This is a genomic window from Halorubrum sp. Atlit-26R, from assembly GCF_003666015.1.
GTDB lineage: Archaea > Halobacteriota > Halobacteria > Halobacteriales > Haloferacaceae > Halorubrum.
In genome coordinates, this window is record NZ_QPLT01000006.1 from 1 (window position 1) to 56,915 (window position 56,915).

At 69.5% G+C, this 56,915-nt stretch carries 49 protein-coding genes and 1 other RNA gene (1 of these 50 running past the window's edge); 35 read left to right on the forward strand and 15 right to left on the reverse strand.

The features are described 5' to 3' along the window. Positions 1–684: 684 nt before the first annotated feature. From DVK07_RS08035 to DVK07_RS08090, 12 genes are all read left to right on the forward strand, one after another. Complete coding sequence (locus DVK07_RS08035; protein ID WP_004596397.1) at positions 685–1,101, forward strand: NADH-quinone oxidoreductase subunit A; 417 nt, start codon at positions 685–687, stop codon at positions 1,099–1,101. After that, positions 1,101–1,799, forward strand: coding sequence for an NADH-quinone oxidoreductase subunit B (locus DVK07_RS08040; protein ID WP_121596571.1), 699 nt, complete (start codon positions 1,101–1,103; stop codon positions 1,797–1,799). The genes DVK07_RS08035 and DVK07_RS08040 overlap by 1 nt, the downstream gene beginning before the upstream one ends. Then, positions 1,796–3,460, forward strand: coding sequence for an NADH-quinone oxidoreductase subunit D (locus DVK07_RS08045; protein ID WP_121596572.1), 1,665 nt, complete (start codon positions 1,796–1,798; stop codon positions 3,458–3,460). Before DVK07_RS08040 ends, DVK07_RS08045 begins: the two co-directional genes overlap by 4 nt. Continuing rightward, the gene (locus DVK07_RS08050) at positions 3,460–4,533 is read left to right on the forward strand and encodes a complex I subunit 1 family protein (protein ID WP_121596573.1); all 1,074 of its coding nucleotides are present in this window, start codon (positions 3,460–3,462) and stop codon (positions 4,531–4,533) included. The genes DVK07_RS08045 and DVK07_RS08050 overlap by 1 nt, the downstream gene beginning before the upstream one ends. A gap of 1 nt (position 4,534) precedes the next feature. Beyond that, entirely contained in the window at positions 4,535–4,996 is a 462-nt protein-coding gene (locus DVK07_RS08055) for an NADH-quinone oxidoreductase subunit I (protein ID WP_006113010.1), read from the forward strand. Positions 4,997–5,045: 49 nt separating this feature from the next. Beyond that, positions 5,046–5,312 (forward strand): NADH-quinone oxidoreductase subunit J, encoded by a 267-nt coding sequence (locus DVK07_RS08060; RefSeq protein ID WP_008440357.1) that lies wholly within the window; start codon positions 5,046–5,048, stop codon positions 5,310–5,312. Beyond that, the gene (locus DVK07_RS08065) at positions 5,309–5,656 is read left to right on the forward strand and encodes an NADH-quinone oxidoreductase subunit J (protein WP_121596574.1); all 348 of its coding nucleotides are present in this window, start codon (positions 5,309–5,311) and stop codon (positions 5,654–5,656) included. The genes DVK07_RS08060 and DVK07_RS08065 overlap by 4 nt, the downstream gene beginning before the upstream one ends. Beyond that, the gene (gene nuoK / locus DVK07_RS08070; RefSeq protein ID WP_004596404.1) at positions 5,653–5,973 is read left to right on the forward strand and encodes an NADH-quinone oxidoreductase subunit NuoK; all 321 of its coding nucleotides are present in this window, start codon (positions 5,653–5,655) and stop codon (positions 5,971–5,973) included. Before DVK07_RS08065 ends, nuoK begins: the two co-directional genes overlap by 4 nt. Position 5,974: 1 nt before the next feature. Beyond that, positions 5,975–8,023 (forward strand): NADH-quinone oxidoreductase subunit L, encoded by a 2,049-nt coding sequence (gene nuoL / locus DVK07_RS08075; RefSeq protein ID WP_121596575.1) that lies wholly within the window; start codon positions 5,975–5,977, stop codon positions 8,021–8,023. A gap of 14 nt (positions 8,024–8,037) precedes the next feature. Then, the gene (locus DVK07_RS08080; RefSeq protein WP_121596736.1) at positions 8,038–9,552 is read left to right on the forward strand and encodes a NuoM family protein; all 1,515 of its coding nucleotides are present in this window, start codon (positions 8,038–8,040) and stop codon (positions 9,550–9,552) included. Beyond that, positions 9,545–11,047 (forward strand): NADH-quinone oxidoreductase subunit N, encoded by a 1,503-nt coding sequence (locus DVK07_RS08085; RefSeq protein WP_121596576.1) that lies wholly within the window; start codon positions 9,545–9,547, stop codon positions 11,045–11,047. The genes DVK07_RS08080 and DVK07_RS08085 overlap by 8 nt, the downstream gene beginning before the upstream one ends. A gap of 132 nt (positions 11,048–11,179) precedes the next feature. After that, on the forward strand, positions 11,180–11,488 hold the full coding sequence (locus DVK07_RS08090) for a hypothetical protein (RefSeq protein WP_121596577.1): 309 nt from the start codon (positions 11,180–11,182) through the stop codon (positions 11,486–11,488). Positions 11,489–11,500: 12 nt separating this feature from the next. Here the strand turns inward: DVK07_RS08090 and DVK07_RS08095 are convergent, their stop codons facing one another. The 3 genes from DVK07_RS08095 to DVK07_RS08105 are packed head-to-tail and all read right to left on the reverse strand — an operon-like array spanning position 11,501 to position 13,962. Next, positions 11,501–11,731 (reverse strand): H/ACA ribonucleoprotein complex subunit GAR1, encoded by a 231-nt coding sequence (locus DVK07_RS08095; protein ID WP_121596578.1) that lies wholly within the window; start codon positions 11,729–11,731, stop codon positions 11,501–11,503. Between the two features lie 2 nt (positions 11,732–11,733). Then, positions 11,734–12,012 (reverse strand): signal recognition particle subunit SRP19, encoded by a 279-nt coding sequence (gene srp19 / locus DVK07_RS08100; RefSeq protein WP_121596579.1) that lies wholly within the window; start codon positions 12,010–12,012, stop codon positions 11,734–11,736. 60 nt (positions 12,013–12,072) lie between these two features. After that, positions 12,073–13,962: an ATP-binding protein gene (locus tag DVK07_RS08105; RefSeq protein ID WP_121596580.1), complete on the reverse strand. Its 1,890-nt coding sequence runs from the start codon at positions 13,960–13,962 to the stop codon at positions 12,073–12,075. Between the two features lie 233 nt (positions 13,963–14,195). On the opposite strand from DVK07_RS08105, the gene alaS reads away from it, so the two are divergent. The 5 genes from alaS to citZ all read left to right on the forward strand — a co-directional run bounded on the left by alaS (position 14,196) and on the right by citZ (position 21,973). Next, entirely contained in the window at positions 14,196–16,976 is a 2,781-nt protein-coding gene (gene alaS, locus DVK07_RS08110) for an alanine--tRNA ligase (RefSeq protein WP_121596581.1), read from the forward strand. A 30-nt stretch (positions 16,977–17,006) separates the two neighbouring features. After that, positions 17,007–17,810, forward strand: coding sequence for an alpha/beta fold hydrolase (locus DVK07_RS08115; RefSeq protein WP_121596582.1), 804 nt, complete (start codon positions 17,007–17,009; stop codon positions 17,808–17,810). 115 nt (positions 17,811–17,925) lie between these two features. After that, on the forward strand, positions 17,926–18,642 hold the full coding sequence (locus DVK07_RS08120) for a type 1 glutamine amidotransferase (protein WP_121596583.1): 717 nt from the start codon (positions 17,926–17,928) through the stop codon (positions 18,640–18,642). A gap of 86 nt (positions 18,643–18,728) precedes the next feature. Next, positions 18,729–20,618: a PINc/VapC family ATPase gene (locus tag DVK07_RS08125; RefSeq protein ID WP_121596584.1), complete on the forward strand. Its 1,890-nt coding sequence runs from the start codon at positions 18,729–18,731 to the stop codon at positions 20,616–20,618. 209 nt (positions 20,619–20,827) lie between these two features. Beyond that, positions 20,828–21,973, forward strand: coding sequence for a citrate synthase (gene citZ, locus DVK07_RS08130; protein ID WP_121596585.1), 1,146 nt, complete (start codon positions 20,828–20,830; stop codon positions 21,971–21,973). Positions 21,974–22,039: 66 nt separating this feature from the next. On the opposite strand, the gene DVK07_RS08135 is transcribed toward citZ, so the two are convergent. The 4 genes from DVK07_RS08135 to DVK07_RS08150 all read right to left on the reverse strand — a co-directional run bounded on the left by DVK07_RS08135 (position 22,040) and on the right by DVK07_RS08150 (position 28,565). After that, a complete protein-coding gene (locus DVK07_RS08135) occupies positions 22,040–23,275 on the reverse strand; it encodes a digeranylgeranylglycerophospholipid reductase (protein ID WP_121596586.1) in 1,236 nt (411 codons plus the stop codon). Between the two features lie 152 nt (positions 23,276–23,427). Then, the gene (locus tag DVK07_RS08140; RefSeq protein WP_121596587.1) at positions 23,428–25,836 is read right to left on the reverse strand and encodes a PAS domain S-box protein; all 2,409 of its coding nucleotides are present in this window, start codon (positions 25,834–25,836) and stop codon (positions 23,428–23,430) included. 104 nt (positions 25,837–25,940) lie between these two features. Beyond that, entirely contained in the window at positions 25,941–26,804 is an 864-nt protein-coding gene (locus tag DVK07_RS08145) for a 2-oxoacid:ferredoxin oxidoreductase subunit beta (protein WP_004596419.1), read from the reverse strand. Positions 26,805–26,807: 3 nt separating this feature from the next. Next, the gene (locus tag DVK07_RS08150) at positions 26,808–28,565 is read right to left on the reverse strand and encodes a 2-oxoacid:acceptor oxidoreductase subunit alpha (protein WP_121596588.1); all 1,758 of its coding nucleotides are present in this window, start codon (positions 28,563–28,565) and stop codon (positions 26,808–26,810) included. A 381-nt stretch (positions 28,566–28,946) separates the two neighbouring features. On the opposite strand from DVK07_RS08150, the gene DVK07_RS08155 reads away from it, so the two are divergent. Further along, entirely contained in the window at positions 28,947–29,591 is a 645-nt protein-coding gene (locus tag DVK07_RS08155) for a ferredoxin--NADP reductase (RefSeq protein ID WP_121596589.1), read from the forward strand. Positions 29,592–29,686: 95 nt separating this feature from the next. Next, positions 29,687–30,712 (forward strand): aldo/keto reductase, encoded by a 1,026-nt coding sequence (locus DVK07_RS08160; RefSeq protein ID WP_121596590.1) that lies wholly within the window; start codon positions 29,687–29,689, stop codon positions 30,710–30,712. A 28-nt stretch (positions 30,713–30,740) separates the two neighbouring features. On the opposite strand, the gene DVK07_RS08165 is transcribed toward DVK07_RS08160, so the two are convergent. Then, positions 30,741–31,199 (reverse strand): hypothetical protein, encoded by a 459-nt coding sequence (locus DVK07_RS08165; protein WP_121596591.1) that lies wholly within the window; start codon positions 31,197–31,199, stop codon positions 30,741–30,743. Between the two features lie 156 nt (positions 31,200–31,355). Between DVK07_RS08165 and DVK07_RS08170 the strand changes: the two genes are divergently transcribed. Together DVK07_RS08170 and ffs are read left to right on the forward strand one after the other, a co-directional pair. After that, complete coding sequence (locus DVK07_RS08170) at positions 31,356–31,769, forward strand: hypothetical protein (protein ID WP_121596592.1); 414 nt, start codon at positions 31,356–31,358, stop codon at positions 31,767–31,769. Between the two features lie 68 nt (positions 31,770–31,837). After that, an RNA gene (ffs, locus tag DVK07_RS08175) (signal recognition particle sRNA) lies at positions 31,838–32,149 on the forward strand. 1,231 nt (positions 32,150–33,380) lie between these two features. Here the strand turns inward: ffs and DVK07_RS08180 are convergent. Then, positions 33,381–33,965, reverse strand: a complete 585-nt coding sequence (locus DVK07_RS08180) for a GNAT family N-acetyltransferase (protein WP_121596593.1) — start codon at positions 33,963–33,965, stop codon at positions 33,381–33,383. Positions 33,966–34,135: 170 nt separating this feature from the next. Between DVK07_RS08180 and ligA the strand changes: the two genes are divergently transcribed. The 7 genes from ligA (at position 34,136) to DVK07_RS08215 (ending at position 42,472) form a co-directional block, all read left to right on the forward strand. After that, on the forward strand, positions 34,136–36,043 hold the full coding sequence (gene ligA / locus DVK07_RS08185; RefSeq protein WP_121596594.1) for an ATP-dependent DNA ligase LigA: 1,908 nt from the start codon (positions 34,136–34,138) through the stop codon (positions 36,041–36,043). An 88-nt stretch (positions 36,044–36,131) separates the two neighbouring features. Continuing rightward, positions 36,132–36,947 (forward strand): hypothetical protein, encoded by an 816-nt coding sequence (locus tag DVK07_RS08190; protein WP_121596595.1) that lies wholly within the window; start codon positions 36,132–36,134, stop codon positions 36,945–36,947. Positions 36,948–36,982: 35 nt separating this feature from the next. Then, entirely contained in the window at positions 36,983–37,717 is a 735-nt protein-coding gene (locus DVK07_RS08195; protein ID WP_121596596.1) for an MBL fold metallo-hydrolase, read from the forward strand. Positions 37,718–37,833: 116 nt separating this feature from the next. Continuing rightward, positions 37,834–39,408 (forward strand): hypothetical protein, encoded by a 1,575-nt coding sequence (locus DVK07_RS08200; protein ID WP_121596597.1) that lies wholly within the window; start codon positions 37,834–37,836, stop codon positions 39,406–39,408. A 473-nt stretch (positions 39,409–39,881) separates the two neighbouring features. Then, positions 39,882–40,286, forward strand: coding sequence for a cytidine deaminase (gene cdd, locus DVK07_RS08205; protein WP_121596598.1), 405 nt, complete (start codon positions 39,882–39,884; stop codon positions 40,284–40,286). An 82-nt stretch (positions 40,287–40,368) separates the two neighbouring features. Further along, positions 40,369–41,187: a nucleoside phosphorylase gene (locus DVK07_RS08210; RefSeq protein ID WP_121596599.1), complete on the forward strand. Its 819-nt coding sequence runs from the start codon at positions 40,369–40,371 to the stop codon at positions 41,185–41,187. Positions 41,188–41,290: 103 nt separating this feature from the next. Then, positions 41,291–42,472, forward strand: coding sequence for an NAD(P)/FAD-dependent oxidoreductase (locus tag DVK07_RS08215; RefSeq protein ID WP_121596600.1), 1,182 nt, complete (start codon positions 41,291–41,293; stop codon positions 42,470–42,472). Positions 42,473–42,605: 133 nt separating this feature from the next. On the opposite strand, the gene DVK07_RS08220 is transcribed toward DVK07_RS08215, so the two are convergent. Together DVK07_RS08220 and DVK07_RS08225 are read right to left on the reverse strand one after the other, a co-directional pair. After that, entirely contained in the window at positions 42,606–43,139 is a 534-nt protein-coding gene (locus DVK07_RS08220) for an Rrf2 family transcriptional regulator (protein WP_017342575.1), read from the reverse strand. Between the two features lie 106 nt (positions 43,140–43,245). Then, positions 43,246–43,464, reverse strand: a complete 219-nt coding sequence (locus tag DVK07_RS08225; RefSeq protein ID WP_017342574.1) for a hypothetical protein — start codon at positions 43,462–43,464, stop codon at positions 43,246–43,248. A 697-nt stretch (positions 43,465–44,161) separates the two neighbouring features. Here DVK07_RS08225 and rocF point away from each other — a divergent pair. Beyond that, entirely contained in the window at positions 44,162–45,067 is a 906-nt protein-coding gene (gene rocF, locus DVK07_RS08230) for an arginase (RefSeq protein WP_121596601.1), read from the forward strand. A gap of 25 nt (positions 45,068–45,092) precedes the next feature. Here rocF and DVK07_RS08235 read toward each other — a convergent pair whose 3' ends face one another. Next, the gene (locus tag DVK07_RS08235) at positions 45,093–45,392 is read right to left on the reverse strand and encodes a hypothetical protein (protein ID WP_121596602.1); all 300 of its coding nucleotides are present in this window, start codon (positions 45,390–45,392) and stop codon (positions 45,093–45,095) included. 129 nt (positions 45,393–45,521) lie between these two features. On the opposite strand from DVK07_RS08235, the gene DVK07_RS08240 reads away from it, so the two are divergent. Both DVK07_RS08240 and DVK07_RS08245 read left to right on the forward strand, forming a co-directional pair. After that, positions 45,522–46,313 carry a PHP-associated domain-containing protein gene (locus DVK07_RS08240; RefSeq protein WP_121596603.1) on the forward strand — a complete coding sequence of 264 codons (792 nt, stop codon included), beginning with the start codon at positions 45,522–45,524 and terminating at the stop codon, positions 46,311–46,313. Positions 46,314–46,406: 93 nt separating this feature from the next. Further along, complete coding sequence (locus DVK07_RS08245; RefSeq protein WP_121596604.1) at positions 46,407–47,438, forward strand: glutathione S-transferase family protein; 1,032 nt, start codon at positions 46,407–46,409, stop codon at positions 47,436–47,438. Positions 47,439–47,782: 344 nt separating this feature from the next. On the opposite strand, the gene DVK07_RS08250 is transcribed toward DVK07_RS08245, so the two are convergent. From DVK07_RS08250 to DVK07_RS08260, 3 genes are read right to left on the reverse strand one after another with little or no spacing between them, the layout of a single operon-like run. Then, on the reverse strand, positions 47,783–48,886 hold the full coding sequence (locus DVK07_RS08250) for a sugar ABC transporter permease (RefSeq protein ID WP_199719440.1): 1,104 nt from the start codon (positions 48,884–48,886) through the stop codon (positions 47,783–47,785). Continuing rightward, the gene (locus DVK07_RS08255) at positions 48,883–49,878 is read right to left on the reverse strand and encodes a carbohydrate ABC transporter permease (protein WP_121596605.1); all 996 of its coding nucleotides are present in this window, start codon (positions 49,876–49,878) and stop codon (positions 48,883–48,885) included. The genes DVK07_RS08250 and DVK07_RS08255 overlap by 4 nt, the downstream gene beginning before the upstream one ends. A 15-nt stretch (positions 49,879–49,893) precedes the next feature. Then, on the reverse strand, positions 49,894–51,198 hold the full coding sequence (locus tag DVK07_RS08260) for an extracellular solute-binding protein (protein WP_233565390.1): 1,305 nt from the start codon (positions 51,196–51,198) through the stop codon (positions 49,894–49,896). 205 nt (positions 51,199–51,403) lie between these two features. Between DVK07_RS08260 and DVK07_RS08265 the strand changes: the two genes are divergently transcribed. From DVK07_RS08265 to DVK07_RS08280, 4 genes are all read left to right on the forward strand, one after another. Beyond that, entirely contained in the window at positions 51,404–52,537 is a 1,134-nt protein-coding gene (locus DVK07_RS08265; RefSeq protein WP_121596606.1) for an ABC transporter ATP-binding protein, read from the forward strand. A gap of 654 nt (positions 52,538–53,191) precedes the next feature. Beyond that, positions 53,192–55,534 carry a DNA mismatch repair endonuclease MutL gene (mutL, locus tag DVK07_RS08270; RefSeq protein ID WP_121596607.1) on the forward strand — a complete coding sequence of 781 codons (2,343 nt, stop codon included), beginning with the start codon at positions 53,192–53,194 and terminating at the stop codon, positions 55,532–55,534. Between the two features lie 88 nt (positions 55,535–55,622). Continuing rightward, complete coding sequence (locus DVK07_RS08275; RefSeq protein WP_121596608.1) at positions 55,623–56,783, forward strand: thiolase family protein; 1,161 nt, start codon at positions 55,623–55,625, stop codon at positions 56,781–56,783. Next, positions 56,780–56,915, forward strand: partial view of a Zn-ribbon domain-containing OB-fold protein gene (locus DVK07_RS08280; protein ID WP_121596609.1) — the 5' end (the start) only. Its footprint extends 311 nt past the window's final position; the window shows 136 of its 447 coding nt (coding positions 1–136); its start codon is at positions 56,780–56,782; its stop codon lies off the right edge, out of view. The genes DVK07_RS08275 and DVK07_RS08280 overlap by 4 nt, the downstream gene beginning before the upstream one ends.

Genomic DNA, 56,915 nt, shown 5'->3' on the forward strand with positions numbered 1-56,915 from the left:
CCCATCGCGGCGTTCGATCTCGCTCCACAAACGACAAGTCGATCCACGCGATACGTTCGCTGAGGCGCTCGGTTTCGGCCATAGACACTCTGAAGTCGAGCGCCTCATCCTCTAACTTAACGCGACGGGGGATTCGGCAGACGCTTATAAATTCTCAGTCGCTCAGCGTTACGCCGGTGACGGTAGATCGGTCAAGAACACCGCCAAAGCCCCAGTCGCGAGGCCGCCGTACGCTCGCTGTGCTCCTCGCTCAGTCACTCCGTTCCCTCGCTGCGGTGCTTGCGTCGCCTACGGCGGCCTCGCGACTGCCCCTTTGAGTCCCGCCCCGCACCGCACAGCAACCGCAGCCTCACGCCTCCCCAGCCTCGTCGGGCGCGTCCTGCGGGCTCCCTCCGGTCGCCCTCGCCGCGCCCGACTCCCTCGCGCGTGCGACATCGCGCCCTGCGGGCGCTCGTCGGCACGCGCCGACCGCACCGGCGCTCATTTATAAACGAACTCCGTTCCGCGCGCCCCAAAATCGGTGCGCTTCCGTCGACTCGCCCTCCGATCCGGATCGACGGCTGCCGGTCGCTTCGCCGGTGCTTCGACCGCGAACGGGCGATATCGGCCCGCACGCACGCGGACGCACAAGACTCAACGCTTATGAGGGGGCGGTCCAAACGCCAGCACGTTACGGAGACCTATATGAGCGATTGGATAGCGATTGGCGCCTTGGCGGTCGTCGGCCTGCTCATCCCGATAGCGATGATGACAGTGTCGGCGCTGCTCCGTCCGAGCGTGCCTGAGACCGGTAAAAGTACCACCTACGAGTCCGGCGAGACCCCGACGGGCGGGACGCGGATCCGGTTCAACATCCAGTACTACATGGTCGCGCTGTTGTTCGTCGTGTTCGACATCGAGACCGTGTTGCTGTTCCCGTGGGCGGTCATCTACCGTCCGGCCGTCCAGGCCGGCGTGCCGATGGCCGACCTGCTGTGGCCGATGTTGGCGTTCGTCGGAATCCTCGCGGTCGGACTCGTCTGGGCGTGGCGGTCGGGGGCGATCAGCTGGGCCCGCAGCCCCCGCGCGACCAGCAGAAAGACGACGGAGGACATCAACTAATGAGCAGCGATCAACCGTTTATCACCGACGATTCGCAAGTCGTAACCGAGACCAGAGACGCCAGGATGACCGGGCAGGGAGACCGGTTCAACTCCCGCCTGCGTGAGGCGTTCGGCTCCTCGCCGTTCATCCTCACCAAGTTCGACAAGTTCCTGAACTGGTGTCGGGGCTCCTCGATGTTCATGCTGCAGTTCGGTATCGCCTGCTGCAGCATCGAGATGATGCACACCTACGCGGTGAAACACGACCTCGACCGCTTCGGGTCGGGCGTCCCCCGCGCGTCGCCGCGGCAGGCCGACGTGATGATCGTCCCCGGGACGATCGTCTCGAAGTTCGCCCCGCGGATGAAGCGCGTCTACGACCAGATGCCCGAGCCGAAGTTCGTCGTCGGCATGGGCTCGTGTACCATCTCCGGCGGCCCGTTCCAGGAGGGGTACAACGTGATCAAGGGCGCCGAGGAGGTCATCCCGATCGACATCCACGTCCCCGGCTGCCCGCCCCGCCCCGAGGCGCTCGTGTACGGCGTCGTGAAGCTGCAGGAGCGCGTCGCCAACGGCGAGGCCGCGCCCGTCACGGTGAAGCCGTACGAGTTAGAGGAGTTCTCGGACCTCGAACGCGACGAACTCGTCGACAAGCTGACCGACCAGATAGACGACGACGAGCTCGTCATGCGGTACAACTTCGCTGATTCGCCATGAGCCTCGAACGACCAGACACCGTCGACGACGGCGCCGTCGAGCAGACGCCAGACGAGCTTGAGGCGCTGCTCGGCGACCTCGTCGTCGACCGCGACGACCACCTGAACGCGCCCGGCTTCGTCATCCGCCCGGACACCGTTCAGGAGACGCTTCGGACCCTGAAACAGGAGGCCGGCTACGACCACCTCTCGGTCGTCTCCGCACAGGAGTACGAGAACCGCTACGAGTCGATCTACCACCTGAAGAAGTACGACGACCCGACCCAGGAGGTCAGTATCGTCGTTCCCGCCGACAAGGACGACCCCGTCTCCGAGTCGGCCGAGCCCGTCTTCCGCACGGCCGACTGGCACGAGCGCGAGGCGTACGACCTGATCGGGATCGAGTACGACGACCACCCCGACCTGCGCCGGATCCTGCTGCCCGAGACCTGGCAGGGCCACCCCCTGTCGATGGACTACGACAAGGACCGGCCGCAGATCGCCACGCTGCCGGAGCACGCGAACCCGCTGGAGGACCACCACAAGGACGCCGAGTCCGACACGATGTTCCTCAACATCGGGCCGCACCACCCGGCGACCCACGGGGTCCTCCACCTGAAGACGGTCCTCGACGGCGAGCAGGTGGCCGACGTCGAGCCCGACATCGGCTACCTCCACCGCAGCGAGGAGCAGATGGCGCAGTCCGGGACGTACCGGCACCAGATCATGCCGTACCCGGACCGCTGGGACTACATCTCGGCGGGGCTGCTCAACGAGTGGGCGTACGCCCGCGCGGCCGAGGACCTCGCGGACATCGAGGTGCCCGAGTACGCGCAGGTCATCCGCACGATGGGCGCGGAGATGTGCCGGATCGCGGCGCACATGCTCGCGCTCGCCACGTTCGCGCTCGACATCAACGGCGACTTCACGGCGACGTTCATGTACGCCATCAACGACCGCGAGCGCGTCCAGAACCTCTTGGAGGACCTGACGGGCCAGCGGCTGATGTTCAACTACTTCCGGCTCGGCGGGGTCGTCTGGGACCTGCCGGAGCCGCGCGAGGAGTTCTTCTCGAAGACCCGGGACTTCCTCGACCAGCTCCCGGAGTCCGTCGAGGAGTACCACAACCTGATCACCTCGAACGAGGTGTTCCAGATGCGGACGATCGACACGGGCATCCTCCCGCCGGAGGTCGCGAAGAACTACGGCGCGACCGGGCCCGTCGCCCGCGGCTCGGGCGTCGACTACGACCTGCGCCGCGACGACCCGTACGGCTACTACGACGAGCTCGACTGGGACGTCGTCACCGAGGACGGCTGCGACAACTTCAGCCGCCTCCTCGTCCGGATGCGGGAAGTCGAGGAGTCCGCGAAGATAATCGAGCAGTGCGTCGACCTGCTCGAGGACTGGCCCGAAGACGAGCGGAACATCCAGGCGAACGTGCCGCGCACGCTGCGCCCGGACGACGACACGGAGATCTACCGCGCCGTCGAGGGCGCCAAGGGCGAGCTCGGCATCTACATCCGCGCCGACGGGACGGACAAGCCGGCCCGGTTCAAGATCCGGTCGCCGTGCTTCTCGAACCTCCAGACGCTGCCGGAGATGGCGAACGGGGAGTACATCCCCGACGTCATCGCCGCGCTCGGTAGCCTCGACGTCGTTCTCGGGGAGGTGGACCGCTGATGGGCACGGCGCCCGCGCAGCTGTTCCCCGAGTTCATCGTCGACACGCTCGGGCTCGACAGCGTCATCGGCGAGGTCGCGGCCTCGCTCGTCGCCGCGTTCGTCGTCGGCAACATCATCCTTGCGTTCACGGGCGTCGCGGGCCCGTGGGCGAAACGGAAGATCACGGCCGCGTTCACCGACCGGATCGCGGTCGACCGGATCGGCCCGTACGGGCTCCTAATCATCCCGGCGGCCGCGGTCCAGCTCCTCGCGAAGGAGCTCATCATCCCCGAGGGCGTCGACCGCCCCTCGTGGGACATCGCGCCGATCCTCCTGCCGGCGTCGGCGCTCCTGGGCTTCTCCGTCATCCCGATGGGGCAGCTCGGCCCGATCAACCTCCACCTCGCCGACCCGGAGGTCGGGTTCGCGCTGGTGTTCGCGTTCGCGTCGATCGCCTCGGTCTCGCTGGTGATGGCCGGCTACGCGTCGAACAACAAGTACTCGCTGCTCGGCGGGCTCCGCGCGGTCGCGCAGAACCTCGCGTACGAGATCCCGCTCATCGTCACGGCGATGTCGGTCGTGATCTTCTCGGGGACGCTCCAGATGAGCGGCGTCGTCGGCGCGCAGACGGAGACGCTGGTGACGATCGCAGGGGTCTCGATCCCGTCGTGGTACGCGTTCGTGAACCCGTTCGCGTTCGTGCTGTTCCTCACCGCGAACATGGCGGAGATCGGGCGGAACCCGTTCGACATCCCGGAGGCGCCGACGGAGATCGTCGCGGGGTACCAGACGGAGTACTCCTCGGCGTACTTCGTCCTCTTCTACCTCGGGGAGTTCGTCCACATCTTCCTCGGCGGCGCGATCCTCGCCGTGACGTTCCTCGGCGGGGCGTCCGGTCCGGGCCCGGAGAGCATCGGCTTCATCTGGTTCGTGGTGAAGATCTGGGGCTTCTTCCTGTTCACGCAGTGGGCCCGCGCGGCGCTGCCGCGCGTCCGCATCGACCAGCTGATCGAGATCGGCTGGAAGGGAATGCTGGTGCTGTCGTTCGCGAACCTGGTGCTCACGGCCGTAATCGTGGGGGTGATCGCCTGATATGATCGGACTCATGAAATCGATGGCGACGACGATGAAACACGCGCTGGACGGGACGACGTTCACGGTGGAATACCCGGAGGACGCGCCCGAGGTGAGCCCGCGGTTCCGCGGGGTCCACAAGTTCAGCCAGGAGCGGTGCATCTGGTGCCGCCAGTGCGAGAACGTCTGTCCGAACGACACGATCCAGATCGTTCAGGACGACCAGCGCAACGGCGAGCAGTACAACCTCCACATCGGGCAGTGTATCTACTGCCGGCTCTGCGAGGAGGTCTGCCCCGTCGACGCCATCCTGCTGACGCAGAACTTCGAGTTCACCGCCGACACGAAGGACGACTTCGTGTTCAACAAAGAACAGCTCAAGAACGTCCCGTGGTACAAGGGAATCGACCCGCTGGAGTCCCGCAACCCCGATCGCGGCGCGTGGATCGGGGAGGGCGACGGCGAGGTCGACTACCAGTAGCGGGCACGTCTCGAAATCTTCAAAGGGGTTCTCATAGGAGACAAACACAATGGTTTATGCTACCATCGCGTTCGGGCTGTTCGCCGCGGTCACGCTGGCGTTCGCCCTCGGGGTCGTCCTGGCGCGCGACGTGTTCCACGCCGCGCTGCTTCTGGGCGGAGCCCTCACGAGCGTCGCGGTGCACTACGTGATGCTGCGGGCGGAGTTCATCGCCGCCATGCAGATCCTCGTCTACGTGGGCGGGGTCCTCATCTTGGTCACGTTCGCCGTGATGCTCACGCGATCGGACACTGAAACGGAGGTGAGTAGCGCGTGAGCAACGACGAGAGCCGCGGCTCCCGGATCGCACCCGCGATCGCCGTGGGCGGGCTGTTCGCGGTGTTGGTCGCCGCGGTCAACGGGGCGACGTTCGGCTTCGGGGAGGTCGGCTTCCCGGCGGACGCTTCGGTCGTCCACAACATCGGGTACGCCCTCTTCAACCTCGCCGAGTACGAGCTCGGCGCGGTGCCGTCCGAGGGGTTCCTCGCGGCCTTCCTGATCGCCGCGGTCGCGCTCGACGTCGCGGTCGACGGCGCCGTCTACCTGGCGAAGCGCGAGGAGGACGACACGGTCGTCTCCGCGCTCGGGCAGGCGTTCACCGACGGGGGTGACCGCCGGTGACCGCCGTCGCCGCCTCGATCCCGCCGTCGTGGTACCTGCTGCTGGCGTCGGCCGTGTTCTGTATCGGACTGTTCGGCGTCTTGACGCGGCGGAGCGCGCTCTACTTCCTCATGAGCGTCGAGCTCATGATGAACGCGGCAAACATCAACTTCGTCGCGTTCGCGCTGTACTACGGCGACCTCACGGGGCAGGTGTTCGCGCTGTTCGTCATCGCGCTCGCAGCCGCGGAGGTCGCCATCGGCATCGGCATCATACTCGTGTTATACCGCAACTTCGGCACGACAGACGTGACTGTTCCCGCGGAGATGAGGTGGTAAGATGGTGAACGCATTCGCATACGTTCCGGCGATCGTGCTCCTCCCGTTCTTCTCGTTCCTGGTCGCGCTCGGCGCGGGCAGGTACCTCCCGAAGGGCGGCGCCTTCGGCGGCATCGCGGCCACGGCCGGCTCGTTCCTGCTGTCGGTCTGGGTCGCGGCGACCGTCGCGGGCGGGCGGGCGTACGACGAGACGCTGTACTACTGGGCGAGCGAGGGCGGCGCGGGGATCGGGCCGACCGACATCGAGCTCACGTTCGGCGTCCTGATCGACCCGCTGTCGGCGCTCATGCTCGTCATCGTGACGCTCGTGGCGCTGCTCGTCCACGTGTTCTCGCTCGGCTACATGAACGACGAGGGCGAGACGGGCCTGCCGCGCTACTACGCCGGGCTCGGCCTGTTCACGGCGTCGATGCTCGGCTTCGTCGTCGCCGACAACCTGCTGATGGCGTTCATGTTCTTCGAGCTGGTCGGGCTCTGCTCGTACCTGCTCATCGGCTTCCACTTCAGGGAGCCCGGTCCGCCGTCGGCCGCGAAGAAGGCGTTCCTCGTCACCCGCTTCGGTGACTACTTCTTCCTCGTCGGCGTCGTCGCGGTGTTCGCCACCTTCGGCACGGCGCAGTTCGCCGGTCCCGAGTCGTTCCCGGCGCTCGCCGACGCGGCGCTCAACGGCTCCGGGTCGGTGGCGTGGACGCCCGGCGGCCTCGACCTCGGCACGTGGCTGACGGTCGTCGGCCTGCTCGTCCTCGGCGGCGTCGTCGGGAAGTCGGCGCAGTTCCCGCTACACACCTGGCTCCCCGACGCGATGGAGGGCCCGACGCCCGTCTCCGCGCTCATCCACGCCGCGACGATGGTCGCGGCCGGCGTCTACCTCGTCGCGCGGATGTACGGCTTCTACGTGCTGACGCCGACGACGATGGCGGTCATCGCCTTCGTCGGCGGCTTCACGGCCCTGTTCGCGGCGACGATGGGGGTCGTGAAAGACGAGCTGAAGCAGGTGCTCGCGTACTCCACCATCTCGCAGTACGGCTACATGATGCTCGCGCTCGGCGCGGGCGGGTACGTGGCCGCCGTCTTCCACCTCACCACCCACGCGTTCTTCAAGGCGCTGCTGTTCCTCGGCGCCGGGTCGGTCATCATCGCGATGCACCACAACGAGGACATGTGGGACATGGGCGGGCTGAAATCGAAGATGCCGGTGACGTACTACACCTTCCTCGCCGGCTCGCTGGCGCTCGCGGGGATCTTCCCGTTCGCCGGCTTCTGGTCGAAAGACGAGATCCTCTACGAGGCGCTCGTCCACGGCCTCAACGACCCGCTGCTGCTCGGCGGCTACCTGATGGGACTGCTCGCGGTGCCGGTCACAGCGTTCTACACCTTCCGGATGGTGTTCCTGACCTTCCACGGCGAGCCCCGCAGCGACACCGCCCGCGACCCCGAGTCCGTCCGCTGGAACGTGAAGGGCCCGCTGACGGTCCTCGGCTCGCTCGCGGTCGTCACCGGCCTCATCAACATGGTTCCGGTCCAGAAGGTGCTCGGACTGGAGGGGATCGACCTGCTCCACCGCTGGCTCGACAACGAGTGGGGCGGAATTGAAGGACTCTCCTCGCACCACTACGCCGACATCGGCCCGTACAGCAGCGCGTACCTCGTCGGCGGTGAGGTCGGAACCGTCCTCGTCGGCGCGGCCGTCTCGCTCGGCCTCGCGCTGCTCGGACTCGGACTCGCCTGGCGGCTCTACAACGTGCCGTCGCCGACGGAACACACCGCCAAGCTCGGCGGGATCAAAGACGTGCTGTACAACAACTACTACCTCGACGAACTGCAGGTCTGGCTCGCGTATCGGACGGAAGACGTCGCTGGCGGCGCGAACACCTTCGACCAGGGGATCATCGACGGCGTCGTGAACGGCGTCTCGTCGGTGAGCCTGACCGGCGGCGGCCGGATCCGGAAGCTCCAGTCGGGGGTCGTCTCGCAGTACGCCGCGCTGCTCACCTTCGGACTCGTCGCGCTGCTGCTCGTGCTCGGCGCGACCGGGGGGTGGTTCCTGTGATACTCGAAGCGCTCATGGCGGCCGCGTTCGTCGGCGCGCTGACGGTGTTCCTCGCGCCCGACGAGTGGGCCGGCCGGCTGGCGTTCGCGATCAGCCTGATCCCGTTCGTCGGCAGCCTCTACCTGTGGTCCGGCTTCGAGGCCGGCGGCAACGCGCTGCTCGGCGGCGAGATCGCGTACGCGACGCAGATAGAGTGGCTCGAAGTGGGCGGTCGCAGCGTCTCGTGGTTCGTCGGGCTCGACGGGATCAGCCTCCCGCTGTTCGTGCTCACGACGTTCCTCGTGCCGCTGGCGATCCTCAGCGCGTGGACGCCCGTCGACGCGCGACAGAGCCAGTTCTACGGCCTCATGCTGTTCATGGAGGCGAACCTGCTCGGCGTGTTCGCCGCGCTCGACTTCTTCCTCTGGTTCGTCTTCTGGGAGGCCGTGCTGGTCCCGATGTACTTCCTCATCGGGATCTGGGGCGGCCCGCGCCGCAAGTACGCCGCGATCAAGTTCTTCGTCTACACGAACGCGGCGTCGCTGTTGATGTTCATCGGCTTCATGAGCCTCGTGTTCGCGCTCGGCGACTCGGTGTCGTCGTTCGCGCTGCCCGAGATCGCGCAGGCGATCGCCGCGGGTGACTTGGGGACGTGGTTCGGCATCCCGCCGGACCGGGTCGCGATGGTCGCGTTCCTCGCGATGTTCCTCGGATTCGCGGTGAAGGTCCCGATCGTGCCGTTCCACACGTGGCTCCCGGACGCCCACGTTCAGGCGCCGACGCCCGCGTCGGTGCTCCTGGCCGGCGTCCTCCTGAAGATGGGGACGTACGCGCTGCTCCGGTTCAACTTCACGATGCTCCCGGAGCAGGCATCGATGCTCGCGATACCGATCGCGGCGATCGCCGTCATCAGCGTCATCTACGGCGCGATGTTGGCGTTGGCACAGAAGGACCTCAAGCGGATCGTCGCCTACTCCTCCGTCTCGTCGATGGGCTACGTCATCCTCGGGCTGGTCGTCTTCACCGAGTACGGTATCGGCGGCGCGACGTTCCAGATGGTCGCGCACGGCCTCATCTCGGGGCTGATGTTCATGGCGGTCGGCGTCATCTACAACGCGACCCACACCCGGATGGTCGGCGACATGGCCGGCATGGCCGACCGGATGCCGGTCACCGTCGGCATCCTCGTCGCCGGCGCCTTCGGCTACATGGGACTGCCGCTGATGGCCGGCTTCGCGGGCGAGTTCTTCATCTTCGTCGGCTCGCTGTCCGCGCCGGCGCTCCCGTATGCGCCGGTGTTCACGGCGCTGGCGATGTTCGGCATCGTCATCGTCGCCGGCTACCTGCTGTCGGCGATGCAGAGCACGCTGTTCGGCCCGTTCGAACTCGAGACCGATTACGAGGTCGGCCCCGCGGCGTTCCACGACGTCGCCCCGCTCGCGGTGCTGCTGGTGGCGATCATCGTGCTGGGCGTCGCGCCCGACATCTTCTTCGAGATGATCCGTGACGCTGCCGTTCCCGTGGTCGAGGGGGTGACGATCGATGGTTAACGGACTGCCCGCCGTGACGGCGCTGCTGCCGGCGCTGATCCTGGCGTTCACCGGTCTCGCGCTGCTGTTGGTCGACACGGTCCGTCCGGACGCGCGGTCGAACACGTCGATGGCGGTCGTCGGCGCGTTCGGCTCGCTCGCCGCGCTCGCGGCCACCGTCTGGCTCACCGCGAGCGGCGGCGTGAGCCCGGACGGCGGCGCCGTGCTCCTGTTCGCCGACGCGATCAAGGTGGACACATTGGCGTTATTCTTCACCGCCATCTTCGCGTCGGTGACCGCGCTGGTCCTCGTCGCCGCGCACGACTACTTCCACGACCACGCCAACCCGGCGGCGTTCTACTCGCTGGTCACGTTCGCCGCGACCGGGATGGCGCTGCTCGCGGTCGCGAACTCGCTCGCGGTCGTGTTCGTCGCCTTAGAGATGGTGTCGCTGCCGTCGTACGTGCTCGTCGCGTACCTCAAGCAGGACCGCGGGAGCGTCGAGGCGGGGATGAAGTACTTCCTCGTCGGCGCGCTCTCGTCGGCGATCTTCCTGTTCGGCATCTCGCTCGTGTACGCCGCGACGGGGTCGCTCATCCTCGCCGACATCGCGTCGGCCTCGATCGAGGGGCTCGCCGGCGTCCTCGGCGTCGGCGTCGTGATGATGATCGGCGGCGTCGCGTTCAAGACGGCCTCCGTCCCGTTCCACTTCTGGGCGCCGGAGGCGTACGAGGGCGCGCCCGCGCCGGTGAGCGCGTTCCTCTCGTCGGCCTCGAAGGCCGCCGGGTTCGTCGTCGCGTTCCGCGTGTTCACCGAGGCGTTCCCGCTGGAGATGGCGGTGTCCGCGAACGTCGACTGGATGCTCGCCTTCGCTATCCTCGCGGCCGTCACGATGACGCTCGGTAACTTCGCGGCCGCGGTTCAGGAGGAGGTCAAGCGCATGCTCGCGTACTCCTCCATCGGGCACGCCGGGTACGCGCTCATCGGCGTCGCCGCGCTCACTGTCGACGGGCCCGCCAACGGCACCGTCATGGGCGCCGCGATGGCCCACCTGCTCGTCTACGGGTTCATGAACACCGGCGCCTTCCTCTTCGTCGCGATGGCGGAGCGGTGGGGGGTCGGTCGCACCTTCGAGGACTACGCCGGGCTCGCGCGCCGCGCGCCCGTCGCCTCGACGGCGATGGCCGTGTTCATGTTCTCGCTGGCTGGGCTCCCGCCGTTCGCCGGGTTCTTCTCGAAGTACTTCCTGTTCCAGGCGGCCATCGACAACGGCTTCCTGTGGCTCGCCGGCCTCGGCGCGATAAACAGCGTCGTCTCGCTGTACTACTACAGCCGGGTCGTGAAGGCGCTGTGGCTCGACGACCCCGAGTCGTCGAGCGCGCTCGACGCGATCGACGTGCGGCCGACGGCGCTGTACGCCGCGGTTATCTTCGCGGCGGTCGCGACGGTGCTGCTCTTGCCCGGCTTCGGCCCCGTCATCGAGACGGCCGAGGCAGCGGCCTCCGCGCTGTTCTGAGCGGCCGCGGGACTTCCTTCCTTTCGACGTACTCGACGCCCGCAGCGACCGCTCCGCGCCCGCCGGGTTCCGATCCCCGAGCCGCGCGCCGCCGCCCACAGATACTCGTTCGTCCGGCACCTCGGTGATCGCGTGTCTCGGACTCGCACCTATCGATGTCTGAACTGCCTCGACGCGACCGTCACGCGGTCGTTCGACACGTCGCACCTCTCGCGGACCTGTCCGAACTGCGGCTCGTTCGAGCGGTTCGCGAACGAGGCGGTGATCGAACGGTTCGAGTCGCTGGAGGCGTCGCCGCCGGCGGATATCGACTGGGACCGCTTAGAGCGCCGCGAGAAGCTGCTGGTCGCCGAGCGGCTCGCTCGCACTGACAAGGAGATCGGGGACTTCGACGTGGTCGGCGACGGCTCCGACGAGGCGGACCCCGGCGCCGAGGCGTAGCGCCGCCCGGCGCTACCGCGCGTACAGCTTGCCGCCGACGAGGTCGGCGAGTCCGACTCCGTCGCCGGGCGTGACCGCCACGTAGGGGTGGTCGACCGGCCCGAACACGTCGACGACGCGGCCGACCGTCGAGAGCGACTCGTCGACGACGCTGGCGCCGATTCGGGGGGGCTCGGCGTCGGGGTCGCCCCGGGCGATCGCGAGTCCGCCGGCCGTGCGGACGACGGTACCGACGCGCCGCACGGTTACTCCCGAAGCACGCCGAGGTACGCGGCGATCGCCTGAACGAGGTCGTTCTTCGCGGTGTCCTCGGTGCCCTTGACGGCCACGTAGCCGCGGGCCTCGAACTCCCGGGAGTACGTCGCGTCGCGCTCGACGACCGCGTCGTAACCGACCTGCTGGACGGCCTTCGCGATCTCGTCGACGGTCGGCGCTTCGACCGCCAAGTCCGTCGGGACGCGGCGGCCCTCCGAACGGGACAGCTCGGCGTCGAAGTAGGCGGGGTAGACGACGTTCTCGACCATACCGGATACCCTCGCGCGCGGCGTAAGGTCGTTTCGGACCGGCGCGCGTCCGACGGCCGCTCAGCCGGTGCGGAACTCGAAGCGGGCCCCGCCGTCCGCGCCGGCGAGCGCGTGGGCGGTCCAGCCGTGGGCCTCGGCGATGCGCTCGCTGATGGCGAGCCCGAGCCCCGTGCCCGACTCGTCGGTCGTGAACCCGCTCTCGAACACGCGGTCCAGGTCCTCCTCCGGGAGCCCGACGCCGTCGTCCTCGACGTAGAAGCCGTCCGCGGGACTCCCGTCGTCCGCGCCGAAAGTCCCCGCCCCGACCCGGACCGTGAGCGGGGCGTCGGGGGAGTCGCGGCCGCTCGTGGAACCGTGTTCCACGCTGTTCCGGAAGACGTTCTCCAACAGCTCGCGCAGCCGAGTCCGGTTCGCCGCCAGCGTCCCGTCGGCCTCGATCGTTAGGGTCGCGTCGCCCGTGTCGACGCTCTCCCAGGCCTCGCGGGCGACCGCGTCCAGCGAGACCGACTCGGTCTCCCCGACCGACCGCCCTTCCCTGGCCAGCGAGAGGAGGTCGGCGACGAGCTCGTCCATCCGGTCGATCGCGTCCGCGGCCTTTTCGAGGTGGTCGACGTCGCCCGTCTCCCGCGCGAGTTCGACGTACCCCTCCGCAACCGACAGCGGGTTCCGGAGGTCGTGGGAGACGATGGAGGCGAACTCGTCGAGCCGCTCGTTCTGCCGCCGGAGGGTCTCCTCGCGCTCGCGCCGGTCGGTGACGTCGGTGTAGATGGCGTATCCCGCCGCGTTGGCGGCGCCGAGGCGGATCGGGATGACGTGGAGGATGAAGTGCCGCGGCCCGTCGGCGGTGATCCGAGTCACCTCCCGCCGGACGTTCTCGCCCCGCCGGAGCTGCTCGTTGAGCTCCTCGGCCTCCGTGTCGGCGTCCGGGGGAACGATGTAGTCGTCGATGGACTCGCCGACCACCGTCTCCGGCTCGTACCCGAACGTCGCCTCGAACGCCTCGTTCACCTGTCGGACGACCGGGTCGCCGTCGACGTAGTCGTAGGCGACGGCGGGGTCCGGGACGTTCGTGAACAGCGCGAGCAGCCTGTCGCGTTCGGTCCGAAGCGTCTCCGTCACCGCGATCCGATCGAGAGTCTCCTCGAGGTGGGAGGCGAGCAGCTCCGCGAGCCGGCGGTCGGCGTCGTCGAACTCGGCGCCGCTTCCGGTGTCGTCGCTCGCAAGCTGGAAGACGACGTCGTCGCCCACAGGGACGGTGAGGACCGTGTCGAACCGGCTCTCCGGGTTCGGGTTCGGCGCGATGGATGCGTCGCCGGTCTGGACGGCCCTGCCGGCCACGCCGCTCCCGACGCGGACGCGGTTACAGTCCTCGACTGGCGTCCCGCTGGAGGCGACCACGGGTTCGACCCACTCCCCGTCCCGGACCGCGACAACGCTCTGGTACCCGGGGAACACCTGCTCGGCGACCGCGATGGCCGCCCGGTGGGCCTCGTCGACAGACCTGACGGCGGCGAGCTCCGCCATCCCGGCGTTGAGCTGTTCGATCCGCGAGGGGGTCCGGGCCGGTTTCGATCGGACGACCGACCGGCGGTCGCGGGCGAGCAGCCACGACACCGTCTCCGAGAGCGCCTCGGGCGTGCCCGCGACCGCGTCCACGAGCGGGTCGGTCGCGATCCGACCCGTCGGGTCGTCGGCGTACGCGACCACGGCGCCGACGCGGTCGACCGGCCGGACCCGTTCGAGCCCCGCCTCGTCGACGACGACCGTCACGTCGGCCCCGGCGAGCCGCGCCTCGTCTACTCGGTCCGGGGCGGCGGCGTGCGTCTCGACCGCACCGCAGTCGTCGGAGTCGCGGCGCTCGGCGCCGAGGTGGGTCCCGAGCTCGCCGGCGAGTTCGGGATCGTCGTCGAGCACGAGGACCGAGGCGTGCTCGCCCAACGCAGAAGTCACGATTGTACGTGAAAGGCCGCGCAGAGAGTATAAATCTTCTTACCGATCGCCGGAACGCGGCGCAGTCGTCCGTTTCCGACCGATCGCGGCGTTCCCGGCCGTCCGCGCATTCGGTCGCCGTCGCTCCGTCCGGAAACCCCCCGTCGAGCCCGTCTCGCGGCGGCGAGCGGCGCCGTCGGGCCCGACGAGCGACCCCGGAACCCTTTTGGAGCAACACGGGCCACGTTCGTGTAATGAGCGATCTCGAAGCGGAGTACCGTCTCGACTACTTCGAGGAAGAAGGGTTCGAGCGCAAGGAATGCACCTCCTGCGGCGCGCACTTCTGGACCCGCGACGGGGAGCGAGAACTGTGCGGGGAGCCGCCCTGCGAGGACTACAGCTTCATCGACGACCCGGGCTTCCCGGAGACTCACTCGCTGTCAGAGATGCGCGAGGCGTTCCTCTCCTTCTTCGAAGACCACGGCCACGAGCGGATCGACCCCTACCCGGTCGCCGCGAACCGCTGGCGCGACGACGTCCTCCTGACGCAGGCGTCCATCTACGACTTCCAGCCGCTCGTCACCTCGGGGCGGACGCCGCCGCCCGCGAACCCGCTGACGGTTTCCCAGCCCTGTATCCGGATGCAGGACATCGACAACGTCGGCAAGACGGGCCGCCACACGATGGCGTTCGAGATGATGGCCCACCACGCGTTCAACACGCGCGAGGAGGTCGAAGAGGACGAGTACGCCTACCACGGCGAGGTGTACTGGAAAGACGAGACGGTTCAGTACTGCGACGAGCTGTTCGAGTCCCTCGGCGCCGATCTGGAGGAGATCACCTACATCGAGGACCCGTGGGTCGGCGGCGGCAACGCCGGCCCCGCCATCGAGGTGATTTATAAGGGAGCCGAGCTGGCGACGCTCGTCTTCATGTGTATGGAGCAGGACCCGGACGGCGACTACGAGATGAAGGACGGCAACTCGTACTCGTTCATGGACACGTACATCGTCGACACCGGGTACGGGCTCGAACGGTGGACGTGGATGAGCCAGGGGACCGCGACGGTGTACGAGGCGATCTACCCGGACGCCATCGACTTTTTGAAGCACAACGCCGGGATCGACCACACCGAGGCGGAACGGGAGCTCGTCCACCGCGCCGCGAAGCTCTCCGGCCGGCTCGACATCGACGACGTCGACGACGTGGAGGCCGCCCGCGGGGAGATCGCCGACCGGCTCGACGTCGACGTCGGCCGGCTGCGCGATCTGGTCGAGCCGCTCGAATCGATCTACGCGATCGCCGACCACTCGCGGACGCTCGCGTACATGTTCGGCGACGAGATCGTCCCGTCGAACGTCGGGACTGGCTACCTCGCGCGGATGGTGTTGCGCCGGATGAAGCGGCTCGTCGACGAGGTGGGCGTCGACGCGCCCCTCGACGAGCTGGTCGACATGCAGGCCGACCGGCTCGGCTACGAGAACCGCGACACGATCCGCGAGATCGTCCGCAGCGAGGAGCGGAAGTACGAGCGGACCTTGGAGCGCGGCGCCCGGAAGGTCGAGCAGCTCGCCGACGAGTACGCCGGCACCGGCGAGCCGATCCCGACCGAGGAGCTGCTTGAGCTGTACGACTCCCACGGGATCCAGCCCGACATGGTCGCCGACATCGCCGACGAGCGCGGCGCGGCCGTCGACGTGCCCGACGATTTCTACGCGCTCGTCGCCGACCGCCACGAGGAGGGCGACGCCGCGGCGGCGGCCGACGAGCGCGACGAGCGGCTCGCCGACCTTCCCGAGACGGAGAAGCTGTTCTACGACGACCAGGGCCGCACGGAGTTCGAGGCGGTCGTCCTCGACGTGTTGGACGCCGAGGAGGGGTACGACGTCGTCTTGGACCAGACGATGTTCTACCCCGAGGGCGGCGGGCAGCCGGCCGACCGGGGCCAGCTCACGGTCGGCGAGACGACCGTCGACGTCACCGACGTCCAGGAGGTCGACGGGGTCGTCCTCCACCGCACGGACGCGGACCCCGGGAAGGGCGAGTTCGTCAGGGGGCAGGTCGACGGCGACCGCCGCGAGCGGCTCCGGGCGCACCACACCGCAACCCACCTGATCGGCCACGCCGCCCGCGAGGTGCTCGGCGACCACGTCCGGCAGGCGGGCGCACAGAAGGGGACCGACTCCGCGCGGCTCGACGTGCGTCACTTCGAGCGTATCACCCGGGAAGACGTGAAGGCCATCGAGCGCGTCGCCAACGAGCTGGTTCGCGACGACGTGCCCGTCCGGCAAGAGTGGCCCGACCGCAACGAGGCGGAGGCCGAACACGGCTTCGACCTGTATCAGGGCGGCGTCCCGCCGGGAACGAACGTCCGGCTGATCCACGTCGGCGACGCCGACGTCCAGGCCTGCGCCGGTACCCATGTCGACAGGACCGGTGAGATCGGCGCCGTGAAGGTGCTGAAGACGGAGCCCGTTCAGGACGGCGTCGAGCGGATCGCCTTCGCCGCGGGCGCCGCGGCGGTCGAGGCGACCCAGCGCACAGAGGACGCGCTGTACGACGCGGCCGACGCCCTCGACGTCGACCCGCTCGACGTGCCCGAGACGGCCGAGCGCTTCTTCGAGGAGTGGAAGGCGCGGGGCAAGGAGATCGAGTCGCTCAAAGAGGAGTTAGCGGCCGCGCGCGCCTCCGGGGGTGCCGACGCCGAGGAGGTCGAGGTCGCCGGGACGACCGCCGTGATCCAGCGGCTCGACGGCGACGCCGACGAACTGCGCGCGACCGCCAACGCCCACGTCGACGACGGGAAGGTCGCGGTGATCGGCAGCGGCGCCGGCGGCTCCGCGAGCTTCGTCGTCGGCGTTCCCGACGGCGTCGAGGTGAACGCGGGGCAGGTCGTCTCCGAACTCGCCGGGCGCGTGGGCGGCGGCGGCGGCGGCCCCCCGGACTTCGCGCAGGGAGGCGGCCCGGACGTCGACGCGCTGGACGACGCGCTCGAAGCGGCGCCGGACGTCCTCCGCAGCCTCCAAGAGGCCTGACGGCCCCAATCCGCGCACCACCACTCATCCATGCCCTACGCGACCAACGCCGGCACCGAGATCCGGTACGAGGTGGACGCGCCCGACGCCGGCCCGGACGACGAGGCCGTCGTGTTCTGCGGCGACGTCGGCCTTGGCGCCTGGCAGTTCGGGTGGCAACACGCCGCGCTGGCGGGCCCGCACACGGTGATCACTCCGGAGACGCGGGGCGTCGGCCGGTCGGACGCGCCGCCCGGCCCGTACACCGTCGCGGACCTCGCCGCCGACGTCGACACGGTCTGTGCGGCCGAAGGGATCCGCAACGCCCACCTCGTCGGCTACGGCCTCGGCGGGATGGTCGCGCTGACGGCCGCGCTGACGTCCTCGCGGCCGGCGAGTCTCGTCCTGATCGGGACGCCGCCCGCGGGCGACGCGTACAACCCCGCCGGCGTCTGGGCCGACCCGAGCGACCCGGCCGCGGTCGAGGGATCGCTGAACGGACTGCTCTCGACGGACTTCCGCGAGGCGCACCCGGACGCGCTCTCGCGGATCGCGGAGTGGCGGCTCGCCGAGGACGCCGACCGCGAGGCGTACGAGACGCACCGCGCCGCGGTCGCGGGGTTCGACCTCGCCGATTCGCTCTTCGAGGTCACAACGCCCGCGCTCGTCGTCCACGGGAACGACGACACCGCCTGTCCGGTCACGGCCGGAGAGACGCTCGCGGAGGGGCTCCCGCGCGGCGAGTTCCACTCGGTCGAGGGCGCCCGGCACCTCGTCGGGGTCGAGGCGTCGGCCGCCGTCAACGACCTGCTCGTCGGCTGGCTCGCGGAACACGCGAGCGCCGCGTTCGAGTAGGCGGTGCCGCGGCTCCGGTCCGGTCGCGGCACGGGCCGGATCGGAGCGTCCCCGTCGGCGGCCGACGCCTCCGGCGCCGCAACCGTTTTGTGACTCTCGGCTCTCCGTTCGGTCGATGACTCGCCTCCGGTTCGCCCTGTTGAACGCCGCCCACGACGGCGCGAACACCCGTCGGAACTTCCGCCGGGAGCTCGACGCCGACCTCGTCGAGTTCGACGCGGTCGACCGCGACCTCCCCGACCACACCGAGTTCGACGGCGTCGTCGTGACGGGGTCGCGCTCGTCCGTCTACTGGGACGAGGCGTGGATCCCGCCGCTCGTCGACTACGTCGCCGAGGCCGCCGATTCCGGCTGTCCCGTTCTCGGCGTCTGTTACGGCCACCAGGTGCTCGCGGAGGCGCTCGGCGGCCGCGTCGCGGGGATGGACGGGTTCGAGATCGGCTACAACGAGATCCGGCAGGTTCGCGAGGACCCGCTGTTCGACGGGATCGACGAGTCGTTCACCGCCTTCACGACCCACGGCGACGCCGTCGTCGAGCTCCCGCCGTCCGCGACGCTGCTGTCCGAGAACGACCGCGGCGTCCACGCGTTCCGCGACGGCCGCTGCTGGGGCGTCCAGTTCCACCCCGAGTACGACGCCGAGACCGCCCGCGAGGTGACGGACGGGAAGCGCGAGCAGATCGGCGACGCCCGCGTGGACGGCGTCTTAGAGTCGATCACCCCCGAGGCGTACGACGCCGCCTGCGAGGCGAAGGCGCTGTTCGAGAACTTCACCGCGTACGCCGAGCGGCTGGCGGCCGGGCGGTCGGAGCGGGCGGCCGCGGACGACTGAGCGGGGAGTCGGAGCGAGCGGACGGCCCCCGCGGTCGAGCGCCCCCGGTCGAACACCCTTATACGCCTGCCGGACCGATCCTCGGTATGAACGTAGTACCGGACACGAGCGCGGTCGTCGACGGCCGCGTGTCCGAACGCGTCGCGGACGGGACCTACGAGTCGGTCACCGTGTTCGTCCCGGAGGCGGTCGTCGGCGAGCTGGAGTCGCAGGCGAACGACGGGCTCGAATCCGGCTGGGACGGGCTGAGCGAGCTGAAGCGGCTCGCCGACCTCGCCGACGAGGGGACGATCGAGCTGCGGTACGTCGGCGAGCGCGCGAGCGGCGACGCCCGCTCGAACGCCCACGAGGGCGACGTGGACGCGCTGATCCGCGATCTGGCCGCCGACCACGACGCGACGCTTTTGTCCAGCGACGTGGTCCAGGCCGAGGTCGCCCGGGCGAAGGGCCTCGACGTCGAGTACGTCGAGCCCGTCGCCCGCGGCGTCGTCGACGAGCTCCCGATTCAGGAGTTCTTCACCGACGAGACGATGTCGGTCCACCTCAAGACCGGCACCGTCCCGAAGGCGAAGCGCGGGACCCTCGGCGAGATGCGCTACGTCGAGATAGCCGACGAGCCGACCGACGAGGAACAGATGCGCGAGTGGGCCAACTCGATCGTCGATCTGGCTCGCCAGTCGAACGAGGGATTCATCGAGCTCTCCGGCGACGGGATGGACATCGTCCAGTTCCGGAACTACCGGATCGCGGTGGCGCGGCCCCCCTTCGCTGACGGGATCGAGATCACCGCCGTCCGCCCCATCGCGAAGACGACGCTCGACGACTACGAGTTCGCCGACGAGCTTCGCGACCGGTTCACGGAGCGGAAGCGGGGCGTACTCATCTCGGGGTCGCCCGGCGCCGGCAAGTCGACGTTCGCGCAGGCGGTCGCCGAGTTCCTGAACGACAGCGACTACGCGGTGAAGACGATGGAGAAGCCGCGGGACCTCCAAGTCGGCCCGGAGATCACCCAGTACGGCGCGCTCGGCGGTGAGATGGAGAATACGGCCGACTCGCTCCTCCTCGTCCGGCCCGACTACACCATCTACGACGAGGTCCGGAAGACGAACGACTTCGAGGTGTTCTCGGACATGCGGATGGCCGGCGTCGGGATGGTCGGCGTCGTCCACGCCTCCCGCGCGATCGACGCGCTCCAGCGGCTCGTCGGCCGCGTCGAACTGGGGATGATCCCCCAGATCGTCGACACCGTCGTCTACATCGAGGCCGGCGAGGTCCACACCGTCTACGACGTGACCACGGAGGTGAAGGTCCCCGCCGGGCTCACGGCGGAAGACCTCGCTCGCCCGGTCATCCAGGTGTCGAACTTCGAGACCGGCCGGCCGGAGTACGAGATATACACGTTCAACCGGCAGGTCGTCACGGTGCCGCTGAACGAGGACGGCGACGGGGCCGAAGGCGAGAGCGGCGTCGGGCGCATCGCGAAAAAGGAGATCGAACGCGAGATCAAGTCGGTCGCGCACGGTCACGTCGACGTGGAGCTCAACGGCGACGACGAGGCGGTCGTCTACGTCACCGAGGGCGACATCGGCACCGTGATCGGGAAGGGCGGCGGCCGCATCGCCGACATCGAGAACCGGCTCGGAATCGACATCGACGTCCGAACGCACGACGAGAAGCCCGGCGGGTCGGGGGGCGGTGCCGCCGGCGGGGCGTCCTCGAACGGCCGGGGCGACGGGCAGGTCGGCGCCGAGCGCGGGACGGTGGTCGCGCCGGAGATCACCTCGCGACACGTCGTCATCGACGTCGACGACGGCGTCGGCGAGACGGTCGAGGTACGCGCCGACGGCGAGTACCTCTTCACCGCCACCGTCGGCCGCGGCGGCGAGGTTCAGGTCTCCCGCGGCTCCGCCATCGCCGAGGAGTTAGAGGACGCGATCGACCGGAACCGGACGGTGACGGTCGTCCCGGCGCGCTGAGGCGGGAGGCGACCGGCGACGGTGAGTCGTGACGACAACCGGCCGGCTCCGGCGCGCCGAGGCGACCCCGTTCGGCTGCGCCGCGCCCGGCTCGCGGACGTTTCCGAACCCTGTCACGTCGTCGTCCGACGCGGTGGCGTACCACGATCGACGTACCGTATTCCTCCTGAAAGATAACGCTTTTTTGCCGTTGGTCGGAACGACGTGGTATGGCCGATGAGTTAAAACGCGGGCTCGAGGGCGTCCTCGTCGCGGAGTCGGATCTGAGCTACGTCGACGGCGAGGTCGGGAAGCTCGTGTATCGCGGGTACGACATCGAGGACCTCGCGCGCGGCGCGAGCTACGAGGAGGTGCTGTACCTGCTGTGGCACGGCTCCCTGCCCAGCGCCGCGGAGCTCGACTCGTTCGCCGCCGACCTCGCGGCGGAGCGCGAGGTGGCCGACGACGTCATCGAGACGGTCCGCGCGCTCGCGGACGCCGGCGAGCGGCCGATGGCCGCGCTCCGGACGGCGACGTCGATGCTGTCGGCGTACGACCCCGACGGTGAGAGCGACGACGACGGCGAGGCCACCCTCCGTCAGGGCCGACGGATCACGGCGAAGATCCCGACGGTCCTCGCCGCGTTCGAGCGCGTCCGGCAGGGGGAAGAGCCGGTCGCTCCCGACCCGGACCTCTCGCACGCCGGGAACTTCCTCTACATGCTCACCGGGACCGAGCCCGACGCCGTGAGCGAGGAGACGTTCGACATGGCGCTCACGCTCCACGCCGATCACGGGCTCAACGCCTCCACGTTCACCGCGATGGTGATCGGTTCGACGATGGCCGACGTCTACTCCGGCGTCACCGGCGGCATCGGCGCGCTCTCCGGCCCGCTCCACGGCGGCGCCAACCAGGACGTGATGGAGGTGCTCCACGAGATCGACGCCTCCGCGAAGGACCCCGTCGAGTGGGTGAAAGACCGGCAGGACGACGGCGGACGCATCCCCGGGTTCGGCCACCGCGTCTACAAGGTGAAAGATCCCCGCGCGAAGATCCTCGAAGAGAAGCTCCGCGACCTCTCGGAGTCGTCCGGCGACACGAAGTGGCTCGACTACACCACCGCCATCGAGGAGTACCTCACCGACCAGGGGCTCGTCGAGAAGGGGATCGCCCCGAACGTCGACTTCTACTCCGGCTCCGTCTACGACTCGCTCGGCATCCCTGTCGACATGTACACGCCAATCTTCGCGATGAGCCGCGTCGGCGGCTGGATCGCCCACGTCGCCGAGTACCAGGAGGACAACCGCCTCATCCGCCCGCGCGCCCGGTACACCGGTCCCGAGGACGCCGAGTTCGTTCCCGTCGACGAGCGGTAGGCGGCGCGTTCCGTCGGTCGGCGCGCTTTTCTTTCCGCTCGGCGTCGCAGTTCCTCCGACGCCGCCTCAGACGTCGAGTCGCTCGCGGGCGAACTTCGTGAGCAGCGGGATGTCGTCGAGGTGAAGCAGCTTCGCCATCGCACCCTTATCGCCTTGGTTCGCCCGTTCGAGGGTGTTTTCCTCTGCCTCCTGAAGGTCGCGCATGAACCGGTCGTACCGCTCGTTGGGCGCGAGGTACAGCAGCCGCGTGAGCATCAGCCGCGCCTTCATCCGCGGGGCCACGTCGCGGTGCCAGAGCCGCTCGTACACCGCGAGGCTATCGGCGTCGAGGCGGCGCTCCGAGTCGGTGAGACAGCGGTCGACGGTGGCCGCCGCGGCGCGGGCTGACTTCATCCCCTTGTGGATCCCCTCGCCCCACAGCGGGTCGATGGTCGGCACGGTGTCGCCGATCGCGAGGAAGCGGTCCGTGTGCATCTCGTCGGGCATCTGGATGTGCGCGGAGCCGCGGTGGACCTTCCCGTCGATACGCTCGGCGTCGGCGAACCGCGGGTCGCGGCTCACCCAGTCGTCGAGGTAGCCGTCGACGGTCTTGCCCGCCTCGGCGAACTCCCGGTGGCGGTCGTTCTGGATGTAACAGATCCCGACCTTCGCGGTGTCCTCGCCGGTCGCGAAGATCCACGAGTAGCCGCCCGGCGCGATATCGTGGTCCAAGCGGAGCATCATCGCGCGACGGAGGTCCGCGTACTCGGGGTGGTTCATCTCGACGCCCTCCATCTCGTACTCGATCCCGATCGCCTGGTTCTCGCGTTCGAGGTCGACGACGTCGAGCGCGCTCGCGAGCGGCGCGGCCGGCCCGGTGGCGTCGATCACGACGTCGGCGTACACCTCCTCGTCGCCGTCGTACCGCACCCCTTCGATGACGCCGTCGTCGTCGAGGATCGGTCGCGAGACGCGCGCGTCGAAGCGGTACTCCGCGCCGTTGTCGCGGCCGTCCTCGACGAGGAACCGCTTGAACTCCGCGAACTCCAACACCGCCCCCGGCTGGTAGCTCTCGTAGTACTCGTTTGGCGACTCCAGCACGACGTCGTCGGTGTACGACATCACGACGTCGTCGGGGATCCCGAAGGAGGACATCATCGACGGGAACGTGCCCGCCGTCGACTTGTTGCTCTGTCGCGGGAACTCGTCTTCCGACTCCGTCTCCAAGACGACGACGTCGTAGTCGCGCGTCGCCAGGTCGCGGGCGCACTGCGCGCCCGCCGGACCGGCACCGGCGATAGCGACGTCGTAGCGGTCAACCATATACCCGTGAATACGGACCTACGTAATTAGGCTTGCTGAAACCGGTCGCGATCGACCGCAGGACCTCGCTGGCGCCGTATTTTGGCCGAAGGACGAGGTCGGAATGCGGGCGCGAGACCGGTCGCTCGCTCGCCGACCGCGAGCGACGCATCCTACTCCTCGGACGCGAGCGACACCCCGGTGATCTCGAACCGGGCCCCGCCGGCGTCGCTCGCGGTCGCCTCGATCGACCACCCGTGTGCCTCGGCGACTTCCCGCACGATCGTGAGTCCGAACCCGGTCCCGTCTGCGTCCGTCGAGTACCCCCCCTCGAACACGCGGTCCCGCTCGTCGGCGGGAATCCCGACGCCGTCGTCCTCGACGTAGAACCCGTCGGCGTCGAGGCGGCCGACCGTCAGCGACAACGACGATTCGGTGTCGTCCGAACGACCGTGTTCCACGCTGTCGCCGGACTCCGTCCGGCTGCCCGTCGAGCCGTGCTCGACGCTGTTCCGAAAGATGTTCTCGAAGAGCCGCCTGAGCCGGCTCTCGTCCGCGCGAATCGTCGCGTTCGCCTCGACCGTGAGCGTCGCGTCGCCCGTCTCGACGGTGCGCCACGACGACGACGCCGCGGCCGCGAGCCGGACCGGGTCCGGGTCCTCGACCGAGGCGCCCTCCCGCGCGACCGCGAGGACCTCGTCGATGAGCGCTTCCATGCGGTCGAGCGCGTTCGCGGCGTCGTCGAGCCGCGGACTGTCGCAGGACTCGCGGGCCATCTCGACGTTTCCGACGGCGACGTGGAGCGGGTTCCGAAGGTCGTGTGAGACGAGGCTCGCGAAGGAATCGAGCCGCTCGTTCTGTCGTTCCAGCTTCCGCTCCCTGCGCCTTCGCTCGGAGATATCGCGGATCACGCCGACGCGGGCCTCGCCGTCCGGAGCCCCCGGAAGCGACGTGAACCGAAGCTCGGCCGGGACCGTCTCGCCGTCCACGGTGCGGAACTCGTACTCGATCCGCCCGATGTCGCGGTCGTCGGAACGGAGCCGATCGTACATGGAACTGGTTCGCTCGATCACCCCGTCGTCGACGAGGTCGCGGATCGGCGTCCCGAGGAGTTCCTCCCGGCTCGCGCCCTTCAGGTCCGCGTAGGCCTCGTTGACGAAGTCGAGCCGGCCCTCGTCGTCCAGCGTGTACACCGCGTCCGCCAGCGACTGGATGATCGTCTCGTACCGTTCGAGGTCGCGCTCGCGCGCGGCGCGGTCGCGGTTCCGAACGGCCCGATGGACGACCTCCGCGGCGTCGCTCGCGAACTCGGTCTCGTCGTCGGTCCACTCGCGGGTCTCGCCGACGTGTTCGTGACAGATCATCCCGATCACCTCGCCGCCGGCGCGGAGCGTCCCGTCGAGCAGCGCACCGACGTCGTGAGCCGCGAGGTACTCGTCCGCCAGCTCGGCGGTACGGGGGTCGTTCCCGGCGTCGTCGACCGCGATCGCGCGGTTGGTTTCGAGCGCCTCGAGGTACGTCGGGTGCCGGTCGACCCGCAGTCGAGCGCCCGCGTCGTGGTTCCCGGTCCGCCGGTCGTAGTCGTCGACGCAGCGGAGCGGCTCGCCGGGCGGTGACGACGCGGTGTCGCCGGTAATCCCCGTCTCCGCGTCCGTCCCCGCGACCGGTTCGGCCAGCCAGACGTTGACCCGGTCGACGTCGAGCACCTGCGCCGTCGTCTCCGTGATGGTTTTCAGCGCCGCCTCGAAGGCGCCGTCAGCCACCGCCTCGTCGGTCGCGAGTCGTATCAGTGACTCGCGCTGGCGCTCGCGGCGCTGTCGCCGCCGCCGCTCGTCCGTCACCTCGACGCCGAAACCGGCGACCCGCGCGACGGCGCCCGTCTCGTCACGTATCGGCTCACCGCGGACCCGAAGCCAGCGGTGGGACCCGCCGTCGCCGTCGACCCGGAAGGTGAGTTCGATCGACTCGCCCGCGGACAGTCGATCCATCGCGTCGCGCACGCGCTCGCCGTCGTCGGGGTGGACGCCGTCGAGGAAGGCCGTCGCGTCGCGGTCGAGTTCGGCTCGCGGTCGTCCCCACAGCTCCTCGTAGGCGGCGCTCACGAACAGCGCCTCGCTCCAGTCGGCCTCGAAGACGAAGATGACCTGCTCGGTGTGGTCCGCCACCTCGAGCAGCCGCTGCTCGGCGCGACGGCCGCGGAACTGCCGGACCGCGTTCGTAACTCGGTTCGCGAGCAGCTCGTACTGCTCCGTGCCGGTCTTCTTCTGTAAGTAGTCGGTCGCGCCGGCGCGGAGCGCCTCGCTCGCGACCGCCTCGGACCCCTTTCCGGTGAACAGGACGAAGGGGAGGTCCGGACGGTCCTCCCGAACCGCCCGAAGGAAGTCGATTCCGGACCGACCCGGCATGTCGTAGTCCGAGACGACGCAGTCGACGGTCGGCCCCTCGTCGAGCGCGCGGAGCCCCGCGGTCACCGACGTCGCCGTCTCGACCGCGAACCGCTCGTCGGTCCGCTCGAGAAAGTCCGCGGTGAGGTCAGCGAAGGCGGGTTCGTCGTCGACGTGGAGAACCCGAATCTCGTCCATGGGACGTGTTGCGCACGTCGCAAATAAATAGATATGTTGTCAGCAGTCGAAACAACGAGTCGCCGACGGGTCGGCCCGCGGGCCGACGACCGCTCGACGTCGCCTCAGTAGAACTCGCGGACGAGGTCGGTCGCGCCCTCGGGGGCGCCGTCCGGGATGACGGACATGTCCTCGTCGACGCCGTGCTGCTCGTGGTACGGCACCGACGACTCGTCCTTGTAGATGACGCCCTGATGTTCCTTCTCGTTGTCGAGGATGACGTCCTTCGCGTCCTCGCGGGAGGTCGGGTCGTGGTCCGCCTCCTTCAGGTCGACGAGCGAGTCGCGGAAGTAGTCGTACGTGTCGACGTCGTTGAAGGTGACGCACGGCGAGTAGACGTTGACGAAGCCGAACCCGTCGTGCTCGATGGCCTCCTGGATGATCTCCTGATGGCGGAGCGCGTCCGAGGAGAACGACTGCGCGATGAACGTCGCGCCCGAGGCGAGCGCCAGCGCGTGGGGATTCACCGGGGGCTGTTTCGGCCCCTCGGGGCTCGTCGACGTCTCGAAGTCCTCCCGCGAGGTCGGGGAGGCCTGCCCCTTCGTCAGCCCGTAGATGCGGTTGTCCATCACGACGTACGTCATGTCGACGTTGCGCCGGACGGCGTGGACGAAGTGGCCCGCGCCGATGGAGTAGCCGTCGCCGTCGCCGCCGGCGACCATCACTTCGATGTCGGGCCGGGCCATCTTGACGCCGGTGCCGACGGGGAGCGCGCGCCCGTGAACGCCGTGGAGCGCGTAGCTGTGCATGTACGTGCCGATCTTCCCGGAACAGCCGATGCCGGCGACGACGAAGGTGTTGTCGGGGTCGTTCCCCGTCTCCGCGAGCGCCTTCATCATCCCGTTCATCGTGCCGAAGTCGCCGCAACCCGGGCACCACGTCGGCTGCTTGTCGGACTTGAAGTCGGTGAATCGAATGTCTGAGCTCATTGGTTACGCCTCCGCCCCCGCTTCGAGGGTCGACTTGATCTCCGCCGCGAGTTCGTCGGCCTTGTACCGCACGCCGTTGTACTTGTTCACGCGGTCGACCCGTTCGAGCACGTCGTGCTCGACGAGGTCCGCGAACTGCCCCTGTTCGTTACACTCGACGACGACCGTCGTCTCGGCCGCCTCGACGTCCGCCGAGAGGTCCGGCCGCGGGAAGATGTACGGGACCGAGAGGACCCGCACGTCCTGCCCCTCGTCGTCGAGGATCTCGACCGCCTCGGCGAGCGCGCCCTCGTTCGACCCCCACGTGATAACGAGGTCGTCGGCGTCTTCGTCGCCGAACTCGCGCGGGCTCCAGTCCTCGCGCTCGCGGGCCGTCTCGACCTTCCGGTTGCGCTTGTCGACCTGCGCGACGCGCATCTCCGTGTCCTCCGTCCGGCGGCCCTGCTCGTCGTGTTCGAGGCCGGTGGACATGTGCGCGCCGTCCGCCGTGCCGGGGAACGCCCGCGGCGAGATCCCGTCGTCGGTGATCTCGTGGGGCTGGAAGCCGCCCGACTCGCTGGTGTGGTCGTCGATCGTCGTCTCGTCGACGACGTTGCCGCGGTCGACCTCCACCTCGTCCATGTCGAAGGTCTCCGGGGAGAACGTCTGCTCGGTGACCGCCATCGAGAGGTCGGCGGTGAGGTAGACTGGGAGCTGGTACTTCTCGGCGAGGTTGAACGCCTCGACCGTCTTCCAGAAGCACTCGTCGATCGTCGTCGGCGCGAGGACGAACCGCGGCACCTCGCCGTGGCCGCCGTACAGCATCTGGTTCAAGTCGCCCTGCTCCTGTTTCGTCGGCATCCCCGTCGAGGGGCCCGAGCGCATCACGTTACAGATGACGAGCGGCGTCTCCGAGGTGGCGATGAGGCCGAACGTCTCGGTCATCAGGTCGATCCCCGGCCCGGAGGTCGCCGTCATCGCGCGGGCGCCGCCGCGGGCCGCGCCCAGCGCCATGTTGATCGCGGACAGCTCGTCTTCCGCCTGGACGACGTGGCCGCCGTACCGCTCGATGCGGCCGGTGAGGTACGTCATCACGTCGGTCGCGGGCGTGATCGGGTAGCCGGCGTAGAAGCGGCAGCCGGCCGCGATGGCGCCCATCCCGATCGCCTCGTCGCCGTTGAGGAGGACGTAGTCCTCGTCGGTGGTCTCGAGGTCGTAGTCGAACTCGTGGTCGTACTCGTCGGCGACGTACGACTGCCCGGCGCGCGCGGCCTCCTTGTTGTTGTCGACGAGCTTCTGCCCCTTGTCCTTGAAGCGCTTTTCGAGGGCGGAGTCGAGGTTCTCGATGGGGAACTCGGCGACCTCGCAGGCGGCGCCGAGCGCGACGACGTTCCGCATGATGGCGCCGCCGGCCTCCTCGGCCAGGCTCTTGAGCGGCACGTCGAGCCCGATCATCTCCTCGGGGATCTCGACGTCTTGCATCGTGGTCCGCTCGCCGTCGTAGATGATCACCGACCCCTCGTGGAGCTCGTCGAGGTTCTCCTCGATCGTCCGGGGGGTCAACGCGATCAGCACGTCGAGTCGGTCAACGACGCTCTGTACCTTGTCGACGGAGGTCCGCACCTTGTAGGCGGTGTACCCGCCTCGGATCCGCGATGCGAAGTCCTTCGACGTGAACACGTGTCGACCCGCGCGGGAAAGCGCCTGTGCGAAGATCTTCCCCGTCGAGTCGATGCCGTCGCCGGCCTCTCCGCCGACAGCCCAGTTGAAATCCGCGGCCATGTGCTATGGGCAAGGTTCCGGCGGACTCATCAAAAGGCTTCTGGAAGGAGCCACCGAGGTGTTTCTGGACGAACGTGTTCGCTCTCGCGAATATTGTCGACTCTGGGCGCTGTATGAGACTATAGTCGCAATATAATTGAACATACATCCACCGAATCCATCACGATCGACCCCTCGCGTCGGACCCGTTTTCGACGATCATCGAATATTCTCGGCCGGGAACGGCCCCCAGACGCGTCGGCGAGATCGAGCGTGTGACGAGGACGCGTGCGTCTCCGAGAGGGTGCGTGTGGAGTCGGGGCGCGCCGCGGGACCGGTTTCGACACGGGCAGGACCGACGCCGACGCGAAGGGGTTTGTGTCTCCCCCGCCGATCCGACGTATGGACACGACAGCGACGGTCGAGGCGGTCGAGGCGGTCGGCCCCGACACGTACGCCCTCCGCTTCCGCGCGCCCGACGGGTTCGCGGCCGAACCCGGACAGTTCGTGAAGCTCGGCACCGAGATCGACGGCGAGTCGGTGGCGCGCTTCTACACCCTCTCGTCGCCCCGCGTCGGCGAGACGTTCGAGGTCACGGTCGGCATCGACCCCGACGAGGGCGGCGAGTTCTCGGCGTTCCTCTCGGACGCCGAGGCGGGCACCGAGATGACGCTCGCCGGCCCGTTCGGCGACCAGCACTACGACGGCGAGCCCCGCGCGGTCGTGATCGCGGGCGGGCCCGGGGTCGGCCCCGCGGTCGCCATCGCGGAGCGCGCCCTCGACGAGGGCGCCGAGGCCGCGGTCGTCTACCGCGACGACGACGTCGCCCACGCCGACCGGATCGACTCCCTCCGCGAGCGCGGCGCCGATATTCGGCTCCTCGACGCGGACGAGCCCCTGACCGACGCCGTCGCCGAGGTTCTCACCGGCGCGGACGGCAAGACGGTGTTCGTCTACGGGTTCGCCGATCTCGTCGCGGACGCCGAGGCCGCCGTCGACGCGGCCGGCGGTGACGCGGACGCCGCGAAGGTCGAGAACTTCGGATAGCGGGTTCCCGGATAGCCGACTTCGCCCTGCGGCCTCCCAGCGCGCTCCCCGCCGGTGCCGCCACGCTTTATAAATAGCGCCCGAGAGGGACGCGTATGGACTACCGACGACTCGGGAACACCGGACTCAGCGTCTCGGAGCTCTGCTTCGGGACGTGGCGGTTCGGGCGCGAGACGAACGGCGTCGTGGAGACGGGCCGCGAGGAGTCGCACGAACTGCTCGACGCGGCCGCGGACCGCGGGATCAACTTCATCGACACCGCCAACGTGTACGGGACGCCGAACGGGAAAAGCGAGGAGTTCATCGGCGAGTGGCTCGCCGACCGCGACCGCGAGGACTACGTCATCGCCTCGAAGGTGTACTTCCCGTTCGACGGGCGCGGCGAGCCCGGTCCCAACGACTCGGGGCTCGGTCGGAAACACATCCGCGCGCAGATCGAGGGCACGCTCGACCGACTCGACACCGACTACCTCGACGTCTACTACATCCACCGCTGGGACGAGGAGACGCCGATCGAGGAGACGATGCGCGCGCTCGACGAGCTGGTCGCCGAGGGGAAAGTGCACCACCTCGGCGCGTCGACGATGGCGGCGTGGCAGCTGACGAAGGCGCAGTGGACCGCCGACGTCAACGGCTACGCCTCCTTCGACGTGGTCCAGCCGCTCCACCACGCGGGCTACTACGAGGACGTGAGCGAGTACCTCGACGTCTGTGTCGACCAGGACCTCGCCGTCTGCCCGTACTCCCCGCTCGCGGGCGGGTTCCTCACCGGGAAGTACGAGCGCGCCGACCCGGACGACCCCGAGAAGGTGATCGCGCCCGACGGCTCCCGCGCGAGCTTCGACGACCGGTTCGAGCGGTTCTACCTCTCCGAGCGCGGCTGGAAGGTGCTCGACGCGGTCCGCGACGTGGCGGACGAGCTCGACGCGACGCCCGCGCAGGTCGCGCTGGCGTGGCTCACCGGGTGGGACGAGTTCACCTGTGTCCCCATCGTGGGTGCGCGGACGGTCGACCAGCTCGACGAGAACGTCGCGGCCGCCGACCTCGACCTCTCCGACGAGCAGTGGGACCGGATCATGGACGCGCGGTACGCCCCCGACGGGACGCTCTGGGGCCACTGAGACGTCGGTTCACCCGGCTAAGCGCCAGCTATTCGTCGAAGTCCGGCAGGTCGTCCGGCGCGTCGAAGTCGGCCTCCCAGTCGATGTACTCCTCCTTGAGCGTCTCGCAGACGATCTGTCCGAGTTCGGTCAGGCCGGCGTTGATCGCGGAGACGGTCCCCCACGAATCGAGGTCCGGGTGGAGGTCGCGCTCCTTCCAGTCCTCGGGGAGCCCCGGCGCGTGGTAGCCGACGCGGTCAGCGAAGTCGTCCCAGAAGAAGTCGAACCGGGAGACGAGATCGAGGTCGACCGCGATCCGCCAGTCGGTCTCGTCCATGTCGGTGGTGTCGACCCACTCGGAGAACGCGTCCTCCCACGCCCCCTCGCGGAGGAGCGCCTCTAAGTCGTCGCGGCGGTACTCGCCGCCGGCGACCTCGGCGTCCTCGTACTCGTTCGGGTCGACCGCGGCGAGTTCGGGGGGCTCCGGCGTCTCGACGTCGAGTGACATGCGACGGTATGGGCGGCGACGGGGCAAAACCCTACGGGAACGTAGCGCGCCGGGGCGGTCAGCCCGTGCGTGTGTGCGGCGCGCCCGATCCGGTCCGTCCGTCGTTCCCCGCGCCCGATCCGGTTCTTTTACCGCGGTCCCGTTCCGAGGGCGGGTATGGACCTCCGCGCCGTCTCGCGTCGCGTCGGGATCGCCGCCGCCGTCGTCACCGTCGTCGCGCTCGTCGCCCCGTACGCGGTCATCACGGGGGCGGAGTACACGAGCCAGCTGGCGACCTACTACGCCTCCGGCGTCGTCGGCTGGACCGGGATCGCGCTGTTCGCGCTGCTCTCCGCGGTCGTCATCGCCTCCGTCGAGCGGGGGAACGTTGACCCCGGGACGCTCGCGGGAGCGGCGGTCGTCCTCGGCGTCGCGACGACCGCGAGCGCGGCGACGTGGGCGCTCGCCGTGGAGCCGAGCCCGGTGTTCCGCGACCACCTCTGGCTGGTGTGGCACGCGCGCGTCGTCGTCGCGCTCTCCGTCCCCGTGCCGCTCGCCGCCGCGGTGTACGCTCGGGCGCTGTTGACGTAGTCGCGGGACGCGGTCGGCGCTCTCTCCCCGCCGAACGAAAGGCCCTTAAGTTGGCCTCCTGTACCCCGAAGTGGACTAGGTCGGGCGGTTAGGCCCCGCTCGTTACCCGTGAGGCAGTCTTCAGCGGGGACCGAACAGCGGGCACGTCCGGTCAGACCGGCGCGGGCCCCGAGAGCCAACGTGGAAGCCTCGTCCGCCGGGGACAGCGGTCCGCGGCGCCCGCTCGCAGGAGCGGTCCGTCGCGGTTCGTCGGCGACACTGGGTCAGGCGCGGAAGCGAGCAGCCCACCGCCGGACGCCCGTCGCTCGTCGGGTCGCGGGGTGGAGGAGGCAATCGGGATACCCCGCGCCGGAACGCCGGGCTACCCCGCCTGTCCGCCATTCATACTTCGTTTCGTTCGGTGAGCGGTTGCGCTACGTCGTTGTGATCGCCGGCGTGAGCGTCGACACCGCAAGAGTTTGTTTATGAATAGACGCTGTCTGCTCGGAAATCTATTTATAAATAATCGACACCGTCACCGCGAACACCGCCGAAGCCCCGGTCGCTCGCTTAGAAATAATCAGATCTGTTGAATTCCTCAGTACGTGCTGTATTCTGACCCGGTTGCGACAAATACAGGTGACTCACGGATCGGTCAGTACAGACGTAGCGACGGGCGATTTCGGGAGTGGGTATCGCAGATCGGAGCCTACGGTTCGATATTTAAATAATCGTGAGCGACAGCGACGAACTCCTATAAAAAGAGAGTGCGGTGGCGCGCCTGCGAGCGGCCGGAGCGAAGCGGAGGTCGCGAGCCAGCCCGCGAGGTCGCCGGCGCTACGCGCCGGCTGCCAGAGGGACCTTCGGTCCCTCGCTGGACGCGGTGAGCGCTCGCAGAGCGCGAACCGCGAGGCTGGGGAGGCGTGAGGTGCGGTCGCTGTGCGGGGCGGGACTCAAAGGGGCAGTCGCGAGGGCGAAGCACGCCGCAGTAAGCACCGCAGTGAGGGAGCGACAGCGACCGAGCGAGGCGCGCAACAAGGCGCGCGAGCCGTCGCGACTGGGGCTTTGAAGCCGTTCACCGCGGTAGCGTCGATCATGTATACATAGCCGACAGCACCACCGCGACCCGACTTATAAACACCTACGCCATCACACTGAGCGACATACGCCACTCACTCCCGCACACGATCAAGAAGCGGCTCCCATCGACCGGCTGTTTCAGGCAAGAATGTATCTGAAGAATAGGATTTCAACAGAGTCGAATAATTGACCGCGGATCCGCGATGAACACCGCCGAAGCCCCAGTCGCTCGGCTGTACGACGATACCATTTATAAACTCCTAATCGACACGACCACCACCGAAGCCCCAGTCGCGAGGCGGCCGTACGCTCGTTGCGCTCCTCGGTCGCTCACTTCGTTCGCTCCCTGCGGTGCTTACGTCGCCTACGGCCGCCTCGCGACTGCCCCTTCGAGTCCCGCCCTGCACAGCGCCTCACGCCTCCCCAGCCTCGTCGCTGGCGGCTGGCGCCGCCAGCGACTCCCTCGCGCGTGCTGCCTCGCGGCCTCCGCTTCGCTCCGGCCGCTCGCAAGCACGCGCCACAGCGGCCGCAGAACAGAATCGGTCTCGCGGCTCAGCGGCCGGTGTCGTACTTATAAGTCGCCGAGTCCGGGTCGATCCCGAAGTCCTCGGCCGACTCCTCGGGCTCGTCGTCGCCGGTCGGCTCGGCGTCTTTGAACGCCTTCCGGAGGCTGCTGGGCATCTCGAACGCGTCGACCGCGAGCGCGAGGCCGACGACCCCGCCGCCGAGGAACTCCCGCTTCTCGGTGAGGCGGTCCGAGAGCGCGGGCGGGAGGTCGTCGGTGTCGACGCGCTCGAAGCCGAACTGCGCGAGGTACTCGGGTTGGTCGGTGAGCACGTACACCGTCTCGAACCCGTCCGCGGCCGCGGTGTCGACGAGGCGCTCGACGACGTGCGCCCCGACGCCGCGGTCGCGCCACTCGGGGAGGACGCCGATGCCCGTGAGCTCGATCCGGTTCGCCTCGTCCTCGTCGCCGCGGTGGAGGCGGAGCCGGCCGAACCCCGCCCGGTCGCCGGACTCCTCGTCGACCGCGATCACGTAGTCCCGTGACCGGAAGGCGACGTCGTCGAGCCCCAGCTGCTCGATCGCGTCCAACAACCACGCCTCGTCACGGTTCTTGGCGTCGCGGACGTACATAGAGGGCCGTAGGAGACCGGAGGTGAAAAGCGGTTCCCCGACGGACGCGTCCGCCTTCCGCGGCCCGTGACGCCGGCCGGCTCGTCTCGCGCGCCCGCGGCGGGTCGCTATTGCCCGCCGCGCAAGTCGCATCGGGCCGCTTTTGCCCGCCGACCGCCGACCGGACGCGTATGGAGTTCGCCGCGCTGGCGGAACGGGCGGAACGGGTGGCCGCGAACGACGGCGACATCGAGACGACGCTCGCGGTCGCCGCCCTGCTCGCGGACGCCGGCGCCGCTGACGGCCCTGACGGCGGCGAGGACGACAGCGCCGAGGGCGACGAGTCCGCCGACGACCTGCCCGTCGTCGTCCGGTTCCTCCTCGGGCGGGTCTTCCCCGCGCACGACACCCGAACCCTCGACGTCGGCCCCGCGCTCTGTCGCGAGGCGATCGCCCGCGCCGCGGGCCAGAACGTCTCCGCGGCGGACGTCGAGGACCGCCTCGCCGAGCGCGGCGAGATCGGCGCCGTCGCGGCCGCGTACGACTTCGGCGGCCAGCGGGGGCTCGCCGCGTTCGGGAGCGGCCGCGACGCGCTCACGGTGGCCGAACTCGACGCGGAACTTCGCGACCTCGCGGCCGCGAGCGGCGAGGGGAGCGAGTCGCGCAAGCGGGACGCGCTGTTCGGCCTGTTCACGCGCTGTTCGCCGAGCGAGGCGGCGTTCCTCGCCCGACTGGTCCTCGGCGAGATGCGGCTCGGCGTCGGCGAGGGTACCGTCCGCGACGCGGTCGCAGAGGCGTTCCTCGTGCGGGACGGGGAGCCCGAGTCCGCCGACGTGGATTCCGGTGAGGCGTTCGAACCGGACGCTGCCGAACTCGCCGCGCCCGAGGACGCCGTCGCGGCCGTCGAGCGCGCGCTTCAGGTGACGAACGACTACGGCCGGGTCGCGGTCCGCGCCCGCGACGAGGGGCGCGCGGGGCTCCGCGCGGAGTCGCTGCGCGTGGGGCGACCCGTTCAGGCGATGCTCGCGCAGGCGGGCACCGCGACCGACGCGGTCGACGCCTTCGGCGAGGTCGCCGTCGAGACGAAGTTCGACGGCGCTCGGGTTCAGGTCCACTACGAGCCGGACGGGGACGCGCCGGACGGGGACGCGCCGGACGCGGGCGGGGGGGACGGCGACGACGCGCTCGGCCCGCGGCTCTACTCGCGGAACATGGACGACGTGACCGAGGCGCTCCCGGAGATCGTCGAGCACGTCGCCGAGCGCGTCGACGCCCCGGTCATCCTCGACGGCGAGGTCGTCGCGGTCGACGACGAGGGCGACCCGCTCCCGTTTCAGGAGGTGCTGCGGCGGTTCCGCCGCAAGCACGACGTGGACCGCATGCGCGAGGCCGTCTCGCTGCGCTTCCACGCCTTCGACTGCCTCCACGCCGACGGCGACGACCTGCTCGATCGCTCCCTCCGCGAGCGGCACGACCGGCTCCGGGGGGTCCTGCCGGACGCGGCCGCCGACCTCACGCTCGCCGACGACCCCGAGGCGATCGCGGCCGAAGAGCGGGCCGCGCTCGACGCGGGTCACGAGGGCGTCATGCTGAAGAATCCCGAGGCGGCGTACACCCCCGGCGACCGCGGGCGCGACTGGCTGAAACGCAAGCCGGACGTGGAGACGCTCGACGCCGTCGTCGTCGGCGCCGAGTGGGGAGAGGGGCGCCGCGCCGAGCTGTTCGGCACGTTCCTGCTCGCGGTTCGCGCGGAGGACGACGCGAGGGACGCCCCGGACCGCGACGCGGCCGACCGCGACGACGACCTCGCGCCCGCGGGCTACGCCACGGTCGGGAAGGTGGCGACGGGGATCACCGACGAGGCGCTCGCGGATCTCACGGAGCGGTTAGAGCCGCATGTCGTCGACGAGACGGGGACGACGGTGGCGTTCGACCCCGAACTGGTGGTCGAGGTCGGCTACGAGGAGATTCAGACCTCGCCGACGTACTCGGCCGGCTACGCCCTCCGGTTCCCCCGGTTCGTCGGCGTCCGCGAGGACAAGGGGGTCGACGACGCCGACTCGCTCGCCCGGGTCCGGCGGCTCGCCGGCGACGAGTGAGCCGGGGCGGGAGGGCGGCGGTCGATGCGGTCCCCAACGGCGTTCCGCCACGCGAAACCCCTTGACCCTCGGGCTCGTAGGATCGGATATGCCAGGCCCGCTCGGCGACGCGACGCGGCGCGACCTCACCGACGCGGCCGCCGCCCGGCTCGCGGCCGACGGGTTCGAGGTCGAGCGCCCGGAGAGCGGCGCCGAGCCGCCGGCGGTCGCGACCCGCGGCGACGACGAGGTCGCGGTCGAACCGCTCGCCGCGGACGACGCCACGCCGACCGTGATCGTCTCGCGGCTCGGCCACGCGCTCGCCCGCGACCGCCGGGTCCTGTTCGTCGCCCGCGACGCCGACACCGCGGCCGCCGTGCGCGACCTCCTCGCCGACCCGCCGCTGCTCGCCGCGCGCCGCGACGGCCGCCGAACCTTCCACCTCGGCCCGGACCGGATCCCGGTCGCCGGCGGGGGCTACGCCTGCGTCCGCGCCGAGGGGCCCGGAGACCCGACGTTCGCGTGGCGCGAGACGGACACCCCGGTCGGCCCCGTCCCGGCCCACTCGGACGTCGACGCCGCCGCGGTCGACGACGAGGGGCGACCGGTCGTCCCCCGGCTCGTCTGTGAAGTCGACGGAGAGCCGGTCGCCGTTCTCGCCGGCGTCGAGAGCCTCCGGACCCCGCCGGACGCGGCGTTCCCGTTCGCCTACCGCCGCGACCCGGACGACAAGCGGTTCCGCGTTCGCCGTGGCGACGACGGGACCGTCGTCGAGAGTGTCGGCGGGTTCGCCGCGCTGCGCGAGGCCGGCTACGTCCCGGTCCCGATGCCCTTGGTCCCGGAACACGCGCTGGGGCGCGAAATCGGCGACGACGCGCTCACGTCGGCGTGGGAGCTGTCCGTGATCGACGAGGGAGAGCGATAGCCACCCTCAAGGCGCCCGCGGCCGCAGGCTGCGACATGACGGTCCGCTACGAGGAGTTCTCGGTGGAGTGGCTCGGCTACGCGACGGCGCGGCTGGAGACGGACGAGGGGCCCGTGGCCTACACCGATCCCGGCCGCTACGGCGTCCTCGACGACTACTGGGCCCGCGACGGCGACCTCGTCGTCGTCACCCACGACCATCACTACGACAGCGACGGGATCCGGTCGGTCGCGAGCGAGGACGCGACGCTCGTCATCTACGAGGCGGTCGACCCCGCCGGCATCGACCGCGACGTCGAGTCGATCGACGCGCTCGCGGCCGACTACGAGGTGGTCCGCGTCGGCGAGGAGGAGCGCGTCGACGTCGACACGCCCGCAGGCGAGGTCACGGTGTGGTCGGTCCCGGCCCACAACGACCCCGAGGGACCGAACGCGGACGCGGACGGCTCGGTCGCGCACCCGCCCGGCTTCGGCTGCGGCTTCCTGCTGTCGCTCGGCGGCCGCACCGTCTTCTGGCCGGGCGACTCGGACGCGCTCGACGGCTTCGCCGAGCTCGACGTCTCCGTCTTCCTCGCGAACATCGGCGGGGGCGGCATCGTCGCCGACCGGCGCGAGGCGGCCGACCTCGCCGAGGCGATGGGTCCCGACCTCGTCGTCCCGATCCACTACGACACCTTCGACCTGCTCGAAGCGGACGGCGAGGCGTTCGCGGGCGACGTCGCGAGCCGGTCGATCCCCGTCGCGCTCGACGCGCGCTCGGCGAACCAGTAGGCCGAGAGGTCGGCGAGCCGGCGGGGAGCGAACCCTTCGGAGACGTCGTGGGAACGCGACCCGAACCCTCTCGCGGCCGGTGACCTTTTTAACCCGCCGCGTCCTTCCTCGGTCGCATGACCACCGAGTCCGCGCTCGCCGACGGGGTCCGGGAGGCGCTTTCGGTCGACGCCGAGGCGTTCGCCGAGCGCGCGGCCGAGGAGGCCGAGATCGTCAAACAGGAGCTCCGCGACGGCTCCTTCGACAACCATCAGTCGATCGTCGGCTTCGAGTACGAGTTCTACGCGGTCGGCGACGGGCGGTGGAGCGAGGAGTCGCGGGCGGGCGAGTACGCGCTGATGCGCGTTCCCCGCCGGATGCTGGAGCTGATGGGGTTCGAGAAGGAGCTGGGGCTCCACAACGCCGAGATGTCGACGAGCCCGCAGCCGCTCTCCGACCACGGGCTCCGCGCGCAGCTCGCGGAGGTCCGCGCGCGCTTGGAGGCCGCGGAGAACACCGCCGGCGTGGAGGGGATGCGGCTCGTCTCCGACGGGCTCTGGACCATCCCGCCGGCGGGCGAGACCGCCCGCGAGTACCTCACCGACAGCGTCGAGGTCGACGGCGTGGTCGTCGCGGTCAACATGAGCGACTCCGTCCGCTACCACGCGATGGCGAACGCGGACTCCGACGGGGCGGACGGGTCGGAAGGTGGTCGGGTCGAGCTCTCGGCGCCGGGCGTGTCGCTGGCGGCGGACACGGTGATGCCCGAGAGCCTCATCACGTCGATCCAGCCGCACTACCAGGTGGCGCACGCCGAGACGCTGCCGCGGCACTTCCGGTACGCGCTCCGGATCGCCGGGCCGCTCTTAGCGCTCGGCGTCAACTCCCCGTTCTTCCCGCCGGACCTGTACGACGACGGCTGGGACGGCGAGCGCGTTCTCACCGAGGGGGCCACGGAGAACCGCGTCCACGTGTTCGAGTCCGTCCTCAACGCGCGGACCGACGCGGACAAGGTGCGGTTCCCGCGCGACTTCCGCGACGTCGAGACCGCGGTCGACCGCATCGCGGGCGACGAGACGCTGATCCCGATGCCCGACCCGGGCGGCAGCGACCGCTTCGACGACGAGTTCGCGACGTTCCGGACGAAACACGGGAGCTACTGGCGGTGGGTGCGCCCCGTCTTCGAGGGGGCGAGCCGCTCGGCCGCCAACGCCCGGATCGAGTTCCGCCCGATCCCCGGCCAGCCCACGGTCCGCGACTCCATCGCGTTCCAGGCGGCGTTCGCGGGGCTGATGCAGGCGCTCGCCCAGCGGGAGCACCCCGTCATCGGGCTGGAGTGGGAGACCGCCCGCGACAACTTCTACGCCGCGGTCGCGGACGGCCTCGACGCCGACATGGAGTGGATCGGCCGCGACGGGGAGCGCACGACGGACACGGACGCGCTGTACGAGGACCTCCTCGACCACGCCGAGGCCGGGCTCCGGACCGCGGGCTGCGCCGACGACGAGGCCGCCGAGTGGATCGCGCCGCTCCGCTGGCGGGTCGCGAACCGCACGACGCCGGCGAGCTGGAAGCGCGACCGCGTCCGCGCCCGCCTCGACGACGGCGACGACTTCGAGACCGCGGTCCACGACACCCAGCGCGAGTACATCCGCCAGCAGGCCGACACGCTCATCGACGGCGGATTTTCGGCGTGGACGGGCGGCGACTGAGCCGGCCTCTCGCGACGATTCTCTCGGTTCCCCTGCGGTGGCGCGCGCCTCCGAGCGGCCGCCGAAGGCGGCCGCCAGGAGCGCCGCGCGAGGGAGTCGGTGGCGGTCGAGCGAAGCGAGGACCGCCAGCGACGAGGCTGGGGAGGCGTGAGGTGCGGTGCTGGGCGGGGCGGGACTCGAAGGGGCAGTCGCGAGGCGGACAGAGGCGATGTAAGCACCGCAACGAGTGAGCGAAGCGAACGAGTGAGGCGCGCAGCGAGCGTCTGTCCGCCTCGCGACTGGGGCTTCGGTGGTGTTCGTGTCGAGAGGTATAAGCAACCGCGTACGGCCTCGCGGCCGTGGCTTCGGAGGCCTCGTCGAAGGCGTTCCGAGCCGTCAGGGTGGACGCTCACTTTCTGGCCCGTCCACCGTTACCGCCGACTCATCGATCTACGACACAGTACAGTTATCGGCCCGCCCCGTCACTCACCGGTATGGACGAGCTGATCGCCGCGGCGCGCGAGGCCTTGGAGGCCGCCCACGTCCCGTACTCCGAGTACCGCGTCGGCGCCGCCCTCCGGACCGCCGACGGCACCGTCTACACCGGTTGTAACATCGAGAACGCGAACTACTCCAACAGCCTCCACGCCGAGGAGGTCGCGCTCGCGGAGGCGGTCAAGAACGGCCACCGCGAGTTCGACCGGATCGCGGTCTCGTCGGGCGTCCGCGACGGCGTCACCCCCTGCGGGATGTGCCGGCAGACGCTCGCCGAGTTCGCGGCCGACGACCTCGTCGTCGCCTGCGACGAGGGCGGCGACGCCGTGACGGAGTACACGCTCGGCGAACTGCTCCCGAACACCATCTCCGAGGGGACGCTCGACGACGCCAGAGAGGACTGACCGCACGGTGGTCTGAGCCGGCGAGACATCCCGAGCGACCGAGACGGAACTACTTTTAAACGGCTCGCCGAAGGGCGGAGACATGACCGAAGACAGCGAGGACCCGAACGACGGGGCCGGCTACCACGTCGAGGCCGCGCCGGAGGACGTCGCGGACGCGGTCCTGCTCCCGGGCAACCCCGAGCGCGTCGACAAGATCACGGCGCTGTGGGACGGCCACGAGGAGGTCGCGCGCCACCGCGAGTACCGCACCGCCACCGGCACGTACGACGGCGCGCCGATCTCGGTGACGTCGACCGGTATCGGCTCGCCGTCGGCCGCCATCGCCGTCGAGGAACTGGCGCGCGTCGGCGTCGACACGTTCATCCGGGTCGGCTCCTGCGGCGCGATCCAGCCGGAGATGGAGGTGGGCGACCTCGTGATCACGACCGGGGCGGTCCGCCAGGAGGGGACGAGCGACGAGTACGTCCGCGAGGACTACCCCGCGGCCGCGGACGGCGAGGTCGTCTCCGCCCTGGTCGCCGCCGCCGAGCGGCTGGGCCACGACTACCACACCGGCGTGACGATGAGCGCCGACTCCTTCTACGCGGGTCAGGGCCGCCCCGGATTCGAGGGGTTCGAGGCCGCCGGCTCGGACGAGCTCGTCGCGGAGCTTCGGGACGCGAACGTGAAGAACATCGAGATGGAGGCGTCGTCGATCCTCACGATCGCGAGCGTGTACGGGCTCCGCGCGGGCGCGGTCTGCTCCGTCTACGCCAACCGCGTGACCGGCGAGTTCCGGACGGAGGGCGAGTCGCGCGCGGCCGAGACCGCGAGCCTCGCGGTGAAGCTGCTCGCGCGGATGGACGAGGTCAAGCGGGAGGCGGGCGCGGACCGCTGGCACGCCGGGCTCTCGCTGTAGCGGGCGCGCGGTCCCGCCGTCGCGGACCGTCCCCGCCGCGTCGGCGATTCTCGCCTGCGAGCGTTCCAAAGCGACTTTATCTGCGCGCCGTGGAGTTACGGCCATGAGTACACAGGTCGTCGTCGTCGGCTCCGGGTACGCCGGCGCAGGGGCGGTGAAGGCGTTCGAAGACGAGGTCGGCGAGGGCGAGGCCGAGCTCACGTGGATCTCGGAACACGACTACCACCTCGTTCTCCACGAGGTCCACCGCGCGATCCGCAACCCCGCCGTCGAGGACAAGATCACCATCCCCGTCGACGAGATCAAATCGCCCGAGTCCGACTTCGTCCGGGGCCGGGTCGTCGACGTCGACACCGACGAGCGCGTCGTCGAGACCGACGACGGGACGACCGTCGACTACGACTACCTCCTCCTCGGGATCGGCTCCACGACCGCGTTCTTCGGCATCGAGGGCCTGAAGGAGCACGCCCACCAGCTGAAGGGGCTCGACGACGCGAAGGCGATCCACGAGGACGTCCGCGAGGCGGCCGCGGACGCGACCCGCTCGGACCCGGCGCAGGTGATCGTCGGCGGTGCCGGCCTCTCCGGCATCCAGACGGCCGGCGAGATCGCCGCGTACCGCGACAAGCACCGCGCGCCGCTCGACATCAAGCTGGTCGAGGGGCTCGACGAGGTGTTCCCCGGTAACGACCCGCAGATCCAAGGCGCGCTCCGCCAGCGGCTCGAAGACGCCGACGTCGAGATCCTCACCGGCGACTTCATCTCCGAAGCCGACGAGGAGGCCGTCTACCTCGGCGGCGGCGAGGACGAAGAACCCGAGGAGCTCGGCTACGACGTGCTGATCTGGACCGGCGGAATTACCGGCCAGCCCGAACTGGAGAACGTCGAGGTCGAGAAGGACGAACGGTCGAAGCGCGTCCACGCCGGCTCCGACTTCGCCACCAGCGACGACCGCGTGTTCGCCATCGGCGACACCGCCCTCGTCGAGCAGGGCGACGACGACGTCGCGCCGCCGACCGCGCAGGCCGCCTGGCAGGCCGCGGAGGTCGCGGGCGCGAACCTCGCGCGCGCCGCCCGCGGCGCGCCGCTCCGCTCGTGGACCCACGAGGACAAGGGGACGGTCATCTCCGTCGGCGAGGAGGCGGTCGCCCACGACGTGGTGGGGATGCCGATCAAGACGTTCGGCGGCACGCCCGCGAAGCTGCTGAAGAAGGCGATCGCCACGCGCTGGATCAACAAGGTCTCCTCCGCGGGCCGCGCCGTCGGCGCGTTCGGGGACATGTAAGCGCGGGCGACCCCCTCAGCGACGTACTTCCGGATCCGACTCCTGGCTCCGACTTCCGACTCTTCTCAGCGACGAATCGGTCCGCGCTTTCCGGGAAAACCTCCGAAACGGTCGCAGAATTCCGCGTCCGCAGTCAGTGCTCGGCCGGCTCGTCGGGCGCCCGCATGTCGTCGATCCGCAGGATGAGGATGTTCGCGGTGTCGTCTTTCCCGTCGACGGTGCCGTCGATGACGAGCTTCGAGAGCGGGGTCGGGCCGACGGTGACGCTGTCGCCCTCGTGGAAGTCGCGGACCGAGCCCTGGACGTGGATCTCCGCCCGGCACAGCTCGGGGTGGTGGACGCTGGAGAGGTCGATCCCGTCGACGTTGACTCCGTCGAGCTGCTCGCCCGCGTGGAAGATCGGGACGTCGGCCGGCTCGTCCATGCGCTGGATGTCGAGCGCCTCGTAGGCGTTCGAGGTGGGCTTGTAGCCGCCTTTCGGGCCGGGGACGCCCTCGACGAGCTGGAGGGCCTTGAGGCTCTGCATCTGGTTGCGGATCGTCCCGGGGTTGCGGTCGACTTCCTCGGCGATCGCCTCGCCCTTCACGGCGTCCTCCTGCTCCCCGTACAGGTTGATGAGGGCCGAGAGGATGCTTTTCTGGCTCGACGTGAGCTCGATCGATGACATGGTGCCAATTACAGAGCGCCCCCGCTTAAATGCGATGGAATTCACTTATAAATGATCGTGTGAGATCCCTCGGCCACCGAGCGCCGTCAGCCCGCGGCGCGCCGGTCTACTCGCCGCGCAGCCGCTTCATCCGGACGTACGCGAGCGGGCTCGACAGCGCGACGACGACGCCGACGCCGACCAGCGCGACCCCGAAGTCGACGGCGACGAACGAGACCGCGGCGCCGACGAGCCCGATCGCCGCGCCGGTGAACGCGACCGCGATGGTCGCGCCGATCGGCTCGATGTCGGCGGGGTCGACCGAGTAGGGATCGGAGCTGCTCATGAACGACTCGTGAGGGGCCGAGCGCAAAACCGTGTCCGATCCGGCGAGACGGGCGAGCGCGACCGCCGATCCCGGCTCCGTTGAAATCCTCCGTCGGTAACGGGTTTTGACCCGGTTACGGCCAATACAGGGGTAGCGGCGAGCGATAGCGGAAGTGAGTATCGCAGATCGCCGACCGCGATGTCGTATTTAAATGACGGTGAGCGGCGGAGACGAGGGCTTATAAAAGGGGTGCGGTGGCGCGCCTGCGAGCGGCCGGAGCAAAGCGGAGGCCGCGAGCCAACCCGCGAGGGACGCCGCGAGCGGAGCGAGCGGCGAGGCTGGGGAGGCGTGAGGTGCGGTCGCTGTGTGGGCGGGACTCAAAGGGGCAGCCGTGAGGGCGTCGTAGGCGACGTAAGCACCGTAGGGAGCGAACGGAGTGAGCGACCGAGGAGCGCAGCGAGCGTACGACGCCCTCACGGCTGGGGCTTTGGAGACACTCGCCGCGGTGGCGTCAATCACTTATAAACAGCCGACAGCAACACCGCACTCTGGTTTATAAATTGCCTCACACACAACGTACTACACTTACTCCCGCAACCGATCGAGAAGCACGCTTCAGTGAACAGCTGTTTCGGAGGGGTATCTATTTGAAGAACGGGATTTCACCAAAGCTTCGAACCCCACAATTCAAGCGGCGGCGCGCCGCGTTGTCGGTATGACCACGGTCAGGATCATCGGCGCGCCGACCGACTACGGGGCGAACCGACGCGGGGTCGACATGGGACCGTCGGCGATCCGGTACGGCGGGCTCGCCGAGCAGCTCGCCGGCGCCGGCGTCGAGACCGTCGACGCGGGCGACCTCCTCGTCCCCCGGGCGGAGGAGCGCGACCCCGACGCGGACGCGCCCAGCGAGGGGAAGGCGAAGTTCCTCCGCGAGACGGCCGACGTCTGTCGGCGGCTCGGCGACGAGGTCGCCGCGACGCTCGACGACGGCGAGGTGCCGCTCGCGCTCGGCGGCGACCACTCCATCGCCATCGGGAGCCTCTCGGGATCTGCGCGCGACGCCGACATCGGCGCCGTCTGGTTCGACGCGCACGCCGACCTCAACACCCCCGCGACGACGCCGTCCGGCAACGTCCACGGGATGCCGCTGGCTGCCGCGCTCGGGATCGACGAGTTCGCGGACACCGAGTGGGCGAACGCGGCGGGGCTCTCGCCGGAGAACGTCGTCCTCGTCGGGCTCCGGTCGGTCGACGAGGCGGAGGCGGAGCTAATCAAAGAGCGCGGCTTCGCCGCGTACACGATGTCCGACATCGACGAGCGGGGGATCACGGAGGTCACGGAGGAGGCGCTCGAAGTCGCCGCGGACGGCGTCGACGGGATCCACGTCAGCCTCGACCTGGACTTCCTCGACCCGAACGCCGCGCCCGGCGTCGGGACGCCGGTCCGCGGCGGCGCCACCTATCGGGAGGCGCACAGCGCGATGGAGCTCGTCGACGAGACCGACGCGCTCCGCTCGATGGAGATCGTCGAGGTGAACCCGACGCTGGACCAGCACAACGAGACGGCCGAGTTGGCGACGGAGCTGGCGGCGAGCGCGTTCGGGAAGCGAGTCCTCTGAATCGAGGCCGGTCGATCCGAACGCGTCAGACGCCGCGGTCCAGCTCCTCGACGACCCGCTGGAGGTCGGCCGCCGACTCGACCTCGCCTTTGATCTCCTCGCGGCGGCGGACCGCCGCCGAGTCGGCGTCGTACGCGCGGACGAACTCCGCCCGGGTGTGCTCGTCGAACGCGTGGCGGATCGCGAAGTAGCCGTCCGGGACGATCGTGCCGCAGACCTTACACTCGTGGCGCTGATGCTCGTTGGTCTGGTGGACGATCGCCGCCTCCACGTCGTCGAAGGCGGCGTCGCAGTCGCCGATGCCGCACGTCCAGCGAGGTGCCATACCCCGAACTCTCGCCCGAGGGGGATTAACGGTTTCCCACCTCGGCGGGGGGAGCCACGGCGTCGAGGGGACGAACACCGCGGCCCTCGGTCCGCGGTCGCGGCACCGTCGTCGTCGAACGATACGTCTTTGCGCCGCCGCGACGACCGTGCGACCGTGACCCGACCGCAAACGCGCGTCGACGCCCACGTCAAGGTGCTCGACGACGAGGTCGTCGCCCGCGCGAAAGATCGCGGGATCGACGCGCTCGTGTACGCGCCCCACTTCACGCGCCTCCCGACGATCCGCGAGCGCGCGGCGCGGTACACCGACGACGAGCTGACCGTCGTCCCCGCCCGCGAGGTGTTCACCGGCGACTGGGGGAACCGGCGGCACCTCCTCGTGCTCGGGCTCTCCGACCCGGTCCCAGACTACATCACCTTCGAGGGCGCGATGGCCGAGTTCGAGCGGCAGGACGCGGCGGTCCTCGTCCCCCATCCCGGCTTCGCCACTATCTCGCTCACGCGGCCCGAGGTCGACGCGCACGCAGCGCGGCTCGACGCTGTCGAGACGTACAACACGAAGCTGCTCCCCCACCAGAACGCCCGCGCGCGCCGGACCGCCGAGGAGACCGGCTGTCCGGGGTTCGGCTCGTCGTACGCGCACCTCCCCGGCACGGTCGGCGAGGCGTGGACCGCCTTCGAAGGCGACCTCGACGACGAGGAAGCGATCGTCGACGCGTTCCGCGAGCGCCGTCCCCGGACGGTGATCCACCGCGGCGGCGCCGGCCACCAGCTCCGCGGGCTCGTGGAGTTCGCGCACCTCGCCTACGAGAACACCTGGGTGAAACTCGACCGGATGTTCCTCTCGGGCAACGAGCCGACGCTCCCGTCGAACGTCGCCTACGAGGGCCGGTTCGACGACGTGAGCGTCTACGAGTAGGAGGGGATCGAAATCCGGCGGTTCGCTCCCCGTCCGACCGGTGACACGCGTGTCCCCGCCCACGTTATACGGACGGAGGCCCACGTGAGAGACATGAATCAGCTCGTGAACGGCGAGTGGCGCACGGACACCTACGAGGCGACGGACGAGGACGGCTCGTTCCAGCGCGGCGAGACGACCTTCCGGAACTGGATCGCGGGCAGCGACGTGCCCGACCACGTCGACGCGGAGCCCGACGAGCGCTTCCAGCCGGAGGCCGGCCGGTACCACCTGTACGTCTCGTACGCCTGCCCGTGGGCGCACCGCACGCTGCTCGCGCGGTCGCTGCTCGGCCTCGAAGACGCGATCGGCGTCTCGGTCGTCGACCCGTACCGCGGCGAGGACGGCTGGCAGTTCACCCCGGAGAAGGACGGCTGCACGCCCGACCACCTCCACGACAGCGACTACCTCCGCGAGCTGTACGTCGAGGCCGACCCCGACGCCACCTGTCGGGTGACCGTCCCCGTGCTGTGGGACACCGAGGAGGAGACGATCGTCAACAACGAGTCGCGAGAGATCCTCCGCACCCTCTCGACCGCGTTTGCCGACCTCGGGAACGGCGTCTCGCTGCTCCCGGACGACGAGGACGCCGCGACCGTCGCGGACGTCGACGAGGTGATCACGGACATCTACGAGCCGATCAACAACGGCGTCTACCGCGCCGGCTTCGCCACCTCCCAGACGGCCTACGACGAGGCGATGGACGACCTCTTCGGCGCGCTCGACCGCTACGACGACCACCTGGCGGACCAGCGCTACCTCGTCGGCGACTCGCTCACCGAGGCGGACATCTGCATGTTCACCACCCTGGTCCGCTTCGACCAGGTGTATCACACGCACTTCATGTGTAACCGGCAGTTCGTCCACCAGTACGACAACCTCTGGCCGTACCTGCGCGACCTCTACCAGACGCCGGGCGTCGCGGAGACGGTGAACATGGCCCACATCAAGGAGCACTACTACACCACGCACCCCGACGTGACCCCCTCGGGGATCATCGCGCGCGGTCCCGACCTCGACTTCGAGGCCGACCACGAGCGCGAGCGGCTCGGCGGCGAGGCGCCGACGCCGACCGCCGACGACTGAGCGGCGAACGGTTTCGGGCGGGATATCTTTTATAAATTCCTTCGCGGTGGCGCGCCTTCGAGCGGCCGCCATCGGCGGCCGCGAGAAGCCCGCGAGGGAGGCGGCGGTCCGGCGCGGCTCCGCCCGCGCCGGGCCGTCCGCCGAGGCTGGGGAGGTATGAGGTGCCGTGCGGAGCGGGGCGGTGTCGACGATCGATCGCGGGTCGGATCGATCAGGCGAAAAGACTGCGCGAAAACGAGAACCGCGAAAACGAGAACCGCGAAAACGAGAACCGCGAAAACGAGAACCGCGAAAACGAGAACCGCGAAACGCAGATCGGCCGGAGGCGGACCGCGCTCGGTCCGTTATCCCTCCATGCCGCCGAACGAGAGCCCGTCCTCGACGGAGCGCTGGGCCGCGAAGTAGACGATCGCGACCGGCAGCGCGAACAGGTTCGCGAACGCCGCGAACCGCGTCCACGGCGTCGAGAACCGGCCCTCGGTCGCGATGTTGTACAGCTCCACCGACAGCGGGTAGTTCTCGGGGCGCAGCAGCGTCTGCGCGATGATGAACTCGTTCCAGCCGGCGAGCCAGACGAAGATCAGAACGACGGCGAGCCCCGGTTTCGTCAGCGGGAGGATGACCTCCCGGATCGTGTCGAGGAAGCTCGCGCCGTCGACCATCGCCGCCTCCTCGTAGGAGACGGGGATGTTGTCCATGTACGTCTTCAACAGCCACGTGTTGAACGGGATCGCCGACGCGGCGTAGAAGAGTCCGAGGACGAACAGGTTGTTCGTGAGCCCGTAGGTGCTGAACAGCGAGTACAGCGCCACGAGCGTCGCGATCGACAGGCCGGCGCCGATCTGCGTGAAGAGGACGTAGCCGTAGAGGATGCGCTTGCGGCCGACGAACTTGCGGCGCGAGAACGCGTACGCCGCCGGGACGATCATCCCGAACCCGGCCGCGAGCGTCACGCTGACGATGTAGAGGCTGTTGAACACGGCCCCGGGACCGGTCTCGGTGCCGGCCCACCGGAAGCTCACGAGCCCGTCCCCGCCGCCGAGGACCAGCTGGGGATACCCCCAGTCGCCGTCGACGAAGAAGAAGTCGGACTCGAAGATCACCCACCGGTACGCGCCGAGGTTGTACGTCGACGGGTCCGGGAAGATGCCGCTGGTGTTGAACAGTCGCGACCCCTCCGCGAGCGACGCGGTCGTGATCCAGAACAGCGGGAACAGCAGCACGAGCACCATCGCGAGGCCGAACAGCGTCATCAGGACGCTCTTCGTCACGTCCCACGAGCTGCGTTTCCCGGTGCGGACGTCGTAAATCGCCCGCTGGACCATCACGACGAACCGCTTCGGCGCGGTCGCGAGCGCGACCAGCTTCGAGCGGACCAAGCCGACCGCGGCGGCGACGAGGGCGGTCGCGGACGCGACCAGTCCGGCCGCGGAGCCTCGCGAGCTCATTCGTCACCCACCCCCTCGGCGAGGCCGCCGTAGCGCACGGCGGCGTACATGAACAGCCCGACGAACCCGATCCCGACGATCAGGATCGCGGCCGACAGGCCGAACTGGTTGAACGTGATCGCCTCGCGGTAGCCGTACACGATGATCAGCTCGTTCTGCCTCGACGGCCCCCCCTGGTTGAACACCCACGGGATCAGGAACTGCTGGAACGACGTCGCGGCCGTGAGGATCGACGCGAACAGGACCGGCCCCTTGATCGCGGGCAGCGTCACGGTCCGGAACCGCTGGAGCGCTCCCGCGCCGTCGACCATCGCGGCCTCGTGGAGCGACCGAGGCACGTCCTGAAGGGCGCTCACGATGATGATCACCATGAACGGGTACGCCAGCCACACCTCGGTGGTGACGTACGCGAAGAACGCCTCCCAGCGACCGCTGAGGAACCCGATCGGCACGTCGAACAGCAGGGCCTGCGGGGCCGACAGCGACGACATCACGTCGTTGTACCGGCCCAGGATGGTGTTGAACACGCCGAAGCGCGCGTCGCTGAACATCCCGCGCCAGACGGTGATCGTGAAGATGCCGGGGAACCCCAGCGGGACGATCACCGCCGCGCGCATGTAGCGCTTGCCCGCGACCCGAACGTGGTTCAACAGGAGAGCGATCCCCACGGCGAGGATCACCTTGATCACGAGCGAGACGGCGACGAACAGCCACGTCGTCGTCATCGACGTCCAGAACTGCGAGTCGCCGATCAGCTGGACGTAGTTCGCCAGCCCGATCAGCTCGGCGCCGCCGCCGATCACCGACCCGGCGAACGTCGCGTCGGTCAGCGAGATGTAGAAGAGGTAGAAGATCGGGTACAGCATGAAACTCGAGAAGAGCAGCACGCCGGGCGCGACGAGGAGCAGCCCCCAGTCGCGACTGGAGAACGGCAGCGCCGACCGCAGGCGCGCCAGTCCGCTCACGCCGGTTCCGGGTTGCGAAGAGGCCATCGCTCCGAGCGGTGCCTACAGCGCCTCCCGGATCTCGGAGGCTGCCTGGTCGAGCGCGGCGTCGCTGTCCTGCTCGTCGTTGAAGACGCGCTCCAGCGCCTCCGTCACGGGCGTCCAGACGCTGTCCATGTCCGGGTGCGTCGGGATGGGGACGCCGTGGTCGACCTGCTGGGCGAACGCCTGGACCTCCGAGGAGAGGTCGCCGTTGCCCACGACGTCGGCCAGCACGGGGATGTACCCCTGTTCCGCGGCGTTGGTCTGGATGATCTCCTCGTTGGTGGTGTACCACTCGGCGAGGCCGGTCGCGGCGTCGACCGAGGGCTGGTCGGCGTCGGCCAGCATCGACGAGAAGTAGAACAGCTGGATGCCCGAGTACGTGCGCGGGTGGTTGCCGTCGATGGTCGGCAGCGTCGTGACGCCGAGGTTCTCGATCGAGTCCTGGAGGTTCCCGAGCTCCCACGGGCCGTTGATCGCGAACGGCGCGAGGCCGTCCGCGAACGCGACGATCTGCGACTCGTAGCCGGGGTCGGCCGGGACGTACTGCGACACCGTCTCGAGGGCGTCCATCCCGCGCTTACACGCGTCGCTGTCGACGCCGACCTCGAGGTTCTGCTCGTCGAAGATGTTCCCGCCGTACGCCTGGATGAACCCGCTGACGAAGTACGGGTCCGTCACGGGGTACGAGAGGCCGTACTGGCCGTTCTCGGGATCGTGGTGCTCCTCCATGATCGAGACCATCTCCTCTAAGGTCTCCGGCGGCTCGTCGACCATGTCCTCGTTGTAGAACAGCGTGACGGTCTCGGAGGCGAACGGGAGCCCGTAGAGCCCGTCGTTGAACTGCGCGGCCTCGCGCGCCGCCTGCGTGTAGCTGTCGAGCGAGACGTCGACGTCGTCGCTCGCGTCGTAGAGGAACGGCGGGTCCTCGCGGACCGCGAAGCGGCCGACCCAGTCGTGCGCCCAGATCCACGAGTCGGGGCCGTCGCCGGCCGGGATCGCGGTTTCGAGCTGCTGGTCGAGCTCGCCGCCGGGCGCCTCCTTGTTGATGGTGTTGCCCGTCTCCGACTCGTACTGGTCGATGTAGCCGGTCATCGCCTCGTCCTCGGCGTCGGAGAGGTCCGTCCACAGCCGCGCGGACCCGGTGTTCCCGCCGTCGGACCCGTCGCTTCCGTCCGACCCGTCGGAGCCGTCGCTTCCGTCGCTTCCGTCGCTCCCGTCACCGCCGTCGCCGCCGTCGCCGCCGGTGCTGATACAGCCCGCGAGCCCCGCGAGCGCAGTCGTTCCCCCCATCGCCTTGAGCAGCGTTCTACGTTTCTCGTTCATGTGTCCAGAACAAATGATGAATTATATTTTCATACATTTAGTGTTTGGGGTGTGTTCCGATCGATCGGGATCGATCTTCGTCGACAGCGCGGATCGACGACCGGCGCGATCGCGTCGAGTAGGCCGATATTTGAGAAGAGATTGTTCACCATATATCAAGAAAACAGCAAAGAACTCATATGCCAGTGGGACGGTTATCAGGGAAATGGCACGCGTCACGCTCGACACGCTCCGGAAGGAGTTCGACCGAGGGACCATCGTCGCCGTCGACGACCTCGATCTGGAGATCGACGACGGCGAGTTCGTGACCGTGGTCGGGCCGTCGGGCTGCGGGAAGACGACCACGCTCCGGATGGTCGCGGGGCTCGAAGAGCCGACGTCCGGAACCGTTCACTTCGACGACGAGGACGTCACCGACATCCACGCGAAGGAGCGTCCCGTCGCGATGGTGTTCCAGAACTACGCGCTGTACCCGCACAAAACGGTCCGCGAGAACATGGCGTTCGGGCTCAAGATGAGCACCGACATGACCACCGAGGAGCGACACGAGCGCGTGCGCGAGATGGCCGAGATGATGGGCATCGAGGACCTCCTCGACGACAAGCCCGACGAGCTCTCCGGCGGGCAGAAGCAGCGCGTCGCGCTCGGCCGCGCCATCGCGCGCGAGCCCGAGGTGTTCCTCTTCGACGAGCCGCTCAGCAACCTCGACGCGAAGCTCCGGACGGAGATGCGCGCGGAGATCCAGAAGCTCCAGAAGGAGTTCGGCGTCACCGCGATGTACGTCACCCACGACCAGGAGGAGGCGATGACGATGGGCGACCGCCTCGCCATCCTCAACGACGGCGAGCTCCAGCAGGTCGGCGCGCCCACCGAGGTGTACCAGAACCCGGTCAACGAGTTCGTCGCCGGCTTCATCGGTTCGCCGTCGATGAACTTCCTCGACGTCGACGTGGAGACGGACGGGACGACGGCGACGATCCGCGACGAGTCGTCGGGGCTCGCGTTCGCGCTCAGCCGCGACTACGTCGCCGGTCACGACCTCGAAAGCGGCCCGTACACGCTCGGGATCCGCCCCGAGAACATCGGGATCGTCGAGGAGCCGACCGGCGAGGAGACGCTGACCGCGACCGTCGAGGTCGTCGAGCCGATCGGCTCCGACAACTACGTCCACCTCGACGTGACCGAGGACTTCCTCGCGCGAGCGCCGGCGGACGTCCAGCCTGAGGCCGGCGACGAGGTCGGCGTCGTCTTCGAGGAGGCGGACCTCCACCTGTTCGACGCGGAGACCGGCGAGGACGTGTTCCTCTCCGACGAGGAGATCGCGGCCGCGGTCGCTTAAGCGGGGTCGATTTCCGGATAGGGAAGCGGCTTGTGAACCGATCGTTCGTACTTTCTCTCTGTTTCAGGCGCGAACGCAATCGGTATCCGCCAGACCCGCCCGAGGACTGCTGACCCCGCGGTGGCCGCTTCCGGTGTCCGAGCGGTTTGTTTATAAATGGCTGATAGCAGATCGGTTGCGAACACCGCCAAAGCCCCAGCCGCTCGCTTATAAATAGCTGATCACGGATCGACGGTGAACACCTCCAAAGCCCCAGTCGCTCGCTTATAAATAGCTGATCGCGGATCGACGGTGAACACCTCCAAAGCCCCAGTCGCGAGGCCGCCGTACGCTCGTTGCGCTCCTCAGTCGCTCGCTTTGCTCGCTCCCTGCGGTGCTTACATCGCCTACGGCGGCCTCGCGACTGCCCCTTTGAGTCCCGCCCCGCACAGCACCGCACCTCTCACCTCCCCAGCCTCGTCGGTGGTCCTCCGCGTTGCTCCGGACCACCGACTCCCTCGCGCGTGCTCCTCGCGGCCGCCTTCGGCGGCCACTCGGAGGCACGCGCCACCGCAGTTTTGTTTATAAATAGTCTACTCGTTGGACTTCAGTCCGCCCTGCGTCACCGCGGCCGACAACGGCTTGAAGTGCGCGCTCGTCAGACGGAGCGTACGAATGGAGCCGCCAGACATCGAGCGGTTGGACGAGCGGACCGTCCAGCGGATCGCGGCCGGCGAGGTCGTCGAACGGCCCGCGAGCGTCGTGAAGGAGCTGGTCGAGAACAGCCTCGACGCGGGCGCGAGCCGCGTGGCGGTGTCGGTCGAGTCGGGCGGCACCGAGGGGATCCGCGTCCGCGACGACGGCGTCGGCATCCCCGAAGACCAGCTGGAGGCGGCCGTCGCGGAACACGCCACCTCGAAGATCGGCGACATCGAGGATCTCGACCGCGGCGTCGGAACCCTCGGCTTCCGCGGCGAGGCGCTGTACACCGTCGGCGCCGTCTCCCGACTGACGGTGCGGTCGCGCCCCCCGGACGCCGAGGCGGGCGCGGAGATCACCGTCGAGGGCGGCGACGTCGGGGAGGTCCGGCCGGCCGGTTGTCCCGCGGGCACGACCGTCGGGGTCGACGACCTCTTTTATAATACGCCCGCTCGCGAGAAGTTCCTCAAGCGGACGGCGACGGAGTTCGACCACGTGAACACGGTCGTGACCGGCTACGCGCTGGCGAACCCCGACGTGGCGGTCTCGCTGGAGCACGACGGGCGCGAGACGTTCGCGACCGAGGGGAACGGCGACCTCCGGTCGACCGTCCTCGCGGTCTACGGCCGCGAGGTCGCCGAGTCTATGATCGACGTCGACTGGGCGTCCGAAAGCGAAACGGGCGGTGAGGCACCGGTAGAGCGGGTCACGGGACTCGTCTCCCACCCCGAAACGGCGCGCTCGACCCGCGACTACCTCTCGACGTACGTCAACGGCCGGTACGTCACCGCGAGCGCGCTCCGCGAGGCGACCCTCGACGCCTACGGCGGCCAGTTAGCGCCCGACCGCTACCCGTTCGCGGTCCTCTTCGTCGAGGTCCCGGCCGGCGACGTGGACGTGAACGTCCACCCGCGCAAGTTGGAGGTCCGCTTCGACGAGGAGCCCGCGGTCCGCTCGGCGGTCGAGGACGCGGTCGAGTCGGCCCTCCTCGACCACGGCCTGATCCGCTCGACCGCGCCGCGCGGCCAGTCGGCGCCGGACGAGACCGCGGTCGACCCCGAGACGCCCGACGCCGAGGCCGTCGGCGGCGCGGACACCGACCACGAGCGCGCCGCGCGCGAGGGGCGCGAGCCCGCGACCGCGGCCGGATCGACCGAGTCGACGGAACCGACGGAACCGACCGAACCGACCGAGTCGGCCGACTCCGGACGGACCGCGGACGAGGGCCGCGAGACCGGTGCGAGTCCGACCGACGCGGACGGGACGGATCCGACCGACGCGGACGGTGCGGACCCCGCCAGTCCGACCGAACTGGACCCGGACGACGACGCGGCGTGGGCGGTCGACGGGCTGGGCGGCGGCGCGAGCGACGACGCGAGCGGCGACCCGCCCTCTCCCCGGAGCTGGCAGGAGGACGCGACGGAGCGCGACCCGGGAGGATCGACCGATGTCGGTGCCGGGGACGGGGCCGACGACGCCGAGGCCCTGAGCGGCGCGGTCGACCGCGACGCCGACACCTCGGACGCCGACGCTCCGACTGGAGCCCCCTCGACCGACGGCGAACCGGATCACGGCGACGGGTTTGTCGGGGAGGACGCGTCGGTCGCGAGCGGGGACGCCACGCGTCCGACCGCCCGAACGCACCCAGCGACCCGACAGCGGACCCTCGACGGCGACGGGACGGAGAGCGAGCGGGAGTTCGACTCGCTGCCCTCGCTTCGGGTGCTCGGCCAGCTCCACGAGACGTACGTCGTCGCCGAGGCGCCCGACGGGCTCGTGCTGATCGACCAGCACGCGGCCGACGAGCGGGTGAACTACGAGCGGCTGAAGGCGGCCTTCGCGGACGGCGCGGACGCGCAGGCGCTCGCGGAGCCGGTCCGCATCGAACTCACCGCCCGCGAGGCGGCGCTGTTCGAGGAGTTCGTCGACGACCTGACCGCGATCGGGTTCCGGGCCGAGCGCGCGGGCGACCGCGAGGTCGCGGTGACGGCGGTCCCCGCCGTCTTCGACGCCGCGCTCGACCCCGGCCTCCTGCGGGACGTCCTCTCCGCGCTGGTCGACGACGCCGCCGCGGGCGACGAACCGGTCGCCGACGCCGTCGACGAGCTGCTCGCCGACCTCGCCTGCTACCCCTCGGTGACGGGGAACACCTCGCTGACCGAGGGGCGGGTCGTCGACCTCCTCGACCGCCTCGACGCCTGCGAGAACCCGTACGCCTGCCCGCACGGGCGCCCGGTCGTGATCCGGCTCGACCGCGACGAGATCGGGTCGCGGTTCGAGCGCGACTACCCGGGCCACGGCGGGCGGCGCGCGGAGTGACGGCGAGCGGAGCGACGGCGAGGAGGTTCTCCCCGCCCCACCGACCGCAGAGAGGTACGTTTTAGGTGACGCCGGTGGACCCACGGACATGGAACGCGTAGCGATCGTCGGCGCGTCGATGACCCGATTCGGGCAGCGCGACGCCTGGGTGCGGGAGCTGTTGGCGGAGGCGGGCGCGGCCGCGCTCGACGACGCCGGCGTCGACGGCGACGACCTCGATCACCTGTACGTCTCGAACATGGCCAGCGGCGAGTTCGAGGGACAGACCGGCGTCCCGAACGCGCTCGCCCACGACTTAGCGGCCCAGCCGGCCTACACCGCGCGGATCGACCAGACGTCCTCGTCGGGCGGCGCGGGCGTGTACGCCGCGTGGCAGTCGGTCGCCTCGGGCGCGTCGGACCTCACCATGTTGGTCGGCGGCGAGAAGATGACCCACCGGACGACGTCGGAGGCGACCGACGTGATCGCGTCGCTCACGCATCCGGTCGAGTACAAGCAGGGCGTGACGCTCCCCTCGTTCGCGGGGCTCACCGCGCGGCTGTACCTCGACGAGTACGACGCGCCCCGCGAGAGCCTCGGGAAGGTCGCGGTGAAGAACCACAGGAACGGCGTGGACAACCCGCACGCACAGTTCCGGAAGGAGGTCGACCTCGACACGGTCCTCGACTCGCCGATCGTCGCCGACCCGCTCCGGCTGTACGACTTCTGCCCGATCACTGACGGCTCCGCGGCGCTCGTGTTCTGCCCGGAGTCCGTGGCGGAGGAGTACGCGCCCGACGGCAACTACGCCGTGATCTCGGGGATCGGCGGCGCGACCGACACCCACGTCGTCCACGAGCGCGCGGACCCGACCACGATGGGCGGGGTCGTCGATTCTTCCGATATCGCCTACGACATGGCCGGGATCGGCCCGGACGACGTCGACGTGGCCGAACTCCACGACATGTTCACCATCCTCGAGTTCCTCCAGAGCGAGGACCTCGGCTTCTTCGAGAAGGGCGAGGGCTGGAAGGCGGTCGAGGAGGGGGTCACCGACCGCGACGGCGACCTCCCGATCAACACCTCCGGCGGCCTCAAGTCGAAGGGCCACCCGCTCGGGGCCAGCGGCGTCGCGCAGGTGTACGAGATATTCAAGCAGGTCACCGGGAACGCCGGCCCGCGACAGGTGGAGGCCGAAACGGGCCTCGCGTGTAACGTCGGCGGGTTCGGGAACTGCGTGACCACGACGATTCTGGAGGGAAGCCAATGAGCGACAACGACGCGGCCGAAGACGACGGGGCATCGACCGGCGAACCGAGCTTCGAGGCGGCGGAGTACGCGGACGGGACGGTCACGTACCCGCCCCACACCGTGGGCCCGAACGGCGCCGAGCGCGTCGGGA

What these genes read in the sequence shown, in the direction of transcription:
- DVK07_RS08120 (WP_121596583.1), top strand. Translation starts at nt 17,926, where the DNA reads ATGACTCGCCTCCGGTTCGCCCTGTTGAACGCCGCCCACGACGGCGCG.
- DVK07_RS08190 (WP_121596595.1), top strand. Translation starts at nt 36,132, where the DNA reads ATGCCAGGCCCGCTCGGCGACGCGACGCGGCGCGACCTCACCGACGCG.
- DVK07_RS08160 (WP_121596590.1), top strand. Translation starts at nt 29,687, where the DNA reads ATGGACTACCGACGACTCGGGAACACCGGACTCAGCGTCTCGGAGCTC.
- rocF (WP_121596601.1), top strand. Translation starts at nt 44,162, where the DNA reads ATGACCACGGTCAGGATCATCGGCGCGCCGACCGACTACGGGGCGAAC.
- DVK07_RS08085 (WP_121596576.1), top strand. Translation starts at nt 9,545, where the DNA reads ATGGTTAACGGACTGCCCGCCGTGACGGCGCTGCTGCCGGCGCTGATC.
- ligA (WP_121596594.1), top strand. Translation starts at nt 34,136, where the DNA reads ATGGAGTTCGCCGCGCTGGCGGAACGGGCGGAACGGGTGGCCGCGAAC.
- DVK07_RS08245 (WP_121596604.1), top strand. Translation starts at nt 46,407, where the DNA reads ATGAATCAGCTCGTGAACGGCGAGTGGCGCACGGACACCTACGAGGCG.
- DVK07_RS08115 (WP_121596582.1), top strand. Translation starts at nt 17,007, where the DNA reads ATGCCCTACGCGACCAACGCCGGCACCGAGATCCGGTACGAGGTGGAC.
- DVK07_RS08215 (WP_121596600.1), top strand. Translation starts at nt 41,291, where the DNA reads ATGAGTACACAGGTCGTCGTCGTCGGCTCCGGGTACGCCGGCGCAGGG.
- DVK07_RS08170 (WP_121596592.1), top strand. Translation starts at nt 31,356, where the DNA reads ATGGACCTCCGCGCCGTCTCGCGTCGCGTCGGGATCGCCGCCGCCGTC.
- mutL (WP_121596607.1), top strand. Translation starts at nt 53,192, where the DNA reads ATGGAGCCGCCAGACATCGAGCGGTTGGACGAGCGGACCGTCCAGCGG.
- DVK07_RS08150 (WP_121596588.1), bottom strand. Translation starts at nt 28,565, where the DNA reads ATGGCCGCGGATTTCAACTGGGCTGTCGGCGGAGAGGCCGGCGACGGC.
- DVK07_RS08050 (WP_121596573.1), top strand. Translation starts at nt 3,460, where the DNA reads ATGGGCACGGCGCCCGCGCAGCTGTTCCCCGAGTTCATCGTCGACACG.
- DVK07_RS08225 (WP_017342574.1), bottom strand. Translation starts at nt 43,464, where the DNA reads ATGAGCAGCTCCGATCCCTACTCGGTCGACCCCGCCGACATCGAGCCG.
- DVK07_RS08155 (WP_121596589.1), top strand. Translation starts at nt 28,947, where the DNA reads ATGGACACGACAGCGACGGTCGAGGCGGTCGAGGCGGTCGGCCCCGAC.
- DVK07_RS08055 (WP_006113010.1), top strand. Translation starts at nt 4,535, where the DNA reads ATGATCGGACTCATGAAATCGATGGCGACGACGATGAAACACGCGCTG.
- DVK07_RS08040 (WP_121596571.1), top strand. Translation starts at nt 1,101, where the DNA reads ATGAGCAGCGATCAACCGTTTATCACCGACGATTCGCAAGTCGTAACC.
- DVK07_RS08275 (WP_121596608.1), top strand. Translation starts at nt 55,623, where the DNA reads ATGGAACGCGTAGCGATCGTCGGCGCGTCGATGACCCGATTCGGGCAG.
- DVK07_RS08235 (WP_121596602.1), bottom strand. Translation starts at nt 45,392, where the DNA reads ATGGCACCTCGCTGGACGTGCGGCATCGGCGACTGCGACGCCGCCTTC.
- srp19 (WP_121596579.1), bottom strand. Translation starts at nt 12,012, where the DNA reads ATGGTCGAGAACGTCGTCTACCCCGCCTACTTCGACGCCGAGCTGTCC.
- DVK07_RS08220 (WP_017342575.1), bottom strand. Translation starts at nt 43,139, where the DNA reads ATGTCATCGATCGAGCTCACGTCGAGCCAGAAAAGCATCCTCTCGGCC.
- DVK07_RS08140 (WP_121596587.1), bottom strand. Translation starts at nt 25,836, where the DNA reads ATGGACGAGATTCGGGTTCTCCACGTCGACGACGAACCCGCCTTCGCT.
- DVK07_RS08250 (WP_199719440.1), bottom strand. Translation starts at nt 48,886, where the DNA reads ATGAGCTCGCGAGGCTCCGCGGCCGGACTGGTCGCGTCCGCGACCGCC.
- DVK07_RS08135 (WP_121596586.1), bottom strand. Translation starts at nt 23,275, where the DNA reads ATGGTTGACCGCTACGACGTCGCTATCGCCGGTGCCGGTCCGGCGGGC.
- DVK07_RS08265 (WP_121596606.1), top strand. Translation starts at nt 51,404, where the DNA reads ATGGCACGCGTCACGCTCGACACGCTCCGGAAGGAGTTCGACCGAGGG.
- nuoL (WP_121596575.1), top strand. Translation starts at nt 5,975, where the DNA reads ATGGTGAACGCATTCGCATACGTTCCGGCGATCGTGCTCCTCCCGTTC.
- DVK07_RS08060 (WP_008440357.1), top strand. Translation starts at nt 5,046, where the DNA reads ATGGTTTATGCTACCATCGCGTTCGGGCTGTTCGCCGCGGTCACGCTG.
- DVK07_RS08260 (WP_233565390.1), bottom strand. Translation starts at nt 51,198, where the DNA reads ATGAACGAGAAACGTAGAACGCTGCTCAAGGCGATGGGGGGAACGACT.
- DVK07_RS08195 (WP_121596596.1), top strand. Translation starts at nt 36,983, where the DNA reads ATGACGGTCCGCTACGAGGAGTTCTCGGTGGAGTGGCTCGGCTACGCG.
- DVK07_RS08045 (WP_121596572.1), top strand. Translation starts at nt 1,796, where the DNA reads ATGAGCCTCGAACGACCAGACACCGTCGACGACGGCGCCGTCGAGCAG.
- cdd (WP_121596598.1), top strand. Translation starts at nt 39,882, where the DNA reads ATGGACGAGCTGATCGCCGCGGCGCGCGAGGCCTTGGAGGCCGCCCAC.
- citZ (WP_121596585.1), top strand. Translation starts at nt 20,828, where the DNA reads ATGGCCGATGAGTTAAAACGCGGGCTCGAGGGCGTCCTCGTCGCGGAG.
- DVK07_RS08200 (WP_121596597.1), top strand. Translation starts at nt 37,834, where the DNA reads ATGACCACCGAGTCCGCGCTCGCCGACGGGGTCCGGGAGGCGCTTTCG.
- DVK07_RS08210 (WP_121596599.1), top strand. Translation starts at nt 40,369, where the DNA reads ATGACCGAAGACAGCGAGGACCCGAACGACGGGGCCGGCTACCACGTC.
- DVK07_RS08125 (WP_121596584.1), top strand. Translation starts at nt 18,729, where the DNA reads ATGAACGTAGTACCGGACACGAGCGCGGTCGTCGACGGCCGCGTGTCC.
- DVK07_RS08035 (WP_004596397.1), top strand. Translation starts at nt 685, where the DNA reads ATGAGCGATTGGATAGCGATTGGCGCCTTGGCGGTCGTCGGCCTGCTC.
- alaS (WP_121596581.1), top strand. Translation starts at nt 14,196, where the DNA reads ATGAGCGATCTCGAAGCGGAGTACCGTCTCGACTACTTCGAGGAAGAA.
- DVK07_RS08165 (WP_121596591.1), bottom strand. Translation starts at nt 31,199, where the DNA reads ATGTCACTCGACGTCGAGACGCCGGAGCCCCCCGAACTCGCCGCGGTC.
- DVK07_RS08255 (WP_121596605.1), bottom strand. Translation starts at nt 49,878, where the DNA reads ATGGCCTCTTCGCAACCCGGAACCGGCGTGAGCGGACTGGCGCGCCTG.
- DVK07_RS08180 (WP_121596593.1), bottom strand. Translation starts at nt 33,965, where the DNA reads ATGTACGTCCGCGACGCCAAGAACCGTGACGAGGCGTGGTTGTTGGAC.
- DVK07_RS08080 (WP_121596736.1), top strand. Translation starts at nt 8,038, where the DNA reads ATGGCGGCCGCGTTCGTCGGCGCGCTGACGGTGTTCCTCGCGCCCGAC.
- DVK07_RS08145 (WP_004596419.1), bottom strand. Translation starts at nt 26,804, where the DNA reads ATGAGCTCAGACATTCGATTCACCGACTTCAAGTCCGACAAGCAGCCG.